Below are 55121 nucleotides of genomic sequence, written 5' to 3' on the forward strand. Positions count from 1 at the left end.
GGCGGCGTCGGCAAGACCGCCCTGGCCGTCCACGTCGCCCACTCGCTGCACGAGGTGTTCCCCGACGGGCAGTTGTACGCGGACCTGCGCGGATACGGCGAGGAGCCGACCGCCCCGGAGTCGGTGCTGGCCGCGTTCCTGCGCGCGCTCGGGCTGCCGGTCGACATCATCCCCGACGGGCTGGCCGAGCGCGCCGCGTTGTTCCGCTCGCTGCTCGCCGACCGCCGCATGATCGTGCTGCTCGACAACGCCCGCGACGCCGAGCAGGTCGAGCACCTGCTGCCGGGCACGGCGGGCTGCGCGGCGATCGTGACCAGCCGCGTCAAGCTGGCCGACCTGCCGTCCGCCCGCCTGGTCGACCTGGAGGTGATGGAGCCGGAGGAGGCGCTGAGCCTGTTCGCGGCCGTCGCCGGACCCGAGCGCGTGGCCGTCGAGCGCGCCGCGGCCATGGACGTGGTCGCCATCTGCGGGTTCCTTCCGCTCGCCGTCCGCATCGTCGCGGCCAGGCTCGCGGCGAGGCCGGGCTGGACCGTGGCCTCGCTCGTCCCGCGGCTGGCCGACGAGCGGCGGCGGCTGGACGAGATGCGCATCGGCCACCTGGCCGTGGACGCCACCTTCTCCCTCGGGTACGGCCACCTGGACGCGGGGCAGGCCCGCGCGTTCCGGCTGCTGTCGCTGCCGAACGGCCCGGACATCTCGGTGCAGGCGGCGGCCGCGCTGCTGGACCTCAGCACGATCGAGACCGAGGACATGCTGGAGTCCCTGGTCGACGTGAGCCTGCTGGAGGCGCCCGCGCCGGGCCGGTACCGCTACCACGACCTGCTGCGGCTGTTCGCGCGCCGGCACGCCGAGGCGAACGAGGGCACGGACGCCGGGGCGCCGGCGACGCGGCGGCTGCTGGGCTTCTACCTGGCCTCGGCGCAGGCCGCGCACCGGCTCGCCTACGAGGGCAGCGTGATCTGCGAGCACCTGACCGCCACCGGGATCGCGGGCCGCACGTTCACCAGCGCCGACGAGGCCGTCCTGTGGCTGACCGTCGAGGCCGAGACGCTGTTCGCCGCGATCGGGCAGGCCGCCGAGTCGGCCCGCACCCCCGAGACGCTGCGGCTGGCCGCCGACCTGCTGCTGGCCATGGAGCCGCTGCTGGAGTCCGGCGCCTACGTCCGCGAGTTCCACGGCCGCGCGACCACGGTGCTCGTCTCGGCGCAGGCGATCGGCGACAGGCCTAGCGAGCTGCGCTGCCGGTACGTCCTCGGCCGCGTGCTGTTCGGGGCCAACCGGCTGCGCGAGGCGGACGCCGAGTTCCGCGCCGCGCTGGAGCTGGCGGAGGCCCTCGGCGATCCGATCGTCACCGGGGAGACCTACAACGCGCTCGCGGTCGTCGCGGGGCGCCGCCGCCGCCACGAGGAGGCGCTGGCCTGGTTCGACTCGGCGCTGAAGGCGTTCAAGGAGAGCGGGGCGATCGGCGGCGAGGCACTGGTGGCGAGCTACTCCTCGCGCGACCACCTGGGCCTCGGCCGCACGGACGAGGCGATCAGCGCCGCCGAGCGCGGCCTCGCGCTGTTCTCGGAGCTCGGCAGCGGCGCCGGGATGGCACGCGCGCGCTACCAGCTCGGCGTCGTCCTGTCCCGGGTGGGACGGCTCACCGAGGCGGTCGTCCACCACGCCGAGTGCCTGGACTTCTTCCGTGCGGGCGGGCAGAAGGTGTGGGAGCAGCGGGTCTGCTGCCGTCTGGCCGAGACGTTCATCAACGCCGAGCGGTACAAGGACGCCGCGCGGCACGCCGAGCAGGCGCTGACCCTGAGCAGGGAGATCGGGCACCCGTACGGCGAGGCCCTGTCACTGACCGTGCTGGGCCGCGCCCTCGCCGGGCTCGGCAGCGTCCGCAGGAGCGGCGACTGCCTGAAGCGGGCCCTGGACATCTTCACCCGGCTCGGATCCCCCGAGGCCGACGACCTTCGCGCCCTGCTGAAGCTCGATCAGGTCAGCGATTAGCTCCCGCACGCTGAAGGGGTCGTCGTCGAGCCGAGTCATTCGCACGTGATTGATCACCTTTGACCTACCGTGTCCCCTTCGAGCATCACGCGATCCGCGCGGCTCAGCGGAAAGTATCCGGATAGGCACTCAACGCTGGCGGAATTATGGAAAGCTCATATCCGCCGTTAAGTGCTTGGAGCTTTAGATGAATCCGTACTGAAGTGCCCGGCCGGCCGTCTGCCACCGCGTGGCGCCTTGGGGGCCCGGTTGGCTACCGGCATGGCGCCTCGCGACGACCGGCCGCCTCACTCCCGACGACCGGCCGGACGTGTCACGGATCTCGAACCCCCCAAGTTCCGTGCACATCGCAAGGCTCCCGTCCGGGGTTCAAAATCCGATCAATGCCGAATCAACATCACGAACCCATCACGATGGGATATGCAGGACATCGGCCGAACAGCCTGGGGCACCGGGACGGGTAAGCCCTTCGCAAGCGGCGGTCAAGCGGGTACAGGTACCACAGAGGGGCGCAGGACCCTCACCAGGAGTTGCAAGGAGCGGATCCCCGTGTTGATTCCGTGCTACGCGTGCGAGTCCCGGTTCCGGCCGGATGAATATTTCGTCGCCTGCCACGATTACAACCGCGGCATGGACCTCGTCGCGTGGACGTGCCCGGCCTGCGGAAACCGCGACGACCTCCGTGTGATGCCGGACGCCATCGGTTTCGGCTACCCCTGGCGGGGCCGCTTCTCCGTCCAGGACCGTTTCCAGGTGCCGGGCCTGCGCCGCCGCCGCCGGGACCTCCGCCTGGACATCAGCCTGAACAAGGACGTGTGGCACGTCCCGACCAAGTTGCGGCAGGTGGCCTAAGAGGCCTTCCCGACCACCCGGTAGGTCAGCTCCGTCCTCCTGGGGAAGCACCGCACCCGGGGCGGTTCCAGCTCCACCGGTCCGACACCGCCGAACAGAGGGATGCCCGCGCCGAGCAGCACGGGCACGAGGTGGACGCGGATCTCGTCCAGCAGCCCGGCCGCCAGGAACTGCCGGGCGATGTCCGCGCCGCCCATGACGTAGACGCCCCCGTCGCCCGCGACCGCCTGCGCCTGCTCCAGGGCGCTGCGCACGCCGTCGGTCACGAACGTGAAGCGCTCGCCGGCGCCCTCCGGAACGTCATGCGAGATCACGAAATAGGGGACGGGCACCGGCGGGTCGCCGCCCCAGCCGCCCGAGACGTCGTACGTCCGCCTGCCCGCGATCACCGCGCCCGTCCACGAGGTCTCCATCAGCTCGCGCACCTCGGGACCGAAGACGGTCTGCCCGGCGTCGCTGAACACCCACGCGTGCAGCCGCTCGGTGTCGTGGTCGGGGGTCGCGACGAACCCGTCCAGCGACATCGTGATGTCCAGAACGACCGTGCCCATGCCCTCTCCCGATGATCGCCGGCCTGTCCGACCGTACGGGGCGGCGGGGCGCGGGGCAAGGCGTCCGGCGGACATCAGGGGAGGGCGAGGGCGATCCTGTCGATCTGCCCCAGGTCGGGCGACCAGCAGTACAGCATGACCTCGTCGGCGCCGGCGTCGGTGAACTCGCGGACGGCCCGCCCGATCGCCTCCGGCGTGGTGAGCATGCCCTCGGCCACGTGGCCGGGCGCTTCGAGGAACCGGTAGTAGTCCCGGACCTCCCGCCGGGCCTCCGCCACGACCTCGTCGGGGCCGAGGGCGACGTTGGCCTGCGCCACCAGCCGGGGACGGCCTTCGCGCCCGGCCTCCCGCCACGCCCGCTCGACCGTCCGGAAGAACCTGCCCATCTCGGGCGGCGGGAACATCGCGCCGAGGAACCCGTCGCCCCAGTGCGCCACGCGCTCGGCCGTGGCCGGGACGAACCCTCCGAACAGCACCTCGGGGCCGCCGGGACGCGCGGGCGCGGGCCCGATCGGGCCGGCCCCCTCGCCGTACGGCTCGCCCGCCCAGACGCGCCGCAGCGCCCTCACCTGCTCGTCCAGGATCCGTCCCCGCTGCCGGCGGTCCACTCCCACCGCGCGGAAGTCGTCGTCGCGGACGCCGACGCCGAGCCCGAGCGTGAAGCGCCCGCCCGAGAGGCGGTCGAGCGTGGCGGCCTGCTTGGCGAGCAGTGCGGGCCGGCGCAGGGGCGCGATCAGCACCTCGGTCATCAGCCGGATCGTGGAGGTGGCGCCCGCGACCGCGCCCAGGGTGACCATGGGCTCGGGGTTGCCGTAGACGACACGGTCGAGCAGGCCGAGGGTGGTGAACGTGGCGGACTCGGCACGGCGCGCCCAGGTGAGCAGTTCGTCGACGTCGGCGATCGGAAGGCCGAGGCCCACCTTCATCGCGGCACCCCCGGAGTCGTCAGGCGGGTCGCCTCACTGTACGACGGCGGCGCGCCGCGGCCGGGTCAGGACGCGCCGGACGCGCGCCTCAGGCTGTTCCACGCGGCCTCGCCGAGCGTCCTGATCTCGTCCTCGGTGGGCTGGTGGGCGCCGGAGAACCACAGGCGGCACATCTCGGTCGCGGGCCCGAGCCACAGGACGTAGCACATGGTCGGCTCCACGGGCCGCAGCACGCCGTTCTTCATGTGGGGGCGCCACCAGTCGGCCACCTGGCGGAAGAACGCGCGGCGCGCCTCGGCGACCTCGGGGCCGCCCGGCTCCTCGCGGCGGGGCGGGCGCTCGCTGATCAGGATGCGGGCCCGCTCGGGATGGCGCCCGCACCAGGCCATGTGCATGGCGACGATCGCCTCGATGCCGTCCTTGGCGGTGTCGTGCCGGAAGAGCTCGTCGACGAACGCCTGCTGGTACATGGTCGCGATCTCGGAGTACAGCACCCCGAAGACGTGTTCCTTGCTGGCGAAGTGGTGGTAGAAGCTCCCGACGCTGACGCCGCTCTCCTCGCGGAGGCTGGCCAGCGTCGTGGAGGAGACCCCGTCCTGGCTGAAGCGTCGCAGGGCGCCCTCGATGATGCGGGTGCGGCCGTCACGTCCGTTCTTCGCGCTCTTCACAGCGTCAATGGTGACTCAACAGAACCTTGTTCTGCAAACCTCGGGAGGATGTCAAGCGCCGCCGCCGCGGCCGGGCCGCCCGAAAGGAGCCGACGATCTCGACGGTACCGCACGCGAGGCACACCTTCGGCGCCCGGTCATCGGCTGCGCGGCACGGGGGCCGCCTGAGTCCGTCAAATAGACTGAGCTGGGTGGAGGGAGGAAATATGACCGCCTACGATGCCTGCATGAGCGCGCGTACCCCCTTCCGAGTGCGGAACTGCTCGATCGAACGCACGCTCGCGATCGTGGGCGAGAAGTGGACCTTCCTGGTGCTCCGCGAGGCGTTCAACGGCGTGCGCCGGTTCGCCGACATGCAGGAAGGCACCGGCGCCCCCCGCCAGGTGCTCAGCGCCCGGCTGTCCCGGCTGGTCGAGGAGGGCCTGCTGGGCAAGGTGCCCTACCGCGAGCCGGGCCGGCGCGTCCGCCACGAGTACCGGCTCACCCAGAAGGGGCTCGACCTCTATCCGATCCTCGTGAGCCTGATGCAGTGGGGCGACATCCACATGGCCGAGTCGGGGCCGCCCGTCGTCCTCACCCACCGCGGCTGCGGCGCGCCCGTCGGCGTCCACCTGAGCTGCGCCGAAGGCCACGAGGTGAGCTCTCCTCGTGAAGTGACCCCGACGCACGGCCCCGGGTCGCGGCTCGCGGGCTAGCCGCTCAGCGGTGGAGGAGCCGCAGCACGCGGCGGAAGGCCAGCAGCGAGGCCAGCGCCGCCAGCACCATGAGCACGGCCACCGCCGCCGTCCGCACGATCAGGTACGTCTCGATCGACTCGCTCAGCAACAGCCACAGGCTCAGCGAGCCGTTGGCGAACTGGACCGTTCCCCACAGCAGCGAGAGGTGGACGAAGAACCGGCGCATGCGGGGGTGGTGGGTCAGGTGCTCGGGCAGCGGGACCAGGTCGGTGGTCACCCGCTGGATCAGCGGGCGCGGCGCGGCGGCCGTCCCCAGGAAGGCCAGGCTCGCGGCGTAGACGCCCAGCGTGGGCTGCAGGAAGAAGATCAGAAGGTCGCCGGTGACCAGCGTGAGCACCGCGCGCACGGTGACAGCCAGCATGGCCAGCAGGACCGTTCCCGGCACGGGCTGCCGCCTCACCAGCCGCAGCACCGCGCCGCCGTACACCCAGGCCACCGCCATGCCCACGCCGCCGCGCTCGCCCGCCACCAGGAAGCCCACATAGAAGATCGCGACCGGGAGGATCATGCCCTCGAGCACCCGCGGCACCGCGTGCCGCACCAGCACGGAAAGCCTCGGAAGGGCGGGCGGCCGGGCGGCGGGCGACAGGACGAGAGTGGACGCGGTCATGTTCGAGAAGGCTCCTGAAGGACCGGCGCGACGGCATGCCGCAGGCGGGCGACCCAACCGACCGTACGGCATGACCTCTGCCGCCGCCATCGGTTCCACGAGATCATGATCGGAGGCTGGAAGGCCCTTCACCGCCGCCGGGCACGCCCATGGCACGGGGCCCGGTGCGCTGGTCGCGGGCATGGCCGGGTGAAGGACCACCCCGTGCCTTGCCTACCCTGAAGGCGTGTACCGCTTCCTCTTGACACCTCGCTGGCTGGCCTTCCACGTGCTGGTCCTGGTGCTCATCCCCGCCTTCGTGTTCCTGGGCCGGTGGCAGTTCGGGCGGTACGAGGAACGGTCGGCGGCGAGCGACGTCGCCACGACCAACCTCGCGGCGGCGCCCGTGCCGCTGACCTCGCTGGACAAGCCCGGCGGTTCCGTCCCCGACTCGCTGCGCTTCCGCGTCGTGACGGCCTCGGGGCGCTACGATCCGGCCGGCGAGCTGCTGGTCAGGCGCCGTACGCAGAACGGCAAGCCGGGGTACTACGTGCTCACCCCGCTGGTGACCGCCGACGGCGCCGCGGTGATCGTGAACCGCGGCTGGGTGAAGGTCGGGGCCACCGCGGACACGCCTCCGGAGGTGCCGCCGCCCCCCTCCGGTGAGGTAAGTGTCACTGGCCGGCTACGTCCCGCGGAGACCGAGGACAGCACCGGCATCGAGGAGCGCGCCGGCCTCCCCCCGCGCCAGGTCCTGCTGATCGACACCTCCGCGATCGCCGGGCGCCTGCCGTACCGCCTGTACGGCGGCTTCGTCGAGCTGACCGAGCAGCGGCCGGCCGCGGCGAGCGCCCCCGAGCCGGTCCCCGCGCCGGACGTCGGCGGCGGAGGCGGCCTCAACCTGGCCTACGGCGTGCAGTGGTGGCTGTTCATCGCGATCGCGATCGGCGGGTGGATCGCGCTCATCCGCCGCGAGGCCCGCGATCTGAAGGCCGCCGAGGACGAGCCCGCCACGAGCTCAAAGGTCGTCCCCAGCCCGGGCACCGGCGGATGACCGCGCGGAACCCCGCCGGGGGCGCCGCCGTTCTTCCGCGTGTGAGGGGCCGATGCCGTCGATCGTGTGGGTGAAGGACGAGGGCGCCGAGTACGCCCACGTGGAGGTCTCCGGCGGACGCCTGACGGCGGTGGGGACGGCCGTGGGCGGGGGTCCGGTGCCCTACCGCCTCGAATACGAGCTGATGACCGGCCCGCGCTACGTGACCGCCGCGCTGGCCGTCCGCAGCGAGGGCGCCGGGTGGACGCGGTCGCTCGACCTGCGGCGGGGGGCGGACGGCGCCTGGTCGATCGGCGCGGACGCCTCCGGAGCGCTGGAGGGGGCCGAGCCCGGCGGTGACCCGTCCCTGCTGGACGGGGCGCTGGACTGCGACCTCGGGCTGTCGCCGCTGACCAACAGCATGCCGGTGCTGCGCCACGCCATGCTCGGCGGCGGCGATCCCGTCGACTTCGTGATGGCGTGGGTGAGCGTGCCGCACCTGGCGGTGCTCCCGGACGCCCAGCGCTACACGCCGCTCGGCGGGGGCGTCGTGCGGTACGCGAGCGAGGGGTTCCGGGCGGACATCGTCTTCGGGTCCGAGGGGCTGGTCGCCGCCTATCCCGGGCTCGCCCGGCAGGTCACGGCTTCGTGACTGCATAAATGCGCTCTCATCACGATATTTGGCCGGAGGTCCACCGGGGCCGGGCGTCGCTCCGCGTGCGAACGGATACCAACCGGAGACCTCCCAGCTTGTGTGGTGTTATTCCTGCGGCATACGGTTTTCCTCGTGAACACATCGCTGCCCCCTGACCCCGAGCCAAGGCGGCGCGACTATGTGATCATGAGCGTCGACGATCACCTGATCGAGCCGCCGGACGTCTTCGAAGGGCGCCTCCCGCAGAAGTACGCCGACGTCGCCCCCAAGGTGGTCGAGACCGAGGCCGGCCACCAGGTCTGGCGGTACGGCGGCGGCACCTACTCCTGCGCGGGCATGGACGTCGGGGCCGGACTTCCCCGCGAGCAGTGGACCCTCGACCCCGTGCGGTTCGAGCACATGCGGCCCGGCTGCTACGACATCGAGGCCCGCATCACCGACATGGACATCGCGGGCATCTGGGCCGCGATCAACTTCCCCGGCATGCTCGCCGTCCAGTCCGGCATGGCCTTCGCCAAGACCCGCGACCAGGACCTCGGCCTGGCCCTCACGCGCGCCTACAACGACTGGCACTGCGACGTCTGGGCCGGCACCTACCCCGAGCGCATCATCGCCCTGCAGCTCCCCTGGCTTCCCGATCCGGAGGTCGCGGCCAAAGAGATCCGGGACAACGCCGCGCGGGGCTTCAAGGCGGTCGTCTTCCCCGAGTTCCCGACCCGCCTGCGCCTGCCGTCCATCCACACCGGCCACTGGGACCCGTTCTTCGCCGCCTGTGAGGAGACGGGAACGGTCCTCTGCCTGCACACCGGCGCCTCGTCGTGGTCGCCCGTGCCCTCGCCCGACACGCCGATCGAGGCCATCACCACGATGATCCCGGCCAGCGCGATGTTCGCCTGCGCCGACTGGCTGTGGTCGGGCGTCCCGCTGCGGTTCCCCAAGCTGCGCATCCTCATCGTCGAGGGCGGCGTCGGATGGCTTCCCATGCTGTCCGCCCGGGCCGACTACGCCCTCGACCACCCGGTGGCCGGCGAGGCGACCTGGGAAGGCGGCCTGAAGCCCAGCGAGGTCCTGCGCCGCAACTTCTACTTCGGCACCCTGGACGACTACGCCCTGTCCGGCGTACGCCTCGCCGTGGGCCTCGAACACGTCCTGCTCGAAAGCGGCTACCCCCGCTCGGAGTCCACCTGGCCCGACGTCCAGAAGGCCCTGGCCCGCAACCTCGGCAGCCTGCCGCCCGCCGACATCGCCCGCGTCGCCTACGGCAACGCCGCCCGCCTCTTCGGCCACCCACTGCCCTCCCGGGCGTGGCTGCTGCGCGAGGAGCTCTGACCCCCGCGCCTCAGACGACCTCGCCGACGACCTTCCTGCGCTCCCAGTCGAGGTAGCGGCCGCTCTCGCCGAGCAGGGACGTCATCAGCCACAGGAACACGCCGAAGTCGTCGGCCACGCCGATCAGCGCGAGGAAGTCGGGGATGACGTCCACCGGCGAGATGATGTAGAGGATGCCGAGCCCCATCAGGGCCAGCTTGCCCTTGCCGAGAGCGCGGTAGTCGCCGCGCATCGTGCCGGAGATCATTCTCGGCAGGGCCTTCAGCCGGGTGCCGAGGCCGTGGGACCCCGGCCGGGAGACCTCCTGGTAGGCGCGATAGGCCGCCGCCGCGCGCCCGGCCCTGCTCACGGAACCCCCGCGACCCTTGACCATGCCGGCTCCCCTCCGTTCGTGCCGCACGCGCACCGTCGGATACGTCCACCGCCGACTACCCCCGCGCGTACTCCGATAACGCGTGCCCCCTTCGCCCGGTTCCTCCGGGGTGTCCGGATACGGCACTGTCACCGCCCCGGCAGGGGCCGTCAGGAGCGCAGCTCGCGCATCGCCATGAGGAAGTCCTTGGTCACGCCGCGCAGCCCGGGCAGGTGCGACAGCCCCACCAGCCGGTCGATGAGCGGGACCATCACCTCGATCAGCCGGTACGTGCGCGCGCATCCGGGCGAGGTGTCGTGCACCCAGTACAGGACCATGCCCATCGACGCCAGCCACAGCAGCTCGGGCAGCTCCTCGCGCAGCTCGGCGTCGACGCGGGCGTCCGACCCCTCGACGACCCGGTGGTAGACCGCGATCGCCGCCTCGCGCGCGGGGGTGGACTCCCCGCTGAACGGGCTGAGCGGATTGCTCGGCTCGGAGGCGTGTTTGAAGAACTTGACGGCGAAGTCGTGGTACGGCTCGGACACCCGCACCCAGGCGCGCAGCACGCCGCTCAGCCGCGCGGCGAACTTGCGCTCCGAGGCCAGCAGATCGCGGCACGCGGCCTCGTGCTCGGACTGCGCGCGATCGTAGTAGGCCTGGACGAGCTGTTCCTTGGACGAGAAGTAGTAATAGGCGTTCCCCACGGAGACGCCCGCCTCGGCCGCGATGGCCCGCATCGTCGTCGCCTCGTATCCCCGCTCCCTGAAGAGGCGCAGGGCCGTCTCGACGATGAGATCCCGGGTCTTCTCTCCTCCGCGCGCTCTGGGCGTCGATTCGGCCACGGGGCCACTGTACGGCCCGCAGCCCGTCAAGGTCACAGACGGCCAGCTTGTCCGCCATTTTCGCGCAAAAACACGCAGAGTAGTGGAGTCAGCACTTTCCCTGAATGGGATAGATCCTCGTGTGGCGGAGGGGCGCCCTGCGACAGAGGACGAATATGGGTTTGCATCCCGGTGGACGCGGGCCCGCGTGGCTCGGTGCCTGCGCGTTGCTCGCCGTGCAGATCACAGTGACGGGGCTGGCCTCCGCGCGGCCCGCCTCCGCTTCCGCCCCACGGCGGCCGGCCGCCGCGCACGAGGCCGGCGACGCCGCCCGGCACCGGCCCGACGCGACGTCACCGGCCGCGCGCCACACCGCGCGCGTCCGCACCTTGAACAACGCGCTGCCCGCAACGCGCTACGCGACCAACGCCCCGCGGCTGAGCCGGGCCGCGGCGGCCGCCCAGGCGCGCACGGGCGTGCTCGGCGCCGCCCTGTGGAGGCAACACAGGCTCTACCACGCCCTGCGCCTGGGGCACGCCCAGGCCGCGCGGCGGCTCCGCCACGCGGGGCTCAGGTGGCGGTCGTCCGGGCACTGCGCGAGCCGCCACCGGCGCTCGTGCACCTCGCTGGACACCGTGCGGCTCGGCACCCTGTGGGGGGTGGTCGACCTGAAGCGCCGCAGCGGCTGCCCGATCGTCGTGACCGGAGGCACCGAGATCGGCCACGCGCACGGGCCCCGCAGCCACGGCCAGGGCTACAAGCTGGACATCGAACACAACAAGTGCGTCGACCGGTACATCCGCACGAAGCAGCGGGGCGAGGTGCGCGGCGACGGCGCGGGAACCTACAGCGAACGCCGCCCGCAGGGGCGCACGATGTACGCCAACGAGCCGAGCCACTGGGACATCACGTTCCTCTGACACCCTCGCCGGCGCGTGGGTGGGAGCCCCCGGGGGGACTCCCACCGCGGCGGGCTCAGCGGCCCTGGAACTCGGCCGCGACCAGCTCGGCGATCTCGGCGGTGTTGAGCGCCGCGCCCTTGCGCAGGTTGTCGCCGCACACGAACATGTCGAGCGTGTTCGGGAAGTCGAGCGCCTGGCGGATGCGGCCGACGTAGGTCGGATCGGTGCCGACGACGTCGGCCGGGGTCGGGAACACGCCGTTCTCGGGATCGTCCAGCACGACCACCGTGGGGGCCGCGTCCAGCACCGCCCGGGCCTCCTCGACCGTCACCGGCCGCTCGAACGTGGCGTGGACCGCCAGCGAGTGGGTGGTGACCACGGGCACCCGCACGCAGGTCGCCGAGACCTTCAGGTCGGGGATGCCGAGGATCTTCCGGGACTCGTTGCGGACCTTGAGCTCCTCGGAGAACCAGCCGTCGCCCTTGTACGACCCGGCGGCCGGGACCACGTTGAAGGCGAGCGGCGCCGGGAACGGCGAGTCGACCAGGTCGGGGACGGCCTTGCGGACGTCGCCCGCCACCGTGCCGAGCGTGCGGTTGCCCGCCACCGCCTCGACCTCGTCGTAGAGCCGCTCGGGCCCGGAGACGCCCATGCCGGAGACGGCCTGGTAGGAGGCCACGACCAGCTCGCGCAGGCCGTACGCGCGGTGCAGGGCGCCGAGCGCGGCCATCATGGACAGCGTCGTGCAGTTGGGGTTGGCGATGATGCCCCGGGGCCGCTCGCGCACCTGCTCGGGGTTGCACTCCGGCACCACCAGCGGCACCTGCGGGTCCATGCGGAAGGCGCCGGAGTTGTCCACCGCCACCGCGCCGCGGGACGCCGCGATCGGCGCCCACTCGGCCGACACCTCGTCCGGCACGTCGAACATGGCGACGTCCACGCCGTCGAACGCCTCGGGCGAGAGGGCGATGACCTCGACCTCCTCGCCACGGACCCGCAGCCGCCTGCCCGCGGAGCGCGCGGAGGCGATCAGGCGGATCTCGCCCCACACGTCGGGACGGCCGGAAAGGATCTCCAGCATCACGGTGCCGACGGCCCCGGTGGCCCCGACGACGGCGAGAGTGGGCTTGGTGTTCACTGCGCGGGAACCTTCCTGGCCGGTCTGCTCGGACGAGACGCTCATCTGCCGGTACCTCCGTAGACGACGGCCTCGACCTGGTCGGCGTCGAGGTCGAAGGCGCGGTGCGCGGCGGTGACGGCGGCGTCGACGTCCTCCTGCCCCACGATGACCGAGATGCGGATCTCGGAGGTGGAGATCATCTCGATGTTGACGCCGGCGTCGGCCAGGGCGCCGAAGAAGGTGGCGGTGACGCCGGGGTGGGAGCGCATGCCCGCGCCCACCAGCGAGACCTTGCCGATCTGGTCGTCGAAGAGGATCTTCTCGAAGCCGATCTCGCCCTGGATGCGCTTGAGCGCCGTGACGGCGACCGTGGCGTCGGCGGAGGGCAGCGTGAAGGAGATGTCGGTGCGCCCGGTGGCCGCCGCCGAGATGTTCTGGACGATCATGTCGATGTTGATCTCGGCGTCCGCGAGCGTCCTGAAGATGGCCGCCGCCTCGCCGACCTTGTCGGGCACCCCGACCACGGTGATCTTCGCCTCGCTGCGGTCGTGCGCGACGCCGGAGATGATCGGCTGCTCCATCACGTTTCCTTCGGTATAGGGGTCGGAGACGACCCAGGTGCCTTCCCTGCTGCTGAAGGAGCTCCGGACATGGATCGGCAGGTCGAACCGCCGGGCGTACTCCACACAGCGCAGGTGGAGGATCTTGGCGCCGCACGCGGCCATCTCCATGGCCTCCTCGTAGGCGATGCGAGGAATCTGGCGCGCGGCGGAGACGATGCGCGGATCGGCGGTGAAGATGCCGTCGACGTCGGTGTAGATCTCGCAGACGTCGGCCTCCAGCGCCGCCGCCAGCGCGACCGCCGTCGTGTCGGAGCCGCCGCGGCCGAGCGTCGTGATGTCCTTGGTGTCCTGCGAGACGCCCTGGAAGCCGGCCACGATCGCGATCTGGCCGATGTCCAGGGCCTCACGGATACGGCCGGGCGTCACGTCGATGATGCGCGCCTTGCCGTGCGTGGAGTCGGTGATCACCCCGGCCTGCGAGCCGGTGAAGGACCGGGCCTCGTGGCCGAGGTTGGCGATCGCCATGGCCAGCAGGGCCATCGAGATGCGCTCGCCCGCGGTCAGCAGCATGTCCAGCTCGCGGCCCGGAGGCAGCGGCGACACCTGCTGGGCCAGGTCGAGCAGCTCGTCGGTCGTGTCACCCATCGCCGAGACGATGACCACGACGTCGTTGCCGGCTTTTTTCGTCGCGACGATCCGCTGGGCCACACGCTTGATGCGCGATGCGTCGGCGACGGAGGAACCACCGTATTTTTGGACAACGAGCGCCACGGGATGTCTCCCAAAGGTTCGGTCTGCGGAGCTCACAGTCTACTTGGGCGCTCTGCGGAGCCGACTGAATTACCCACTATGTGGACAACCGGGCACTTCACGCCGTCCGTACGGCCGCTCCTCCGCGCGGACCGCCCCGAGGATCAGGCGATCGTCGACTCCTCCACCACGTCCAGCCGCGTGTGCGCGACGAGCGCCTGCAGGGCGCGCAGCGCCGCGCCGGCGTGGTTGCCCCAGGTGTTGAAGTAGGAGTACTGCCACCACCACAGGGCCTCCAGCGGGCGGCCGGCCCGGTAGTGGCCGAGGCCGTGGACCAGGTCGGCGGCGACCGCGGTGAGGTCGTCCGACAGGCGGTAGTGCGTGACCCCGGTGTCCTTGTACGGGTCGAAGACCTCGACGTAGTCGTCCACGGGGCCGAGGCGTGTGGCGAGCGCCGTGCGCATGCCGTCCAGGTCGGGGTCGGGACCGGTCGCGGGCTCGACGTTGCCCTGCAGGATCACGTCCTGGACGGCCCCGAGCTGGGCGCCGGCCAGGCTGACCTGCGACACCTCGACCAGCAGCATCGCGAGTATGGCGTCACCCCCCTCACCGCCGGCGAGCCTCGTCAGCCCGTCGAGGTAGTTCTGCGTGTGCGCCGCGACGCTGTCGGCCAGAGCATTCCACTCGTCAAACATCCAGCAACCTCCGTCCTTCGAAAGCGCGGCCCAAAGTGACCTCGTCGGCGTACTCGAGGTCTCCGCCCACCGGCAGTCCGCTGGCCAATCGTGTGACTTTCAAACCCATGGGTTTGACCAGACGGGCGAGATAGGTCGCCGTGGCCTCCCCTTCGAGGTTCGGGTCGGTCGCCAGGATCAGCTCGGTGACCTGCCCGTCCGCCAGCCGCGTCATCAGCTCGCGGATCCGCAGGTCGTCGGGGCCCACCCCCTCGATCGGGCTGATCGCCCCGCCGAGAACGTGGTAGCGCCCGCGGAACTCGCGGGTCTTCTCGATGGCCACGACGTCCTTCGGCTCCTCCACCACGCAGATGACGTGCGGGTCGCGCCGGGCGTCCCGGCAGATCCGGCACTCCTCCTCGGACGCGACGTTGCCGCAGACCCGGCAGAAGCGAACCTTCTCCTTGACCTCCAGCAGCGCGTGCGCCAGGCGTTTGACGTCGACCGGGTCCGCGGCCAGCAAGTGGAAGGCGATCCGCTGCGCGCTTTTCGGACCGACGCCGGGCAGCAGGCCGAGCTCGTCGATCAGGTTCTGGACGACCCCCTCGTACATGACGGTCAGAACCCTGGCAGTTGGAATCCGCCCCCGCCGAGCCCCTGCGCCAGCGGGCCCAGCTTCTCCTGCTGGAGCTCGCTGGCCGCGCGGACGGCGTCGCGCACCGCGGCGATCACCAGGTCGGCGATCGTGTCGGCCGTGTCCTGCGGGTCGCCGGCGTCGACGGCCTTGGGACTGATCTTCAGCTCCAGCAGCTCGCCGCTGCCGTTGACGGTCGCGACGACGAGGCCGCCTCCTGCGGACCCCTCGATCTGCGCGTCGCTGAGCTCCTGCTGGGCCGTCGCGAGCTGCTGCTGCATGAGCTGCGCCTGCTCCAGCAACTGCTGCAGATTGACATCCCCTGGATTCACGATCGTGCGCTCCTCATGGCTTCGCGTGTGGCACGAGCCTACGGGGTTTGCCACGCATGTTGCACTGGCGCACGGTGGTGTTCGGACCGCCGCCCCCGCGGGGCGCGCCGCGCCCGCGCCGCCCGCCGCAGGTCGGGGCCGGGGACATCGCGGTGGCGGCGGGGCCGGGTGTGCCTGTGGGGACGCCGTTCCCGGCGCGGCGCGGCGGACGGGCCACGCGCCGGGGAGGGCTCCCCGGCCCCGGATCGGCCGAGGGGCGCCGCGGGACGCGCGGACACCGCCGATTCCGTCCGAGTCACGACCATCCCCGGACAGGGTCAACGCCGGCTCTCTCCGGACGGCGGGACCTTCCGCTTCCGTCCAGGCGCGTGCCAACGGCGCGCCGGATCGGGTCAGGAATCGCCAGCTCCGGACAAGGAATCGGCTAGGGCGCTAGCTGTGGTCGATCTCTCCGATGATCTGGCCGCCCAGTTCCCGCTGGACCAGGGCCATGCCGGTCAGCGCGTCGGCGTCGGCGTCCGCGTCGTTGTCCGGGTCGACCTCATCGGCCTCCACGGCCCCGGTACGGCCGGGCACCGCGTCCGGCCAGCCGGTCGCGCCCGCCTGCCGGGGACCGGCCTGGGCCGCCGCGTTCGCCGCCGAGCGCGCCGCCGCGAGCCCGCCGCGCGCCGGGCCGCGCCCGCCGCCGGGAGGGCCGCCGACGTCGTCCGGAGGCGGGGCGTCCGGCCAGGGGTCGTCGTCGGCCTGCGACGACGGGGCCTGGGGCCGTCCCGCGGCCGGCTGCCGCCGCGCGGGCGGAGACGCCTGCGCGGACGGGGCCGCCTGGGGAGACGGGGACGCCTGCGGGGCCGGGGCAGGGGCGGCGTTCTCCGGCCGGGACGGCGCCGGGCGGGCCGCGGGCGGAGCCTGCCGCGCCGGCGCGGCGCCGGCGGACGGCCCCGAGGACCCGGCGACGACGGCCTCGACCTTCCACGTGCCGCCCATGACCTCGGCGATCGCCGCCGCCACCACCGTGTCCTTGGTGCCGTTGACGAAATAGCGCATGGCGCCGACCTGGCTGTAGCCCAAGGTGACGATGTTCCCCTCGACGCCGATGACCTCGGCGTGCGTGCTCACGTTCGCCCAGACCGCCGGGGAGCGCCGCCTGAGCACGTCGAGAACCTGCGGCCAGGTGTGCTGCAGGGCGCCGCCCTGCGGAGCCACCCGGGGAGCGGGCGCGGGGTCTGAGGCGGGCTCCGGACGGCGTGGCTGCCCGCCCGACCCCGGCTTCGCCGCGGCGGGCCAGTCGTCGGCCGCGGGACGCGCGGCGGGCGGGCGCGGCTCGGCCCGTTCCGCCTCCTCCGCACGCGGGGCCGCCGGGGCGGGCTCCGGCCGTGCCGCGGGCCGCGGGGCGGGGGAAGGCTCGGCGGGCGCCGCGACGGCGGCCGGCGCCGCGGCCACGACCCCGCCGCGCTCCAGGCGCTCCAGGCGGGCCATCATCGCCGCCTCGCCCCCCTCGGCGCCGGGGAGCAGCACGCGGGCGCACATGAGTTCCAGGAGCAGCCTGGGGGACGTCGCGCCGCGCATCTCGGTCAGCCCGGCGTTGAACACCTCGGCCGCCCGGGTCAGCTCGGCGGGCCCCATCGAGGCCGCCTGCGCGGCGAGCCGCTCCAGCTCGTCGGCCGGATGGTCGAGCAGGCCGCTGGACGTCGCCTCGGGGACGTTGGCGATCACCACCAGGTCGCGGAAGCGCTCAAGGAGGTCGGCGGCGAACCGGCGCGGATCGTGTCCCCCCTCGATGATCCGGTTGACCGCCGCGAAGACCTTGGCCCCGTCGCGCCGCGCGAACGCGGTGACGATCTCGTCCAGCAGGTCGGCGTCGGTGTACCCCAGGAGCGAGACGGCGCGGGCGTAGGTGATCCCGGCGTCGTCCGCGCCCGCGAGGAGCTGGTCGAGGATCGACAGCGAGTCACGGGCCGACCCGGCGCCCGCGCGCACGACCAGCGGCAGCGCGGCGGGCTCGTACGGCACGGACTCCGAGCCGAGGATCTCCTCCATGAGCTGGCGCAGCGTCGCCGGCGGCATGAGCCGGAAGGGATAGTGGTGGGTTCGCGACTTGATGGTGCCGATGACCTTCTCGGGCTCGGTGGTCGCGAAGACGAACTTCAGGTGCGGCGGAGGCTCCTCGACGAGCTTGAGCAGCGCGTTGAAACCCTCGCGGGTCACCATGTGCGCCTCGTCGATGATGTAGATCTTGAAACGCGCGGCGACCGGCGCGAAGAACGCGCGCTCGCGCAGGTCGCGGGCGTCGTCCACGCCACCGTGCGAGGCGGCGTCGATCTCGATGACGTCCAGGTGGCCCGGCCCGGTGGGCGCGAGCGCCACGCAGGACTCGCAGACGCCACAAGGGTCGGGCGTGGGGCCCTTCTCGCAGTTCAGCGAGCGGGCGAGAATGCGCGCGCTGGAGGTCTTGCCGCAGCCACGCGGGCCGCTGAACAGGTAGGCGTGGTTGATGCGCCCGGTGCGCAGCGCCTGCCGGAGCGGCTCGGTGACGTGTTCCTGACCCTTGACCTCGGCGAACGTCCCAGGCCGATATTTGCGGTAGAGAGCGAGACTCATGCCGTCTCCTCGCCTAGGGGGTCGGAGTGCGAAGCGCCGGCGGCCCACAGGCGTCACGCGCGGCGATCGGATCGCCCGCCTGACGACGGTGGCCCCAGCGAAGAGACCCCTCGCACACCCGCCAGAGCCCGCTTATCCTTGCTGCCTTCCGGCCCTGGGGAGGTTCACAGGATGACGCCGCGCGAGGGGTCCGGTGACAGTCTAGCCGCGCCCGGCAGTGCTCGTGGCCCCAGAACACCGATCGAGCGTCCTCCCGGCACACCGAGACCGTTTCGTGGCCGTCCACCGTGGTCCACGCCCCCGCCGGAGTCCGGTAAGCTTCTCGACGGAGGATTCGCCTAGTTGGCCTAGGGCGCACGCTTGGAAAGCGTGTTGGGGGCAACCCCTCAGGAGTTCGAATCTCCTATCCTCCGCGCTTGGTTGAGCAGCAGAAACACGAAGGCCCCGGACCGATCCAGCCGGGGCCTTCGTGCTGTCCGGGGGCGGGCGTCAGAGGTCGTCGATGATGGACTTGATCAGGGTGGGGGTTTCGCCGATGGGGGCGGCCTGCACGGTGAGTTCGTTCATGATGGCGGTGTAGTCGTCGACGTCGGCCCGTTTGTCGAGGTACAGGGCGCTGGCGAGCTGTTCCAGGTAGACCACGTCCGAGATCGCGGCCTCGGCGAAGCGCAGGATGGTGATCGGGCCGCCGGCCGCGGCGTGCCCGCCGGCCGCGAAGGGCAGCACCTGCAGCGAGATGTTGGGCGCCGCGGCGGCCGTGATGAGGTGCTCCAGCTGGGCGCGCTGCACGCCGGGGCCGCCGAGCGGGCGGCGCAGCGCCGCCTCGTCCACGATCGCCCACAGCCGTAGCCCGTCGGCGCGCAGCAGCCTGTGCTGGCGCCTCATGCGCAGGCCGACCCGGCGGTCGATGTCGTCCGGGGGCTCGGCGCCGTGGACCAGGCGGATGACGGCGCGCGCGTAGTCAGGGGTCTGCAGCAGGCCGGGGATGAACTGCACCTCGTAGGCGCGGATGACGGAGGCGGCCTCCTCCAGCCCGACGTAGGGCTCGAACCAGCCGGGCAACAGGCCGGCGAACTCGTGCCACCATCCCGGGAGGCCCGCCTGGCGGGCCATGGCCGTCAGGGCCTCGCGTTCCCGTTCGTCGGTGATGCCGTAGAGCGTGAGCAGGTCGGCCAGATCCCGTGTCTTGATGGGGCTCCGGCCGAGTTCTAATCGGCTGATCTTGGATTCGCTGCCCCGGATCGCGTAGCCGGCCTCGTCGCGGGTGATGCCCCTGGCCTCGCGGAGCCGCCGCAGATGGTGGCCGAGCGCCATGCGCAGGACCGTCGGCCCGCCGCGGGGCCAGGTCGGCGCCGTCCCGGCCTGCTTCCCGCTGACGGCGTGCTCGCTGACCATGTGGCGCTCCCTGGACAGGTGATCGGTTCTTCGTGCAGGCCGGCCGATGCATCCGCCGATGGCCCCGCGTGTCTGCCGCGGACGTGAGCGGCACCTCTCTGGGCACGCCGGTCGTCATTCAGGTACGACATATTACTCCCAGTCGCGGAGAACGTACAGATGCACGTGCATATGCACGTTCGTATACGATTCATGGAGTCCCCGTACGCAGCATGTTCGGCGGCGCCGGACGGATGAGGGACGGGTAGGGAGGGACACCGTGCCCGCCGCTCCGGTGCGGAGCCGGGACGGGTTGAGGGCACGACGGGGTGACGCCGAGGGCCAGGCCGAACCCGGCGGCCATGGCGAGGAGCAACCCGGCCGCGTACGGGCCGCGGGAGACGACGTGGGCCCGCAGCCACGCGCCCGTCGGCATGATCGGCAGGCTTCTGACGAAGTACGCGGGCGGCGGGACGTCGTCGGCAGGACCCAAGGCCGCGCCCTCCCTCCACCGATGATCACTTGCCCGTCACGCTAATCAGCGGGCCGGGCGCGCCCCGGGAGCCCGCGCGCGGGCGGAGCCGATCCCTGCCGAGCGTTGGCGTGCGGCGGTGACGGTCTTGAACGAACGGAGAACCGGGCGGCCGCCGGACGTGGGCGCCGCGCGGCTTTCTCCCACCGTTGAGTTCACGTAGAAGTGGCTCTACCTGGCCATTCACCAGCGCCGTGCATGATCGTTTCACTAGAGGGCAGTAGCAGCCGCAGTTCAGACCGAAGCCGCGCACAAGGACGCAGATAAGGATCGGCCAATGGACTTCCGGGACGATGTCGACCTAGACGCCTCCCAGGTCGAGAACCGTGGAGGCGGAGGCGGCCTCCGTGGCGGCGGGCTCGCCATCGGCGGCGGCGCGGTGGGGGTCATCGCCCTGCTGGCCGCCCTGCTGTTCGGGGTCAACCCCGGCGAGATCCTCGGCGGCGGCGGTGACTCCACCGGCGCCCAGCCGGCCTCCGACCTCACCTCCGAGTGCCGGAAGGGCTCCGACGCCGACCAGTCGGAGAACTGCCGGGTCGTCGGCGTGGTCAACAGCATCCAGGCGTACTGGAAGGACGCGTTCGACCAGGCGGGCAGGTCCTCCTACACCTCGGCCAAGACCGTGCTGTTCTCGCAGGCAGTCGGCACGGGATGCGGGCAGGCCACCTCGCAGGTCGGGCCGTTCTACTGCCCGGCCGACAAGCGGGTGTACCTGGACCTGACCTTCTTCGACGAGCTGCAGAGCAAGTTCGGCGCCAAGGGCGGCCCGTTCGCCCAGGCGTACGTCATCGCCCACGAGTACGGCCACCACGTGCAGGACCTCCTCGGGACCATGGAGCGCGTCGGCGAGGACCGCCAGGGCCCCGAGAGCGGCTCCGTGCGCCTGGAGCTCCAGGCCGACTGCTACGCGGGAATCTGGGCGAAGAACGCCGTGGACACCGGCTTCTACGAGAAGCCCTTCACCGACACCGACATCCAGGAGGCCCTCGACGCCGCGGCGGCCGTCGGCGACGACAGGATCCAGGAGAAGGCGCAGGGCCGGGTCAACCCCGAGGGCTTCACCCACGGCACGGCGGACCAGCGTATGAAGTGGTTCGGCACCGGCTACAAGTCGGGCGATCCGGGCGCGTGCGACACCTTCTCCGGCGGCATCTGAGTGGTTCCCCACCTCAACACCAGACACCGAAGCAGGCGGAGCATGAAAACTCTCTTAAACTCAATAGGGTGATCTTCAAGTCAGTCGGTGACAGACGTCCGTACCCGGAGCATGGTCTGTCCCATCGCGAATGGGCGCGCATCCCGCCCCGGCAGGTCAGGCTCGACTCCCTGATCACCACGAAGGCGGTGCTGGACCTGCACTCCCTGCTCGCCAAGGACTCCACGTTCTACGGTGACCTCTTCCCTCACGTCGTGCAGTGGCGGGGCGAGTACTACCTCGAAGACGGGCTGCACCGCGCGCTCCGGGCCGCGCTCCACCAGCGGTCGGTCCTGCACGCCCGCGTCCTTGAGGTCGACTCCCTCGCCGCCGCCGGCGACGTCCTGGCGGGCCGTGAGGCCGAACCGCCGCTCTCTTAGGTAAAACACTTCCCGTACTCGTCATCCGCCGCCTCCCGGCTTCCTAAGCTGCGACCGTCGCAGGGGCGACACGGCCACTGGCCGCAGGAACGCAGGCGTCGGGGCGGTTATCCAATGCGAGATGTCACTCAGATCGTTGCCCAGCTCCGGGAAGAACTCGCGGGAGAGCTGCGCGAACGGGTGCGGCGCCGTCTCCGCGAGCAACCCACCGACTGGCTGGTCGACCAGCTGATGGCGTTCGTCCTGCCGTCGGAGGAGGTCTCCTACGCCATCCCCCGGCAGGTTCCCCGAGGCCCCGAGGCGGACGCGCACGCCGCCACGCCTCTCCCTGAGGCACACGGGTGCGCCCCCTGGAACGGGGAGTCTCTCGACCCGGTCACGTCTCCGGAGGCCGAGGGCGACCGTCCGGCGCGGATCCGCCGGCTCGGCCTCGACGCCACCTCCCTGCCCGGGTTCACCGCCCGCTACCGGTCCCTGCGCCGCGAGGTCCTGGAGGCCGAGGGCTACCTTCTCGGCCCGCCGCCCCGGGGCGGCGCCCTGATCTCTCCCGCGCACCGCTCACCCGAGGCCGAGGCGCTGCTGCGCGAGGCCAAGGACGTCCTGCACGCCCTGCTCTTCCGCGGCCCGGAGGACGGCGTACGGCTCGACCGCGCCGTACGGGTGCCGCTCACGCTGGCCGTCCCGCCGTCCAAGGCGCACGCCGTGGCCGCGCTCGTCGGCGCGGCGGCGCGGGCCGAGGGATCCACGTTCCACGTCGAGTACGGCGAGGTGCCCGGCGAGCCGGGGCGCCACGCGGACGAGGCCGACGCGGCGGACGGAGCGGGCACGGCCGGGGCGGTGGGCCTGGTCGGTCACGCCCTCGGCGCGGCCCTGCGCCTGATCAACGACCTGGAGATCAACGAGCCCACCCTGGACGGCCGATAACCGGTTGACCCCGTCGCCGGGGCCGAGCAGCCTGGGCGGATGCTGATACGCCGGGAACCACCCACCGACATCCCCGGCATCCGGGACGTGCTGACCACCACGTTCGCCACCGAGGCCCCGCCCGTCGAGGTCGGGCTCGTGGACGCCGCCCGCTGACCACGTACACCCCGAAGATCCGCGGCGGATTCGAGTACGCCCAGCCCTTCTACGACATCTGACCAGGCCCAGGACACTCGGCCCGGACATGACAAAGGCCCCGACCCCGTCACGACGGGGTCGAAGGCCTTGTCCGATGGCGGTGGAGGTGGGATTTGAACCCACGGATGAGTTGCCCCATCACACGCTTTCGAGGCGTGCGCCCTCGGCCACTAGGCGACTCCACCGCCGAGCAGCCTACCGGATCCGGGGCACTGCTCGCGCGAGGCAGCCGCCCGTTATGCGGCGTAATGAGGTGTTCATCGGCGTCGATCGGCGAAGAACTCCGCCAGGACGGCCGAGCAGTCCTCGGCGAGCACTCCGAGGAGCACCTCGGGGCGGTGGTTGAGCCGCCGGTCCCGTACGACGTCCCACAGCGAGCCGGCGGCGCCCGCCTTCTCGTCCACGGCGCCGTAGACGATCCTGGCCACGCGGGCGAGGACGGCCGCGCCCGCGCACATCGTGCACGGCTCCAGCGTGACCACCAGCGTGCACCCGGACAGCCGCCACCGCCCGAGCGCCCGCGCGGCCCCGCGCAGCGCGATGATCTCGGCGTGGGCGGTGGGGTCGGCGGCGGACTCGCGCTCGTTGCCCGCGGCGGCCAGCACGGCGCCGTCCGGGCCGAGGACGACGGCGCCGACGGGCACCTCGCCGCGGCGCCCGGCACGCACGGCCTCGTCCAGCGCGAGCCGCATCGGCTCCTCGAAGGATGGCAGGCTCACAGCAACGATTGTCCGCCCTGACGGGCGCGGGACCGACAGACGCGGGGAAGGACGGGCGCGGCCTAGCGCAGCCGGTCGAACTCGTCGGCGAACGAGAGCTTCTCGGCGATCACCGAGAGGGTGTCCGCCGGGAGCACCCCTTCCTCCATGCTCAGCTCCAGCAGTTCCTCGGCGCTGACGCCGAGGTCGCGCAGCAGCTCGAAGTCGCCCGCCGGGCGGACCCCGACGTCGGCGTCCTTGTCCGGCACCACGACACCCGCCAGCTCGTTGAACAGCTCTCCGAGCGCGTCCCCCGCGGCGGCGTGCGCGTCGGAGAGGAAGGCGCGCGGCTCGCCCTCGTCCTGGTAGCGGACCAGGGCGAACCATTCGTCCTCGACCTCGACGCAGAGCAGGGTGAGCTCGTCGCCCTGCAGCCCGAGGGCGTCCTGCACGGCGTCGCCGAGGTCGTCGGCGATCTCGACGTTCGCCAGGTCCACCTCGGCGCCGTTCCAGCCGTCGGACATGCGGACGAAGGCCGCGGCGAACAAGGAGCTACGGGACGGTCTCGGCGGCATGATCGGGGCTCCCGAGGTCAGCCGATGGCTGAGTCGACGGCACGTTCAAACGGCTGGGAGAACCCGAGCCGGGCGGCGATGCTGGACAGCACCTCATCAGGCAGCAGTTCGAGGTCCCCGGAGAGGGCGCCGAGCTCCATCTCGTCGAGCCCGAGGTCGGCGAAGATCGACAGGTCTCCCGCAGGGAGGACCATGTCGAGTTCCTCCTCCTCCGGGACGGGGACGTCGAGGAACTCGAGCACCTGCTGGGCCAGGGGCCAGTCCCACGCCGCGGTGATATCGGAGAGGAAGACGTCGACGCGCTCGCCGAACACCCTTAATGCCACGAAGAAGTCATCCCCAACGGCGACCAGGCCAATCGTGGCACCCATGCTCGGCTGCTGGCGAAGGGCGTGGATCAGGCCGTGCAGGTCGGCCGTCAGACCCACGGGCAACATCTCGGCTTCCCAGCGGTCGTCCTCGCGGTAGACCACGATGGCGAAGTCAAGAGCGTCTACGTCTGTCATCTTCACCCCACCGACGCGGTTCGTACGGTTGGCAATGCTCCCAGAATCGTTGGGCCCCCGTACGCCCGTCGGGCAAATTGTGATCAAAAACGGGTGACCGCGGCCTCCCCGTCGGGAGATAACCGTTTCCGACCGGCTCGTACCGTTCAGCCGGCCCCAGCGGCTACCGTTGGCCAGCATGAAGACCCTCGTCGTCGACCACCCGCTCGTCGCGCACAAGCTCACCGCGCTTCGCGACGAGCGCACGGACTCCCCGACGTTCCGCCGTCTCGCCGACGAGCTGGTCACGCTGCTCGCCTACGAGGCGACGCGCGACGTGAGGGTCACCGACGTGACGGTCACCACGCCCGTGGCGCCCGCGCACGGCGTGCGGCTGACGCGCCCGGCGCCCCTGGTGGTGCCGATCCTGCGGGCGGGCCTCGGCATGCTGGACGGCATGACCCGCCTGCTGCCGACGGCCGAGGTGGGTTTCCTCGGCATGGTCCGCGACGAGGGCACCCTCAAGGCGGAGACCTACGCGACCCGCCTGCCGGAGGATCTGTCCGGCCGCCAGTGCTTCGTGCTGGACCCGATGCTCGCGACCGGCGGCACGCTGGCCGCGGCGATCCGGCTGCTGTTCGAGCGGGGCGCCGAGGACGTCACGGCCATCTGCCTGCTGGCGGCGCCGGAGGGGCTGGCCTACCTGGAGGGTGTCTTCACCGACTCGGCCGGCCCGGTGCGCGTGGTGACGGCCGCTCTGGACGAGCGGCTGAACGAGCACGGTTACATCGTCCCGGGGCTCGGGGACGCCGGTGACCGCCTGTACGGGGTCGTCTGACTCTCTTGGGGCGTTCGAGCCTCGCGACGCCTCTTGGTCATCAGAGTCGTCCGAATCCTTTTCCTTCTTCTTCCTCTGGTTGACACACGTCTCGTTACATACTGTGTTTCAGTGGGTACACACGGTGATGACGATGTCATTGTGTTCCCCGGCACCCGGTGCCGCGGGACGCGCACTGGGGAGAGCCCATGGACCAGCGGCCGGAGATTGACGCCTATACACAGGTCGAGACCGTGCTTAAGGTCGAGTTCGCCGGGGTTCATCCGGCCGCGACGGTGGCACGCTGCATCGAAGCGGCTCACCACGGTGCGATGGAGGTCACTGGTTACGCGTACCCGGGTCTCGTGGAGCGCATCGCACGCAAGCACCTTCAGGTGCTGGCGACGGTCGCCACCGAGCGGGAGTGACGCAGGTCACATCCAGACCCCTAAAGACTGAGGGGTCCGGATGCGCTTTACCGAGCCTGACGGCTGGGTAATGTATACGGTGGGTGCAGTGGGTGAGTGGTAATCGGAGGCGGCAGTGCAGGTCAAGAAGGTTCTAACGTACGCAGCCATCGCGTTTGTGGCTTTCTACCTGTTCACCAGACCGGCTGACGCGGCAAGCGCGGTCAAGGGAGCAATGGACACTGTGGTGAATGCCGCGGATTCGCTGGCGCTATTCTTCACGAAGCTGACATGAGGCTGACATGAGGCTGGTGACCCACGGAGACTCTGCTCCGTCGTCGGTCAACCGTTACCTTCTCCCCCAAGAACACCAAGTCATCATGGTGCGGCGCCATCCGGCCGTCCTGTTGCGGCCGGTCGCCGAGGTCTTCGGCGGCCTGGTCCTCGCGGGGCTGCTGAGCAAGTGGCTCGGAGAGAACCAGGGCTCCCAGGCGCTCGTCATCGTCTGGTGGGCGTGGCTGCTCTTATTGGTCCGCTTCGTATGGAAAGTGGCAGAGTGGTCGGTTGACTACTTCGTGGTGACGTCCAAACGCATGCTGTTGACAAGAGGGCTCATAACCCGTCGCGTCGACATGATGCCTCTGGGCAAGGTCACGGACATGAGCTTCCAGCGCTCCCTGCTGGGACGCATGCTCGGATACGGCGAGTTCGTCCTGGAGTCGGCGGGTCAAGATCAGGCCCTGTCGACCGTCCCCTTCATTCCGTATCCCGAGACCTTGTACCTGGAGGTCTGTCAGATGCTGTTTCCCGGTTCTGACGACGATGATTAGTCCACTTTCGTCCTGAATCCCGAGGCGTGAGACAACTTCGCCCTCGGGATTCTTGACGTGGGTATACCCGATTCGGCTCCTTCGTGCCATCATGGCGGAACCATTGACCATATCCCCGCCCTAAGAGATCACATGCCGAGTCAGGGAACCATCGGTGATCGCGTCCGCGGACTGCGGCTGAGCAGGCGAATGTCTCAGGCCCAGTTGGCGGGACCCGACCTATCCGACAGTTATGTCTCTCTCATCGAGTCCGGCAAGCGTACGCCTACGCCGGTGGTGGCCCGTCTGCTCGCGGAGCGCCTGGGCTGCACCACCGAGTTCCTGCTGCACGGCATAGAGCCGCGCCAGCGGATCGACACCGAGCTCGGCCTTCGCCACGCCGAGCTGGAGCTTTACCACGGAGATCCGGCCCTGGCCGCCGACCGGTTCGGCGACATCGTCAAGGCCGCAGGTGAGGACAACGCGCTCCTCGCCGCGCACGCCCGGCTCGGGCGGGCGCGTGCCCTGGAGGCCCAGGGCAAGATCGGCCGCGCGGTGGAGGCGTACGAGCGCCTGCGCCGCGAAGCCGCGGCGCATCCGGAGCGTTTGGCGGACGTTCCTCTTACCGTGGCGCTATGCCGGTGTTACCAAAAGGCCGGCGATCTCATGCGGGCACGTGACCTCGGCGCCGAGGCGCTGGCACAGGTTATGGAACTGTCACTGTTCCACGGTGAGGTCGCCGTCGAGCTCGCCGCGGCGCTCGCCGAGGCCGAGATCGGTCTGCCGTACGTCGAACAGGTGCTCGCCTCGACCGGCGTGCCCGTGCCCGAGGACCGCACCACCGAGATTCTGTCGCTGTGGCAGGCCAGCATCTCGGCGGCGGAAGGCGAGGACTCCGCGCTCGCGGTGCACTTCGCCGACGACGCCCTGTCGGCCGGCCGGCCGGCGCGGGTCGCGCTCCAGATGGCGAGGGTCGCCATGCGCTGGGCCGAGATCGGCGCCGTCAAGGCCGTCAGCGACTCCCGTCGCGTCGACGAGCTGGTCGCACGGGCCGGCGAGGTGTTCGGCATGGTGCCGGACGAGTCGGCGGAGCACGCGCGCAGCCTGGTCGTCCTGGCTCGCCTGCGGCTCAGGTCCGGCGACACCGGCCACGCGGAGGACCTCGCCAGGCAGGCGCTGACCCGGCTCGCCGAGGAACCGTGCACGATTGCGGCCCTGGCGCACCTGGTGCTGGCCGATGTCGCTTTGGCACGGTCCGACGGCGCTCTGGAGGCGACTCTGGAACGCGCGGGCGAGCTGCTGGAGGAGGCTCCGCAGATCGGGGCGTTCACCGGGCGGCAGATCGCGGCGGTCTGGCGGGAGCTCGGCGATCTCTGGGGACGGGCGGGCAGGCGCCCCCAGCAGACGGCCGCGTATCGTAAGGCGCTGGAAGCGGTCGGCGTGCGGTCGACCGTGGCCGGTGCCGTGACGTCCGCGGTCTTCGCACGGTGACCCTCCCCCGCCCGGTCCGGCGGTTCGACAGGTAGACTCCGGGTTAGTCAAGTTCAACCAATCACCGACTCGTCGGATGATTGGTTTCCCGGAGGAGGCTGACTGTGAGTCTGCGTACGGCGCAGCGGGCTTCGCTCGTCGACCAGGTGATCGAGCAGCTGAAGGATCAGATCACCTCGGGATCCTGGCACCTGCACGCCAAGATCCCGACGGAGACGGTGCTCGCCGAGCAGCTCGGAGTAGGCCGCAACACCGTGCGTGAGGCCGTTCGCGCCCTCACGCACGCCGGCCTGCTGGAGTGCCGGCAGGGTGACGGCACCTACGTCCGCGCCACCAGCGAGCTGTCGGGAGCGATGGCGCGGCGGCTGCGGGCGGCCGAGCACCTTGAGATCCTTGAGGTGCGCCGCGCCCTGGAGGTGGAGGCCGCCAAGCTCGCGGCCGTCCGGCGGACCAAGGGCGACATCGAGCTGATCGAGGCCGCCCTGCTCCGCAGGGAGCAGGCATGGGCCGAGGCCGAGGTCAACGCCTTCGTCGAGGCCGACCTCGCCTTCCACGTCGCGGTGGTGGAGGCGACGCACAACCGCGTGCTGATCGAGCTGTACAAGGACTTCTCCGCGGCCCTGCGCGCGAGCATCGCCGCGGCGGGCGCTCCGCTGGAGAACGGCCACATCCCCCACGACGCCATCGCGCGGGCCATCGCCGCGGGCGACGCGGCGGCCGCAGAGCGCGCCGGCCACGCCTGCATGGAGCACATCGCGATCGCGCTCAGCGATACTTCGGAACTGCTCGACTGACCTGGGCTGACGCCGTGCGGCCTCAGCCCAGCCGCAGAGACATCACCAGATAACGGAACGCGGGGTCGTCCGCGTCGTCGGTGATCAGCACCGGCCTGGTCGACGAGGCCAGGTGGACGCGGGCGCTCTCGGTCTCCACGCCCGCGAGCCCGTCGAGCAGGTAGTGCGGCTGGAAGGCGATCTGGATGTCCTCGCCGTCGAGCTCCGCCGCCACCGCCTCCGCGCCGCGGCCGATCTCGCCGCCGCCCGCCTGGATCAGCACCTGCCCCTGCGTGAACGACAGCCGGATCGCGCTGTTGTGCTCGGCGACCAGCGCCACGCGCTTGACGGCCTCGACGAACGGCGCGACCGTGACGCTCGCCCTGATCGACCAGTCGTCGGTGAGGCGCGAGCGGTAGTCCTTGAACTGGTCGTCCAGCAGGCGGACCGTGGTGACCCGGTCGGCGCACTCGAACCCGGCGATGCCCTCGCCGAGGCCGATGGACACCTCGCCGGCGCGCAACGTGCGGCCGACCTCGACCATCACCTTGGCGGGCACGATGACCGCGGCCCGCTGCTCCGGCCGTGCGGAGTTCCACAGGAACTCGCGGGCGGCGATGCGGTAGCGGTCGGTGGCGGCCAGCGAGACGACGTCCCCCTCGATGTCGACCCGCACACCGGTGAGCACGGGAAGCGAGGCGTCACGGCTGGCGGCCACGGCGACCTGGCCGACCGCGGCGGCGAAGACCCCGCCGCCGACCGCGCCCGCCTTCTGTGGCATCGCGGGCAGCGTGGGAAAGTCCTCGACGGGCATCGTGAGCAGCCCGAACTCGGCGCCGCCGCAGGTCAGCACGACCTCGGAGCCCGAGGTGGCGATCTGCACCGGCTGGTCGGGCAGGCTCTTGGTGATCTCGGCGAGCACCCGGCCCGGGATCAGCGTCGTGCCGGGCTCGGCGACGTCCGCCTCGATCGAGGCGCGCGCGGAGACGTCGTAGTCGAACGCCGACAGCGTGAGACCGCCGTCCAGCGCGTCGAGCAGGATGCCGGACAGCGCGGGCACGGCGGGACGGCCCGGCAGCGTGCGGGCCGTCCAAGCCACCGCGTCGGCCAGGACATCGCGGGTCACCTGGAACTTCACCGTGATCCATCCCCTTCGAAACGTCCGTCTTAGAACGGTAGCGTCTGGGGGTGACATTTCCCGGGGGCGCGGTCAGCCCCGGGTGCCGTTGAGGTAGGCGAGCACGGCCAGCACCCTGCGGTTGTCGTCGTCGGAGGCCGCCAGGTCCAGCTTGGCGAAGATGTTCGCGGTGTGCTTGGACACGGCGCTCTCGCTGAGGAACAGCCGCTGCGCGATCGCGGCATTGGAGCGGCCCTCCGCCATGAGTTCGAGCACCTCGCGCTCGCGCGGGCTGAGCCGCCCGAGCGGCTCGTTGCCGGCGTTGCTGGCCAGCAGTCTGGCGATCACGTCCGGGTCCATCGCCGTGCCGCCGGAGGCGACCCTGCGCACGGCGTCAACGAACTGGCCGGCGTTGAACACCCGGTCCTTGAGCAGGTAACCGACGCCCCCGCTGCCGTCGGCGAGCAGCTCGCGGGCGTACAACTGCTCCACGTGCTGGGACAGGACGAGCACCGGCAGGCCGGGGATGGAACGCCGGGCCGCGAGCGCCGCCTGCAGGCCCTCGTCGGTGAAGGTGGGCGGCAGGCGGACGTCCACGACCGCCACGTCGGGCCGCGCGTCGAGCAGGGCCTTCAGCAGCTCGGGCCCGGACTCCACCGCCGCCACGATCTCGAAGCCGTGGGCCTGGAGCAGCCGCACCAGGCCGTCCCTGAGCAGGTAGAGGTCCTCGGCCAGGACGACCCTCACCCGCACCCCCCTCCCTCGGCGTCCTTGATCTGGCGCGACACGGACGCGCCGTACAGAAGCATGCCACCGCCCAGGGCGACCATCGCGACGGTGGTGGGCCACTGGAGGGGCTCGGGCAGGTAGAGCGCGAGGAACCAGCTTCGGTCCTCGGCTCCGAAGATCTTGAAGCCCATGGTGACGAGGCCCTGCGGGAACAGGGGGAGCCAGAACAGTCCGTAGCAGACCGACATCAGCCGGATCTTCCACCGCGGGACCGTGCTCTCCCTGGCCACGCCCGGGAACGCCCGGGGGATCTCCACGACCGCGGTGGTGGGGCCGCCGGCCGGGCTGTTCAGCGCGAGGACGCCGTCGAAGGCGGCCAGCCTGCGCTCGATGCCGCTAAGGCCGCTGCCCCGGGACGGATCCGCCCCGCCGTGGCCGTCGTCGGTGACGGTGAGGCGCAGGGCGGGACCCCGGTGGCTGACGTCGATCGTCACCGCGCCGGCGCCCGAGTGCCGGCCCGCGTTGGCCAGCAGCTCGCTGACCACGAAGTACGCCGCCGACTCGACCGGCGCCTCGGCGCGGGCCGGGAGGTCCACGCTCACCTCCGCCTTCAGCGGGCTGTCCAGCGCGAGGGCGCGTATCGCGTCGCCGAGGCCGCGCTCGGCGAGGACCGGCGGGTGGATGCCGCGGACGAGCCGGCGCAGCTCGACCAGCGACGAGGCCGACGCCTCCCGCACCTTCACGATCAGCGCCTTGGCCGCCTGCGGGTCGGACTCCACGATCTCCTCGGCCGCGCCGAGCATCATGCCGATCGCCACCAGCCGGGCCTGGGCGCCGTCGTGCAGGTCGCGTTCGATGCGCCGCAGCTCGGCGGCCTGCGCGTCGACGGCCTGGGTGCGGGTCTCGGTGAGGTGGCGGACCTCGTTGGCGAGCAGGGACCTGCGCGTGGGGGCCAGCAGCGACCGCGTCCACCGTCCGTGCAGCCAGGGCACCCGAGGGGCCACCAGCACGCCGGCGACCACGAGGACCAGCCCGGCCAGCACCTGGAGCGGCTGCCAGGCCCATGCGAGAAGCACCCCGTACCCGGCAAGGAGCAGCGGCGAGAGGGCGATGAGGCCGCCCACCACCGGCTCGGCCACCAGCCAGGTGAAGTCGCGCCAGGTCGCCGGGTCCTTGATCATCCAGTCCAGCGTCCGGTTGAAGTGGGGGACCATGGACGTGCGGTAGAGCTGCCGCCCCTCGCGGTACCAGCCGTCCGCCTGGGGCACGGGAGGCGGCGGCACCGGGCGGTACGGTGCGGCGATCTCCACTCCGGACCACGCGGCGGCGATCTTACGCGCCTCGGCCGTGCGCCCGCGGACCATGCGCACGCTCGCCGGGAACACGAACACCATGCCGAGGCCGAAGGTCAGCGTGAAGGCCACGACCGCGACGGCGAGCGTCCACAGGTGCCACAGGGCCAGCGCGAACAGGGCGAGCCCTTTGGTGACGCCGGTCAGCGTGCGCAGAATCATGAGCCCAGTCTGCTTGACCTGCGCCGTACTTCGTAGTGGCGCTGGATGCCCGACGAAGGTGTACCTAGGTACACCCCCGTTCGGACTCCAGGTGCATTCCGAACACACGCCGCGATTCCTACGGTCGAACGCATGGCAATCATCGAGATCACCAACCTGCGCAAACAGTACGGATCGCAGGTGGCCGTCGAGGACGTGTCCTTCGCGGTGGAGGAGGGTGAGATCTTCGGCGTGGTCGGGAGGAACGGCGCGGGCAAGACGACGACGGTCGAATGCCTGTCAGGCCTGCGCGTCCCCGACGGCGGCACGCTCCGCGTCACCGGCCTCGACCCCCGCCGCGACCGCGCCGAGCTGCGGCGCAGGGTCGGCGTGCAACTCCAGGACTGCACCCTGCCCGACAAGCTCAGGGTGCACGAGGCGCTGCGGCTGTACGCGTCGTTCTACGAGCGCCCGGCGCCGTGGGAGGAACTGCTGGACGAGGTCGGCCTCGGCGCCAAGCGGGACACGGCGTTCGCCAAGCTGTCCGGCGGGCAGCGGCAGCGGCTGTCGATCGCGCTGGCGCTGGTAGGGGCGCCCCGCGTCGCAATCCTGGACGAGCTGACCACCGGCCTCGACCCGCACGCGCGCCGGGAGACCTGGGAGCTGATCGAGCAGGTCAAGGCGCGCGGGGTCACGATCGTCCTGGTCACGCACTTCATGGAGGAGGCCGAGCGGCTCTGCGACCGGCTCGCCGTGATCGACGGGGGCCGCGTCGCCGCCCTCGACACGCCCGCGGGGCTGATCGGGCGGCTGGACGGCGGGCAGCGCGTCACTTTCCGCTGCCCCCCGGGCGCCGACGAGGCGCTGCGGTCGGTCGGCGAGGTGTCACGGGTGGTCCGCGACGGCGAGAGCGTCACGGTGACCGGCGGCGAGGGCGTGCTGCTGGCCGTCACGACCGCGCTGGCGGACCGGCGCATCGTCCCCGTGGGGCTGCACGTGGAGCGGGCGACGCTCGACGACGCGTTCCTCGCCATCACCGGCCGCACGGCCACCGACGAATCCTAGGAGACCCCCTCATGCCGGGCACCACCTCTATGACCCCCGCGGTCTCTTCGGCGCGGCGCAGCGCCCTGCGCACGCTCCTGTGGACCGAGACCAAGCTCTACCTGCGAGAACCTCTCACGACCTTCTTCACGCTGGCGCTGCCCGTGGGGCTGCTACTGATCCTCGGCAGCGCGATCCCCGGTTTCCGCGATCCGGACCCGAACCTCGGCGGCGAGCGCGTCGTGGACACCCACCTGCCGGTCATGATGATCGTGCTCTCCGTCATGATCTCCGCGTTCTCCGCCATCCCGGCGGCGCTCGCGGTGTACCGGGAGCGCGGCGTGCTGCGCCGGATGTCCGTCACGCCCGTCGCGCCCCGGTCGCTCCTGCTGACCCAGCTCCTGCTGAACCTGGCGACGTCGATCGTCGCCGTGCTGCTGATGATCGTGGCGGGCGCGCTGGTGTTCGGCACGCGTCCGCCCGGCCAGTTCCCCCTGTTCGCGCTGACGTTCCTGCTGGGCCTGTGCGGGCTGTTCGGGCTCGGCCTGTGCCTGGCGGCGGTCGTCCCCAGCAGCCGCGCGGCCGGCGGCATCGGGTCGGTGGTGACGTTCCCCCTGCTGTTCCTGGCCGGCATGTGGGTGCCGCGCGAGCTGATGCCGGACATCCTGCGGAAGATCGGCGACTTCACTCCCACGGGCGCCTTCGGGCAGGCCATGCGGGACGCCTGGGCGGGCACCACGCCCGACGCGCTCCACCTCGTCGTCCTCGCGGTGTGGGCGGTCGGCGCCACCGCGCTCGGCGTCCGCGCGTTCCGCTGGGAGTGAGAGACCGGTCCGGGTACGGCGGACGGGGCCGGCCGTACCCGGACCTATTTCCGGAACGATCGTTCTGGTAAGGTGACGGCATGGCGCGCACGAAGGAGTTCGATCCGGACACCGCACTCCAGGCCGCCCTGGAGCTGTTCTGGGAGCGGGGCTACGAGGCGACGTCCATGGCCGACCTGGTGGAACGGCTGGGCGTCGGCCGGGCGAGCCTGTACGCGACCTTCGGCGGCAAGCACGAGCTCTACATGAGGGCCCTGCGGCGCTACATCCGGACGCGCAACCCCTCCCCGATCGAGCTGGTCTCCCAGCCCGGCTCCCCGCTGCCCGCCGTACGCGCCCTGGTCCGGATGTACGCCGAGGAGTCGTGCGGTGAGCGGGCGGGGCTCGGCTGCCTGGTGGTCAACGCGGCGGCCGAGATGCTCCCCGGCGACGCCGAGGTCTCGCGCTTCGTCGAGGGCAACTGGACGGCGATCGAGACCGCGCTGACCTCGGCGCTGATCCGCGCCCGCGCGCTCGGCGAGCTGCCCGAGGGCAAGGATCCCGTGGCGCTGGCGCGGTTCCTGCTGGTGTTCATGCAGGGCCTGCGCCTTGTGGGCAAGGCCTCGCCCGACCCCGCGCGCCTGCGCGACGCGGCCGCGCAGGCACTGTCGCTGCTGGACTGATCCCGCCCAGGGCGCACGCCGACGCGTACCCACATTATGGAACGAACGGTCAAGATATTGAAGTGGAGAGATCATGAGATTTCACGACAAGGTGGTTCTGATCACCGGCGCCGGATCCGGCATCGGCCGCGCGGTCGCCCTCGGTTTCGCCAGGGAAGGCGCCCAGGTCGTCGTCACCGGCCGCCGCCGTGAGCCCCTGGACCACACCGTCGAGCTCATCGAGGCCGACGGCGGCCACGGCGCCGCCCTCACCGCCGACGTCACCCGCTCACAAGAGGTCCGCGAGCTCGTCGACGAGATCGTCCGGCGGTACGGCAGGCTCGACATCGCCGTCAACAACGCGGGCGTCCTGTTCAAGGCCGACGTCGCCGACATCGACGAGGACGACTGGGCGCGGACGCTCGACACCAACGTCACCGGCGTCATGCTGTCCATGAAGCACGAGATCGCCGCCATGCTCCGCACGGGATCCGGTGTGATCATCAACGTGTCGTCCCAGGTCGGGACGCACATCCGGATCCCCGGCCTCGGCGCGTACGCCGCGTCCAAGGCCGCCGTCACCGCCCTCACCCGCACGGCGGCCAAGGAGTACGCCCGGCACGGCATCCGCGTCAACGCGGTGAGCCCCGGCCCGCACGACACGTCGATGTCCATGCGCCCCGGCGAGACCGAGAACGACCGCGCCGAGCGCCTCAAGCGCGAACTCCCCATCGGCCGGGTCGGAAAGCTGGACGAGATCACCTCCGGCGTCCTCTGGCTCGCGTCCGACGGCGCCGGCTTCGCGGTCGGCACCGACCTGGTCATCGACGGCGGCTCCACCGCCTGAACCCAGACCACCGGCCCGAACCATCCGGCCCGACGAGGGAACGGCGCCGGTTACCTCACGCGTAATCGCGCACCCGTCACGGTCGCGCATAGCCTCAGGTCATGACGACCACGGCGCTCTCCCGGCGGCCCGTAGGCGAGCTCCTGCGCCAGTGGCGCGAGCACCGCCGGCTCAGCCAGCTCGACCTGTCGATCCAGGCCGACATCTCCACCCGGCACCTGAGCTTCCTGGAGACCGGACGCTCCAAGCCCAGCCGCGACATGGTGCTGCACCTGGCGGAGGAGCTGGACCTGCCGCTGCGCGAGCGCAACCGCCTGCTGCTCGCCGCCGGGTTCGCGCCGGAGTTCTCCGAGACCACGCTGGACGCGCCGGGGATGACCGCCGTGCGCGCGGCGCTCCGGCAGATCCTCGCCGGCCACGAGCCGTACCCGGCGGTCGTGGTGGACGGCCGCTGGAACCTCGTGGAGGGCAACGTGAGCCTCGGCCTGCTCACCTCGCTCGTGGACCCGGAACTGCTGGCGGCGCCCGCCAACGTGCTGCGGGCCAGCATGCACCCGAAGGGCCTCGCCCCGCACATCGTCAACCTCGGCGAATGGCGCTCCCACCTGCTCGGGCGGCTGCGCCGCCAGATCGCCTTCAGCGCCGACCCCGAGCTGGAGGCCCTGTACGCCGAGGTGCGGGCCTACCCGTGCGACCAGCCGGAACCGGAGGAGGCCGAGCTCGCCGGGGCGGGCGAGCTGGTGGTGCCGCTGCGCCTGCGCCACGACGCCGGCGAGCTGACGTTCTTCAGCACGATCGCCACCTTCGGCACCCCGCTCGACATCACCTTGGCGGAACTGGCCATCGAGTCGTTCTTCCCCGCCGACCGGCGCACCGCCGAGATCCTCAGATCCGCCGCGGCGACGCAACCCGGCGCCGGCGACGCTGTGACATCCTCGATCCTGTGATCACCCTCGCCCACATCAGCGACGTCCACCTCGACGGCTCGCCCCGGAGCGTGGAGCGGACCGAACGGGTCGTCGGCCACGTCTCCCGGCTCGCGGGCCCGATCGACGCCGTGCTCGTCACCGGCGACATCGCCGACCACGGCGCGGCGGACGAGTACGAGATCGCCCGCGACCTGCTGCGCTTCCCCTACCCCTCGGTCGTCTGCCCGGGGAACCACGACAGCCGGGCCGAGTTCCGCAAGGTGTTCCTCGGCGAGGCCGACGGCGGCGCCGAGCCCGTCGACCAGGTCCTCCGGGTGGGCGACGTCACCATCGCGCTGTGCGACTCCAGCATCCCGGGCCGGAACGAGGGCCGCCTGGAGGACGGGACACTGCGCTGGCTGGCCGGGGTGCTCGGCACGGCCCCCGGTCCGGTGCTGATCGGCATGCACCACCAGCCGGTGCCCGTCGCCATCCCCTACGTCGACGAGATCGGCCTGCTGGAGCCCGAGCGGCTGGAGGAGCTGGTCCGGGCCCATCCGCGGGTGGCGGGCGTCCTGGTCGGGCACGCGCACACCGCCGCCGCCACGACGTTCGCCGGGCGCCCGGTCTACGTCGCGCCGGGCGTCGCCTCGCAGGCGTTGCTGCCGCAGGAGTCCGCGGCCATGCCGCCGCTGTCGTTCGACATGCCGCCGGGGTTCGCGCTGCACATGCTCTCCGACGACGGCCGGCTGACGACGCACGCGCGCGTCGTGCTCTGAGCGCCCTTCAGCAGCCGGCGCGGCCCCGGGCCCTGCCGTCCCAGCTCGTCGCCGGGGTTGATCACCGGGCACCGGTCGATCGACAGGCACCCGCAGCCGATGCAGTCGGTGAAGTCGTCGCGTAGCTGCTGGAGCCGGCGCATGCGCTCGTCCAGCTCCTCGCGCCAGTGCTCCGACATCCGCTGCCAGTCCGCGCGGGTGGGAATGTGGTCCGGCGGGAACAGGGAGAGCACCTCGGCGATGTCCGCCAGGGGAATGCCGACGCGCTGGGCCATGCGGATCAGCGCCACCCGGCGCAGCATGTCACGCCGGTACCGCCGCTGGTTCCCGGTCGTGCGCCGGCTGCTGATCAGCCCCTGCTTCTCGTAGAAATGCAACGCGGAGACATTGACCCCGCTCCGCGCGGCGAGCTCCCCCACCGTGAGCTCCGGCCCCCGCGGCGCTAGTGAATCCGACATGTCCGGCACGCTCCGCTTCCCCTCGCTTGACCTCAAGGTTACTTGAGGTCCGGGAGCCCCGGTCCACGCCCGCCACGACGTCGTCCGGCGGGGACCGCGGATCAGTGCGGAGCCATGTCCACGAAGCGGCTGTAATGCCCCTGGAAGGCGACGGTCACCGTGGCGGTCGGCCCGTTACGGTGCTTGGCCACGATCAGGTCGGCCTCACCCGCCCGCGGCGACTCCCGCTCGTAGGCGTCCTCGCGGTGCAACAGGATCACCACATCCGCATCCTGCTCGATGCTGTTATGGACGCTGATGCCATTCGCCACGAAGTTATGAGTGCCCGGCACCGTGGCGTCGTAGACCGGTTGCTCGCCGAGGCTTTCCACGGAGGCGACCTCGTCCCAGAAAACGTCGTTCGTCGCCAGCATCTCCAGTCCCGCATCGTCCAGGACCGCGGCCACCCGACTCAGACGCTCTCGGCTCGGAGCATGTTTCCACATGGTGCTGCCACAGAACTGCGTCTCAAGCGCGGCGGCAAATTGCCTGTGCGTCATCCCTTTCTCATGCATAATGCCACGGACCCGGCTCCAGACCTCGCGGGGAACGGTATCGACGTTGGCATTCGTTCTACGGTCCCGTAGCTCGTCGGCGCATTGAACTGCATGCCTCGAACGCTCACCGTGGACGCCCACCTCGTCAAGGAAGCGGAGCTGGTTTTCGGCACCATAGATGTGCAACTGGTAACACACTTTGTGATCACCCTTGCGCGTCTCCTTCAGACGGGTCATCACGTTGAAACGCAAAAGAAGCCGAGCGACATCATCGACGAGCCGACGGCTCGTGGAGCTGTAGTAGATCCTGGACTGCGAGGACTTCTCGTCCCACCAGACACATCCGTCTGTCGCCCACAGGTGTCGCAGGAAGAGTGCGATCTTCCTCCTCGGCAGAGAGAAGACGCCCTCTGGGATGAACTTCTCATGGCTCCGGAGACCGAAGAGTCCGAGAGAATCCAGCCACGAGGCGATGGGGTTACGTTTGCCATGCGTGAGCCGGTACGGGGAAGGCAGCCTCAGGGTCGTGACCCTCGCTTCTGCGTAGTCGTCCTGAACCGCGGTGATGCCGAAGTGCTTGACCGCGCGCGTCATCGTGTCCAGGCACGCCTCGTCCTTGCTGGCGTAGCGAATCGGTTGTCTCCGCACGAAAGATCCATCACCGATCATGTGCGCCAGCACGATGACCTTATCGTCCGGCCACTCGTTCAGATTCTTAGGTGCGGGTACATGGCGAGGGACCGCTACACGCACGCCGGGGCGCAGATCATCCAACGGGCGCCATCCCTCATATGTCATGAAGGGATGATTCCCGGTCGCGTCGATGCGTCGTCCGGATTTCATGCGCAAGCGAAAAACCTCTTTGACACCGCTGGAGAACACGTGGGTCATGACTCGCGGAACCAGCCGAAGCCCCTCATCGAGGGACCATACCGGGATGTTGCGCGCACCCGATTCCAGCAATTCACCCAACGACACCTCGGATCCGGTGTCGGCTCGCAGAATTCTGGTGTCCGCCGTCAGACAACCCGACTCACGCAAGTCGGACACCTGGGGGCGCTTGTCGGTGCGTTGTTCCGGACCACGGTTGAGCTGGGAGATCGCGATCACGGGGACCTCCAGCTCCTTGGCGAGCAGCTTCAGCGCACGCGAGATCTCGGAGACCTCCTGCTGGCGGCTCTCGGTCCTCTTCGGCGAGCTCATGAGCTGCAGATAGTCCACGATGACGAACCGCAGGTCGTGCCGCTGTTTCAGCCGCCGGCACTTGGCGCGGATCTCCATCATCGACATGTTCGGCGAGTCGTCGATGAACAGCGGCGCCTCGGCCACCTCACTCATCCGCCGCGCCAGCCGCGTCCAGTCGTCATCGTTCATCGTCCCCGACCGCATGGTCTGCAGACTCACCCGAGCCTCCGCCGACAACAACCGCATCGTGATCTCGTTCCGCGACATTTCCAGCGAGAACACCACGGTGGTCATATGGTGACGAATAGCGGCAGACCTGGCGAAATCCAGACCTAGGGTACTTTTCCCGATCGCCGGGCGGGCGGCCACGACGATCATCTGGCCGGGGTGGAGGCCGTTCATGAGGGCGTCGAGGTCTTGGAAGCCGGTGGGGACGCCTACCATTTGGCCGCTGCGGCTGCCGATGGCCTCGATCTCGTCCAGGGCGCCGGGCATGATCTCGGAGAGCGGGCGGTAGTCCTCGCTGGTGCGGCGGTCGGTGACGGCGTAGATCTCGGCCTGGGCGCGGTCGACCAGGTCGTCCACTTCCTCGTTGTTGCCGCCGTAGCCGTAGGACACGATGCGGGTGCCGGCCTCGATGAGCCGGCGCAGCACGGCCTGCTCGCGGACGATCTTGGCGTAGTAGCCGGCGTTGGCGGCCGTGGGGACGACGTTGGTGAGGGTGTGCACGTACGTGCCGCCGCCGACGCGGCCGAGCTCGCCGCGCCGGGACAGCTCGTTGAAGATCGTGACGGAGTCGGCGGGCTCGCCGCGCCCGTACAGGTCGAGGATGGCGTCGTAGACGATCTGATGGGCGGGCCGGTAGAAGTCGTCGGCGCGCAGGACCTCGACGACGTCGGCGATGGCGTCCTTGGACAGGAGCATGCCGCCCAGCACGGACTGCTCGGCCTCGATGTTGCTGGGAGGTGTGCGTTCGAAGGGGGTGTCGAAGGCAGGTGCCGTCTCACTGCTCACCGGGCGCCCTCCTCGCGTGTTCCCGGCCCCCCGAAGTAGCCGGGGTGACAGTTTCGCCGGTTCCGCGACAACCGGCAACGCATGCTGTAGACAACGGTGTGGATGAGCTGTGGATAACGTGGGGACTTCCCGGCGCGACATGTGGGCACGCTGGGGACAACTCTGTGGATAACCTGCAGCCCTCTGTACACACCCCTGTCTGAGCAGGGAAAACACTGTCCACGAGCTGTGGAAGAAAGAAAGCTCGGAAGGACACGCGGGAAGCGGTGACCCCGGACACACGTGGCGGGGACGTAAGGGGCAAAATAACCAGGTGGCTCTTACCTCCCGCGTCGGCGGCCGGGAGATTCTCCGGCTGGCCGTCCCCGCCTTCGGCGCCCTGGTGGCCGAGCCGCTGTTCATCCTCGCCGACTACGCCATCGTCGGCCGCCTCGGCACCGGCGCCCTCGGCGCGCTCGGCGTCGCGGGCGCCGCGCTCACCTCCCTGGTCAACGTCTGCGTCTTCCTGGCGTACGGCACGACCGCCGCCGTGGCGCGGCAGGTGGGCGCGGGCGACCTGCCCCGGGCCGTCAAGCGCGGCGTCGACGGGCTGTGGCTGGCGGCCGGCATCGGCGTCGTGCTGATCGCGGCGGGCTGGCCGCTCGCCCCCTGGATCGTCGAGCTGTTCGGCGCCTCCCCCGAGGTCTCCGGCCAGGCCGTGACGTACCTGCGCGTCAGCCTGCTCGGCACGCCCGCCATGCTGATCATCCTCGCCGGGACGGGCATCCTGCGCGGGCTCCAGGACACGGTGACCCCACTGGCCGTCTCCGTCGGCTCGTTCGTGCTCAACGCCCTGCTCAACGCCGTCTTCGTGCTCGTCCTGCGCTGGGGCATCGCCGGGTCGGCCTGGGGCACCGTGCTGGCCCAGACGCTCGGGGCCGTCGTCTACGTCCTGGTGGTGATCAGGGCGGCCCGGCGGCACCACGTGCCGATGCGGCCCGACCCCGCGGGGATCCGCGACTCGGGGACGGCCGGGATCGCGCTGCTGATCCGCACGGTGTGCATGCGGGTCGTGCTGATCGTCGCCACGGTGGTCGCCACCCGCATGGGCGACGCGCCGCTGGCCGCGCACGCGATCGCCACGCAGGTCTGGACGCTGACGGCCTTCGCGCTCGACGCGATCGCGATCGCGGGCCAGGCGATCACCGGGCGGACGCTCGGTGCCGGGGACGCCCACCTGACGCGGTCGGCCACCCGCACCATGGTGATCTGGGGAGTGGGCTACGGCGTCGTCCTGGGCGTGGTGATCATGCTGGCCCGCCCGGTGCTCCCCGGGTTGTTCGACGCCGATCCGGCCGTGGCCGCCGAGCTGGTGTCGGTGCTGTGGGTGGTGGCGCTGCTCCAGCCGGTCGCGGGCGTGGTGTTCGTCCTGGACGGGGTGCTGATCGGGGCGAGCGACCGGCGCTTCCTCGCCTGGGCGTCCGCGCTCACCACGGCTGCCTACCTGCCCGCCGCGTACGCCGTCGTCCACACCGGAGGCGGTCTGGTGGCGCTGTGGCTGGCGCTCGGGGTGTGGATGGCGGCGCGGCTGCTGACCCTCGGGGCGCGCGCGTACGGCCGCGCCTGGCTCGTCACGGGAGCCTAGGACGGGCGTCACCGGGGCCGGCTCAGAGGTGCCTGGCGTCCAGCACGCGCCTGAGGAACTCGCGGGTGCGGGGCTCGCGGGGCTCGGTGAAGATCTGCTCGGGCGGGCCCTGCTCCAGCAGGACGCCGCCGTCCAGGAAGCAGACCTTGTCGGCGATGTCGCGCGCCAGCCCCATCTCGTGCGTGGCCAGCACCATCGTCATGCCCGTCGTCTTGAGCTCGCGGATGATGTCGAGCACCTCGCCCACCAGGGCGGGGTCGAGGGCGGAGGTCACCTCGTCCAGCAGGAGCAGGCGCGGCCGGGTGGCGAGGGCACGGATGATGGCCACGCGCTGCTGCTGGCCGCCCGACAGCCGGTCGGGGTAGGCCCCGGCCTTGTCCGCCAGGCCGAAGCGCGCCAGCAGCTCGCGGGCCTCCTCCTCGGCCCGGCCCCTCGGCACGCCGTGCGCCTTCCTCGGCGCGAGCGTGATGTTGCCGAGCACGGTCATGGACGGGAAGAGGTTGTAGGACTGGAAGACCATGCCGATGCGCTTGCGCACCTGGTCCGGATCCGCCCGCACGTCGGTGATCTCGTCCCCGTCGAGATGGATCGTGCCGTCGTCCACGGTCTCCAGGAGGTTGACGCACCGCAGCAGCGTGGACTTGCCGGACCCGGAGGCGCCGATCAGGCAGACCACCTCGTGGGAGTCCACCGACAGGTCGACGCCGCGCAGCACGCTGTGCCGGTGGTAGTGCTTCCAGACCCCCGCGACGCGCAGGACGGTCCCGCCCGCGTCCGTGCCGCTCATGCGCCTCGCCGCCTCTGGGACCTGGCCGCCAGGTAGTCGGTGAAGCGGGCCATGGGGACGGTGAGCGCGATGAACAGCAGCGCGGCGGCCAGGTAGGGGGTGTAGTTGAAGGTGTCGGCCGCGTGGATCTGCGCCTGGCGCAGCGCCTCCAGCGGCCCGATCGTCGCGACCAGGGCGGTGTCCTTCTGCAGGGAGACGAAGTCGTTGAGCAGCGGCGGCACGACCCTGCGCACGGCCTGGGGCAGCACCACGAACCGCATGGACTGGCCGTGGGTCAGGCCGAGGGACCGGGCGGCGGCCCGCTGGCTCGGGTGCACCGAGTCGATGCCGGCCCGGAACACCTCGGCCACGTAGGCACCGTACGACAGCGTCAGCGCGATGATGCCGAGAACGGCCAGGTCGGACGGCATGCCCCGCAGTTCGAGCGCGGGCAGGCCGAACCCGACCAGGTAGATGATCAGGATCGTCGGTATGCCGCGGAAGACGTCGGTGTAGAGCACGGCCAGGGCGCGCAGCGGGAAGAACAGCGGCGACCGTACGGTGCGCACCAGGGCGACCAGCAGGCCCACGATCAGGATCAGCGGCTCGGCGATCAGGAAGATCTTGATGTTGAGCAGGAAGCCGGACAGCACGTCGGGGAAGGCGTCGGCGAACCGCTCGGCGTCGAAGAAGGTCTCCTTGACCCGTGGCCAGCCCGGCGAGGCGGTGACCACATAGATCACCAGCACGACGAAGACGACCGTGGAGACGGACGCCACCGAGCCCGACCGTAGCTCCCGGCGCCGGCGCAGGCGCTCGCGTTCCCGCTGGCGCCCGCTCTTCACCCAGGCGCCGGGCACGCCGGCGGCGTCCGCCGCGAGCGGGCCCGGCGGCTCGCCGGGGTGGCTCACTTCAGGTCCGGGGCCCCGGCCGCGGAGCCGAGCCACCGGGTCTCGATGCTCGCCAGTTCGCCGCTGGAGCGCAGCTCGCCGATCGCCGCGTTGACGCACGGCACCAGCGCGCTTCCCTTCTGGAAGACCAGGCCGAACTGCTCGGCGGCGCCCTCGTCGCTGCCGAACTGGCCGACGATCTTCGAGCCCTCGACCTGCGCCGCGGTGACGTAGAAGGCGGTCGGGAGGTCCACCACCAGGACGTCGACCTGCTTGTTCTTCAGGGCGTTCACGGCGTCGATCTGCTCGTTGTAGACGTTCGGCTGGGCGCTCGGCTGGATGGCGCTCTTGACGGCCGTGAGGGACGTCGTGCCGACCTGGACGCCGATCTTGGCGTCCTTGAGGTCGGCCAGGGAGGCCGGGGTGGCGTACTTGGAGCCGTTCAGCGCGACCGCGGCCTGCTTGACCGTGTAGTAGCCGTCGCTGAAGTCGACGGCCTTGGCGCGCGCCGGGGTGATGGAGACCTGGTTGACGTCGAAGTCGAACTGCTTGGCGCCGGGCGCGAACGCGGAGTTGAAGGGGGCGACCGTCCAGGCGACCTCGCTCTTGGCGAAGCCGAGCTTGCCCGCCACCGCGTAGGCGACGGCGCTCTCGAACCCCTCGCCGTTGGACGGCTCGTCGTCCTTGAACCAGGGCTCGTACGCGGGCTTGTCGGTGCCGACGGTCAGCGTGCCGGGCTTGAGCAGCTTGAGCTGGTCCTTGGCGCAGGAGGCCGACGCCGAGGGCGCGGCCGAGGACGGCGAGCCGGACGCGGAGGTGGTGTCGTCGGCCGGAGCGCATGCCACCACCACCATCGCGAGCGCGCCGAGGATCGGCAGCATCGAGGGACGGAGCATCCACGCCTCCAAAGGGGGTCCTGGCGAGCGAATTCGTCGCTCAGGATATCGGTGACCAAAGATTCGCCCATTTCAGGCCATTGATGCTGAAACCATACTGTTCCTGAAGCCGACCCGGCACGGCGGGGGCGGGCCGCCACGGAGGCTCCCCGGGAAAGCCGGAGGGCCCTTCTCCAGGGGAGAAGGGCCCTCACAAGCTTGGTCGCGCACCGCTCAGGCGGTGAGGACCTCGACATCGATGTTCGCCACGACCTCGGGGTGGAGCCGCACCGAGATGCGGTGCGAGCCCACGCTCTTGATCGGGCTGGCGACCTCGATACGGCGGCGGTCCAGCTCGGGACCGCCGGCGGCCTTCACCGCGTCGGCGATGTCGCCGGTGGTGACGGAGCCGAACAGGCGGCCGGACTCGCCGGAGCGGGTCTTCAGCGTCACCCGCAGGGAGCCGAGGCGCCCGGCGACCTGCTTGGCGGTGTCCAGGTCGCGGATGTCGCGGGCGTCACGCGCCTTCTTGATCGACTGGACCTGCTTCTCGCCGCCGCGGGTCCAGCGCAGGGCGAACCCGCGCGGAATGAGGTAGTTGCGGCCGTAGCCGTCCTTGACCTCGACGATGTCGCCGGGGGCGCCGAGGCCCGAGACCTCGGTGGTGAGAATGAGCTTCATGTCTCCCAAGCCTCCTGTCAGCGCGCGGTGCTCGTGTACGGCAGCAGGGCCATCTCACGAGCGTTCTTGATCGCGGTCGCCACGTCGCGCTGGTGCTGGGTGCAGTTGCCCGTCACCCGGCGGGCACGGATCTTGCCGCGGTCGGAGATGAACTTCCGCAGCAGCGCCGTGTCCTTGTAGTCGACGTAAGAGATCTTGTCGTGGCAGAACAGGCAAACCTTCTTCTTCGGCTTGCGCAGTGCCGGCTTCGCCATCGTGGTGCTCCTCCTAAGAGAGCCCCGCGTGATGCGGGAATGGTCGCTCGGTTACTGGATGAATGGTTCGGTCAGAAGGGCGGTTCGTCGCTGAGGTCGCCACCGCCGGAGCCGCCGTAGCCGCCCTGGTTGTAGCCACCGCCGCCACCGCCACCGCCGTAGTTGCCGCCGCCGCCGCCCCCGCCCCCGCCGCCGCCGAAGCCGCCGCCGGGCGGAGCCGGAGTGGCCGAGGCCCACGGGTCGTCACCGCCGCCGAAGCCGCCGCCCCCGCCGCCCTGGCGCGCGGTCTTGTTGACCTTGCACGTGGCGTTGCGCAGGGACGGGCCGACCTCGTCGATCTCGACCTCGTAGACGGTGCGCTTCTCGCCTTCCTTGGTCTCGTAGGACCGCTGGCGCAGCCGCCCCTGGACGATGACCCGCATGCCGCGCTGGAGGCTCTCGGCGACGTTCTCCGCCGCCTGTCGCCAGACGTTGCAGGTCAGGAAGAGGCTCTCGCCGTCCTTCCACTCGTTGGACTGGCGGTCCAGGAACCGCGGAGTGGACGCGATGCGGAACCGGGCCACGGCCTGCCCCGAAGGGGTGAAACGCAGCTCGGGGTCGTCGACAAGGTTGCCGACGATGGTGATCGTTGTGTCGCCTGCCATGGTCGCTCTCGCCTTCCCGCGTGAATCCGCGCAGCCTGTTGGGCCTCAGAGTACGGCCCCGGCCCGACAAAAAGCCGGGCTTCGGCGTGTCCCGAGACTCAGTGGACGTCCGGGCGCAGCACCTTGGTGCGCAGGATGCCTTCGTTCAGGTTGAGCTGGCGGTCCAGCTCCTTCACCGTGGCCGGCTCGGCCGTGAGGTCGATGACGGCGTAGATGCCTTCGCCCTTCTTGGCGATGTCGTAGGACAGCCTGCGACGGCCCCAGACGTCGACCTTCTCCACCGTGCCGCCGTCGTTGCGGATGACACCGAGGAACTGGTCGAGCGAAGGGCTGACCGTGCGCTCATCGAGGGACGGGTCGAGGATGACCATCACTTCGTATCGACGCATGCGGACTTCCAACCTCCTCTGGACTCTTGCGGTCACGACACCGTGCCGTGACAGGAGGACGCCGACGCCTTCGCCCCCGCTTCCGGAAGGGGAGCGGCCACGCGGGATGAGGACACGCGTAGCAAGCGCAGCCCAAGGAGTCTACCAGGGTCACCGACCGTGTCCACGCGATTGTCGACGGGTCGTAAGGGGAACGGCACAAAAAGAAGAGAGGAGGGAGGTGACCGCCATGTCGCATCCCCTGGGCCGACACCGCCTCACACTCAACACCGACGGCAAGAGGCATCCCCTGCAGAACATCATGACGACGGCGACGCTGACCCTCGGCGTGCTCGCCTTGGTCACGGGGTTCGTCGTGGACCTGCACATGGCCGCCTCATGGGCGGGCGTGCTGGGCTTCCTCGGCGGGCTGTACGCGCAGTACATCTCGGCGACGACGGCGGAGCGGTCGCTCAACATCGTCGGCATCGTGGGGGCCTTCGTCGGCGCGGCACTGGGCATCTACCACGGCGGGTTCATTCCCTGAGCCGCACACGCCGGAAACGGCGGGGCGCCCCCGATGCGCCCGCGCCGGTGCGATGGCAGAAGCTATGACGAGCCTCCGATGTGGAGGTCGACGCCGAGCAGGACCAGGAACCACAGCAGGACCGCGAGCAGTGCCTGGGCCACCTTCTTGAGCAGGCTGGGTGTGATGTAGTCGTGGACCCAGGCGACGTAGATGCCGATGATGAGATAGATCAGACCTAAGAGGCTGATTCCGCGGCGGCGGTAGGCCACAGTCGTCTCCTATATGTCGTGGTACGCGGGTCTGCGGGCGTACCAACCCGGTGCCCCCACTGCCCCTGGTCAGGTCGTCGAAACGGCTACGCTCGACCCATGGTGCGCATCGGAGCTCACGTCGACAGGGACGACCCACTGGCCCACGCCGCGGCGCGTGACGCGCAGGTCGTGCAGTTCTTCCTCGGTGACCCGCAGGGCTGGAAGGGGCCGGAGATCCCCGAGTCCGCGGCCGCGCTCAAGGCCTCCGACATCGACGTCTACGTCCACGCGCCGTACGTCATCAACGTCGCGACGGCGAACAACCGCATCCGCATCCCGAGCCGCAAGCTGCTGGCGGGCCAGCTGGAGGCGGCGGCCTCGATCGGCGCCAAGGGCCTGATCGTGCACGGCGGGCACGTGAACAAGGACGACGACCCCCAGATCGGCTTCGACAACTGGCGCAAGGTGTTCGAGCGCCTGGAGACCCCCGTCCCGGTCCTCATCGAGAACACCGCGGGCGGCGGCAACGCGATGGCCCGCAGGCTGGAGCGCGTGGCCCGGCTGTGGGAGGCGCTGGACGGCTTCGACGTCGGGTTCTGCCTGGACACCTGCCACGCGCACGCGGGCGGCGAAGACCTCGTGGACGTGGTCGACCGGGTGAAGGCGATCACCGGCCGCATCGACCTGGTGCACTGCAACGACTCGCGCGACGCCTTCGACTCCGGGGCGGACCGCCACGCCAACCTCGGCAAGGGGCAGATCGACCCGGAGCTGATCCTGGCGGTGTGCCGGGCCGCGGGGGCGCCCGTGGTGGTGGAGACGCCCTCCGACGGGCAGGCGGCCGACATCGCGTTCCTGCGTGAGCGGCTTTGATCCACAGCCTGTGGATAAATCCCCTGGATTATTCCGGCGGGAAAGTGGGTACAGGCGTCAGCCCGCCCAGGCCCCCTCGATGAACGTCATCGTGTTGAGCACCATCAACGGCCCGGCCACCAAGGCGTACACCACGAGGACCATCGGCCGCCGCACCGAGACCCGTCCGATCAGCACCCAGAGCGGCCACCAGAGCAGCGCGGCCCGCGGGATCGACAGGTAGTACGCCGAGAACAGCAGCGCGCCGAGCTGGAGCCCCACGTAGACGAACTCGCTCCAGCGGCGCGCGGCGAGCAGCCAGACCGCCACGGCGACCCCGGCCACCGCGCCGGCGAGCTCCATGCGGAACGCCCAGGCGAACTGGCCGTCCCCGTTCGCCATCTGCAAGGTCGTCCAGAAGGACTGCCACGGCCAGACCATCTCGCGTCCCCAGCCCGCCTGCTGGGCGTGCTGCCAGGCCAGCCAGTCGCCCGTGCGCGTGTACTGGTAGAGCGAGTAGAGCACCAGCGGCACGAACGGCGCCAGCAGCCAGGGGGCGGCGCGCGTCCTGCCGCGCCGCATGACGAACTCCACGATCAGGGCGAGCGCGAGGAACAGTCCGGTGATGCGCACGCAGGACGCCCCGGCGGCGAGCAGCGCGGCGGCCGTCCAGTTCTCGCGCCGGGCGCAGAGCCAGGCCGGGATCGCGAACGCCAGGAACAGCGACTCGGTGTACCCCGCGAACAGGAACACCGCCGTGGGGCACAGCAGCAGCGCCAGCACGGCCCGCCGTCCGGCACCCTCGGGCTGCTCGAAGTCGGCGAGCCGGGCGAGGGCCACCACGGCGACGAGCCCGGCGGCCAGCGAGATGAGCAGTCCGGCCAGCGACCAGTTCGGCACGATCACGTGGACGAGGCGCAGCGCGAGGGGCATCCCGGGGAAGAAGGCGGGCAGCCCGAGATCGGGGTCGGCCCCGGGGTTGCCGTCATAGCCGTACTTCGCGATGTCCACCAGCAGCTTGGCGTCCCAGCGCTGCCAGCGTTCCAGGAAGGGCACCTGGTCCGCGACGAGCGTCCCGGCCCCGACCGCGGCCGCCACGACGATCCCCAAGCGGGAGCCGAACCACAGCACGGCGACGTCGGCCGCAGGTGACTGCGACCGTACCTCTGCGACGGTCTCCTGCTGGATCGTCTGCACACAGAGGAGAATAGAGGGTTATCTGTGGCATTAGCCTGAATTACACCCCAAGTCGGGCATCGCCCTCGATCATGCCGAGTTGGGCGCGGGCTGCGGCGCCGCGGGGGCGCGCAGGACGAAACGGTCGGGCGCCCCGTCGAAGACGCCACCCGTCGGGTCGTCCGCCCCGCCCTGCCTGATCACATCGTGCTCCGGGCGCAGGATGTCCCGCACCACGAACGCCGCCATGATCGCGATCGTCACCACCCGGCCCCAGATCGCCGTGTAATAGGTGGCGTCGCCGATGCCGAACGCCTCGTTACCCGGCTGCTGGGCGACGAGATACAGCCAGATCGCGAAGAAGTACCAGCACTCGGCCACCTGCCAGAGCGCCAGCGGCTTCCAGTTCGGCCGGGCCAGCACCGCGAACGGCACCAGCCACAGGACGTACTGCGGCGACCACACCTTGTTCGTCACCATGAACGCGGCCAGCACCAGGAAGGCGAGCTGCATGAGCCTCGGCCTGGTCGACGCGGTCAGCGCCAGCACGGCGACGCCCAGGCAGAGCAACGCGAACGAGGCGATGCCCAGCATGTCCAGCCTCTCGCCGTCCCCGAGGAACGGCACCATCTCGCGCTGGAAGAAGAACCAGATCGACCCCCAGTCGGCGCCCCGCTCGCTGCTGAAGACGTAGAACCGCTTCCAGCCCGTGAACGCCAGCAGCATGATCGGCAGGTTGACGACCACCCAGGTGACGACGGTGCCGCCGAGCGCCCACAGGAACGCGTTCAGCTTGCGGGTGCGCAGCGCGAGCAGCAGCAACGGGCCGAAGAACACCAGCGGGTAGAACTTGGTGGCGATGGCGAGCCCGAGCAGCACGCCGGTCAGCACGTGCCTGCCCCGGGCCCAGGCGAGGAAGGCGCCCAGGCTCAGGGCCCCGCACAGCAGGTCCCAGTTGATGAACGCGGTGAGGATCACGGCGGGCGCGAGCGCGTACCAGACGGCGTCCCACGGCCTGCGCTGCGCCCCGGCGAGGTAGACCATGATGACGACGCCGGCGACCAGCGACGCTCCCATGACCAGCACGGTGATGTCGTAGAACCACACGCCGGGCTCGTTCAGCCCCCACGCGAGCTTCTGGATCACCCACATGAGGCCGCCGATGCCGACGGGGTACTCGACGGGGTGGCCGAAGTACGGGGCCATCCCCTGGTCGAGCTTCTCGTTCCACCACAAGGGATAGATGTCGGTGTAGCAGAACCTCAGGAACTGCTGCGTCCCGTCGTTCCACGCGCCGCCGAACCGGCACGGAGCCTTCCAGGCGTAGGCGAGAACGGCGCCGAGCGCCGCGAGCAGCCCCACGGGCACCAGCGGCAGCAGGGCCCGCGTCGCGGGCGCGGCGGAATCGGAGGCATGTGTCGTTCGGCTCATGGCGTCGTTCCTCGTCACCGGGAGGACGGGGTGGGGGTGGGCCGGCGCGTGTTCGTCGGCGTGGGCGTGGGCGTCGCCGCGCCCGCCGGCGACTTGCCCTCGTTGAACGGGTCGCCGCCGCCGTTGCCGTTGTTGCAGGTGTCGTCCCATGGCAGGCAGCCGCCGCCGTTGTCGCCGCCACCGCCGTTGTCACCGCCGTCGCCGTCGCCGGTCGGCGGCCAGTTGTCGTCGGTGGGGAAGCCGGGGTCGTCGCTCGGCGTCGGCGTCGGGGTGGGCTCCGGCTTGGGCGCCAGGTCCATCGGCGCGCCGATGTTGGACGGCGGCGGGAACTCCTCGGCCTTCTTGCCCTTCATCGCCTCGGCCATGAAGGCCCGCCACACGCGGGCCGGGACGGTGCCGCCGTCGAAGTTGTTGCCCAGCGACAGCTCGGCCCCGGTCTTGCGGTCCTCCTTGTACATGCCCACCGCCGTGGAGAGCTGCGGGGTGAAGCCGACGAACCACGCTTCCTTGTTGTCGTTGTTCGTCCCGGTCTTGCCGGCCACCGGACGGTCGGACAGCGCCGCCGCCGTACCCGTGCCGCCCTTCACCACCGACCGCAGCGCGACGATGGCGTCCGCCGCGACCTCTTCGGTGATGACCTGGTTGGGCGTCTTGTCCTCGGCGATGATCTGGACGCCCGCGCCGTTGACCACGCGGATGACCGTGTGGGTCTCGTAGTGCTTGCCGCGGTTGGCGAAGATCGAGTACCCGCCCGCCTGCTCGACGGGGGTGACGCCGGCGCTGCCGATGGAGAACAGGTACTTGTGCTCGTTGACGTCCTTCTCCAGCGCGTCCTTGCTGAGCCCGGCCTCCTCGGCGATGCGTTTGACCGCGTCGAGGCCGACCTCCGCGCCCATCTGGCCGTAGGCCGTGTTGATGGAGTGCTGGGTCGCGTAGACGATGTCCATGGACGCCGGGGTCGCGTGCCCGTTGCGGATGGGGGTCGTGCCCTCCAGCTTGAGCGGCTCCTTGCCGGTCACGTAGCTCTTCAGACTGTGCCCGGCCTCCAGCCAGGCGGCGAGCACGTACGGCTTGAACGCCGACGCCGCCTGCTTGCGCGCCTGGAACGCCTCGTTGAACTGGTCCGGATGCTTGCCCAGGTAGTTGTTGCCGCCGTAGAAGGCGATCACGCGGCCGTTGGTCGGGTCGACGGCGGCCAGGCCGGTGTGGACCTCCTTGGGCAGCCCGGCCGTCGTCTGGATGACGGCGGTCCGCGCGGACTTCATCAGGTTCTTGTCGAAGGTCGTGTAGATCTTGTAGCCGCCGGTCTCGATCTCGGAACGCGGCAGGCCCTTGGCCTCCAGCTCCTTGAGCGCCTCGGTCAGCATGTAGCCGCGCAGGCTGCCGAACGCCTGGTTGGCCTTGCGCGGGTCCGGCTTGGGGAACTTCAGCGTCGACGGGTAGTTCCCGTAGGCCTGCGGGTTGATCTCGGCCATCTGCTTGAGGACGTAGTTGAACCGGAACTGCGTGCCGGAGAAGTTCTTCTTCTCCTCGGCGAAGTCGAACTGGCCCGGCTGCTGGATGCGGCCGGCGAGGTAGGCGCCCTCGGCCGGGGTCAGCTTCTTGGCGCTGTGGCCGAAGAACTCCACCGCCGCCGCCTCGATGCCGTAGGTGTTGCGGCCGAAGGGCACGACGTTGAGGTAGTACTCCAGGACCTTGTCCTTGGACCATTCCTTGTCGAGCTTGACGGCGATGAAGATCTCCTTGATCTTCCGCTTGACCGCCCGCTCGTTGCTGAGGCCCTTGAAGTAGTTCCTGGCCATCTGCTGGGTGATCGTGGACGCGCCCTGCACCTGCGCGCCGGTCGCGGTGCTCCACGCCGAGCGCACGATGCCCGAGAGCGAGATGCCCGCGTCGCTGTAGAAGGTCTTGTTCTCGGCGGCGATCACGGCGTCGCGGACGTACTTCGGCACGTCGTCTAGCGGGATGGCCCGGCGCTGCGTGCCGATCCTGGCGATCTGGCTGCCGTCGGAGTAGTAGAAGACGCTGCCCTGCGCGGTCGCCATCTCCTGCGCCTCTTGCTCGGTCGGCAGCTCGGTGTTGGCGTAGGCGACGGCGATCATGCCGAACACGCCGGCGGCCAGCACGGCGAAGCCGACCATCACGATTTTCCAGTTGGGCAGGAAGCGCCGCCAGCCCTTACGGCGGCGCGGCGGCTCGTCGCCGTCCCTCGGCCGCCGCCTGCCGGGGCCGCCCGACCCGTCGCCGGGACCGCGCCCGCCCGGGCCATCCGGGCCGCCGGGCCCGCCGGGACCCGCGGGAGGGGGGCCGCTTCTGGCCCTGCGGCTCGTACCGCCCGAGTCACGGCTGACCACGGTGTCGGCTCCGGCGCTCTCACGGCGGGGCGCCGGCTGGGGACGAGGGACCTGGCCCATCGACTGGGTGTCCTCGAATGCGGCCTCCGGGCGTCGCCGGGCGTCGCCGGGACGCGGCTCGGCTCCCCGCGGCCTCGGCCGTTGAGGACGGGAGTCCGCGGCGCGCGGGTCGCCCATGGCGGGACGGGGGCGCGGGTCGCCGGAACGTCCTGGAGCGGTGCGGCCGGACGGCGTCCCCCACTGCCCGTCACCGTCGGACGGGGCGGGACGCCGGGGCGTGTGCTCCGGGGCCGATGCGGAAGGAGATGCCGGGTATCCGCCGGTGGGCGCGCCCCCTTCGGGCGAGCGACGGCGCCGCCCGGGGCGAGCCGATCCGCCGGGGCCCTCACCTGGGGTGGGCCGGCCTGACGGCTCGGGGCCATAGCTGCTGTAACTCACGCGTCCTCGTTGGGTCATCTGGCGATCTGGAGGGTTCTTCGACGTCCGTCCGCGCCGGCACGCGGGAGAGCGTGCCGTCCCGGGCTGGAAGCCGACCACGGCCTAGGTCTCGGGGATCCGCCCGTCCACGCCGGAGCCGCCTGGTGGCCCGCCGTTGCCTAGGACGAAGGAAACCGTCAGGTGATTCCATGAACAACCTTGGCAGACCTCGACAACGTAGACCCGGAATTCCTCGTATTCATGGGCCATCTGAACAAGGTCTGACGTGGCTTTTACATGTCCTGTGACACGACCTAGCTGGTCTCCGTACACATATGTGACATGGGTCACGTTCCGGTGCTCGCAGATGGGGCAGACGCGTTTCGTCGGCTCCCCGTGGTACCGCGCGGCGCGCAGGAGGTACGGATGAGCGTCGCAGACATCACGCCTGGTCATGCGACCGGAGCGCAGCGACTGGAGGGTCGCGCGCTTCGCGAGGCCGTAATCAACGACCCCCCGCTGTGACCACATGAGCGTCAGACTACGACTTTTTTCACTATTCCGCCCATCTGGTTGACGGTTTCGTCGATTGCAGACTATGCCGACCGGACGTATCCTCGGGATGTATCGAGCCGATACATCAGTACAACACATCGATGTGAGAGGGGGCGGTTCCAGTGGCGATCGGCAGAGGCGGGGTCCTGGAACTGGCCGTGCTCGGCTCGCTTCACGAAACACCCTTGCATGGCTATGAGCTGCGCAAACGGCTCAACGCCCTGCTCGGCATGTTCCGGGCGTTCTCCTACGGTTCTCTCTATCCGTGCCTGCGGCAGCTCCTGGCCGCGGGGCTGATCGCGGAGGAGCCGCCGGACGGACACGCCTCCGGCTCGGCGGCTCAGGCCACGCGGGAGACCACTCCTCCGCTCGCCGGCCGCCGGTCGAAGATCGTGTACAAGCTCACCGCCGAAGGCAAGGAGCGCCTGCAGGAGTTGCTCACCCAGGCGGGCCCCTCCTCCTGGGAGGACGAGAGCTTCGGTGTCCACTTCGCCTTCTTCCGCCACACCGAGGCGGAGGTACGGCTGCGCATCCTCGAAGGGCGCAGGAGCCGCCTGGAGGAACGGTTGGAGGGGGTTCGCACGGCCCTGGCCCGCACGCGCGAGCGGCTCGACAGCTACACGCTGGAGCTGCAGCGCCACGGCCTGGAGTCCGTCGAACGCGAGGTCCGCTGGCTCAATGAGCTGATCGATACCGAACGGGCGCAGGCCGTCCGGGCGAAAGAGAACAGGGCACAGGCACCGGACGCCGGGCCCGTTCCCGATAAGACGAATGAGTAAAGGAGCGAGTGCGATGGGTTCCGTGCGCGTAGCCATCGTCGGTGTCGGTAACTGTGCCGCGGCGCTGGTGCAAGGGGTGCATTTCTATAGGGACGCCGATCCGGCCACCCGGGTACCGGGCCTGATGCACGTCCGGTTCGGCGACTACCACGTGGGCGACGTCGAGTTCGTCGCCGCGTTCGACGTCGACGCCAAGAAGGTCGGGCGCGACCTCTCCGAGGCCATCGTCGCCTCGGAGAACAACACGATCAAGATTTGCGACGTGCCGCCCACGGGCGTCACCGTGCAGCGGGGCCCGACCTACGACGGGCTCGGGGAGTACTACCTCCAGATGATCGAGGAGTCCGACGAGTCGCCG

The 55121-nt window shown here is 70.7% G+C and carries 60 protein-coding genes, 2 tRNA genes, 1 other RNA gene and 1 pseudogene (2 of these 64 cut by a window edge); 28 read left to right on the forward strand and 36 right to left on the reverse strand.

All coding sequences use genetic code 11. The features are described 5' to 3' along the window. Together BJ982_RS06825 and BJ982_RS06830 are read left to right on the forward strand one after the other, a co-directional pair. Positions 1-1995, forward strand: the 3' portion of a protein-coding gene (locus tag BJ982_RS06825; protein WP_184877619.1) for an AfsR/SARP family transcriptional regulator. 1032 nt of this gene lie to the left of the window's left edge; only the last 1995 of its 3027 coding nucleotides appear in the window; the start codon falls outside the window, past its left edge; it ends in the stop codon at positions 1993-1995. A 630-nt stretch (positions 1996-2625) separates the two neighbouring features. Beyond that, entirely contained in the window at positions 2626-2847 is a 222-nt protein-coding gene (locus BJ982_RS06830) for a hypothetical protein (RefSeq protein ID WP_239122965.1), read from the forward strand. Here BJ982_RS06830 and BJ982_RS06835 read toward each other — a convergent pair. The 3 genes from BJ982_RS06835 to BJ982_RS06845 all read right to left on the reverse strand — a co-directional run bounded on the left by BJ982_RS06835 (position 2844) and on the right by BJ982_RS06845 (position 4992). Then, on the reverse strand, positions 2844-3398 hold the full coding sequence (locus BJ982_RS06835) for a dihydrofolate reductase family protein (RefSeq protein WP_184877622.1): 555 nt from the start codon (positions 3396-3398) through the stop codon (positions 2844-2846). The two genes, BJ982_RS06830 and BJ982_RS06835, sit on opposite strands and share 4 nt — an antisense overlap. A gap of 74 nt (positions 3399-3472) precedes the next feature. Beyond that, complete coding sequence (locus tag BJ982_RS06840; protein WP_184877624.1) at positions 3473-4324, reverse strand: LLM class flavin-dependent oxidoreductase; 852 nt, start codon at positions 4322-4324, stop codon at positions 3473-3475. Between the two features lie 65 nt (positions 4325-4389). Next, the gene (locus BJ982_RS06845) at positions 4390-4992 is read right to left on the reverse strand and encodes a TetR/AcrR family transcriptional regulator (protein ID WP_184877626.1); all 603 of its coding nucleotides are present in this window, start codon (positions 4990-4992) and stop codon (positions 4390-4392) included. 227 nt (positions 4993-5219) lie between these two features. Here BJ982_RS06845 and BJ982_RS06850 point away from each other — a divergent pair, with 227 nt between their 5' ends. After that, a complete protein-coding gene (locus BJ982_RS06850; RefSeq protein WP_184877627.1) occupies positions 5220-5687 on the forward strand; it encodes a winged helix-turn-helix transcriptional regulator in 468 nt (155 codons plus the stop codon). Between the two features lie 4 nt (positions 5688-5691). On the opposite strand, the gene BJ982_RS06855 is transcribed toward BJ982_RS06850, so the two are convergent. Then, positions 5692-6339: a VC0807 family protein gene (locus BJ982_RS06855; protein WP_184877628.1), complete on the reverse strand. Its 648-nt coding sequence runs from the start codon at positions 6337-6339 to the stop codon at positions 5692-5694. Positions 6340-6565: 226 nt separating this feature from the next. Between BJ982_RS06855 and BJ982_RS06860 the strand changes: the two genes are divergently transcribed. The 3 genes from BJ982_RS06860 to BJ982_RS06870 all read left to right on the forward strand — a co-directional run bounded on the left by BJ982_RS06860 (position 6566) and on the right by BJ982_RS06870 (position 9335). Then, positions 6566-7372 (forward strand): SURF1 family cytochrome oxidase biogenesis protein, encoded by an 807-nt coding sequence (locus tag BJ982_RS06860; RefSeq protein WP_184877629.1) that lies wholly within the window; start codon positions 6566-6568, stop codon positions 7370-7372. Positions 7373-7424: 52 nt separating this feature from the next. After that, positions 7425-8003, forward strand: coding sequence for a putative glycolipid-binding domain-containing protein (locus BJ982_RS06865; RefSeq protein ID WP_184877630.1), 579 nt, complete (start codon positions 7425-7427; stop codon positions 8001-8003). 189 nt (positions 8004-8192) lie between these two features. Then, positions 8193-9335: an amidohydrolase family protein gene (locus BJ982_RS06870; RefSeq protein ID WP_221482281.1), complete on the forward strand. Its 1143-nt coding sequence runs from the start codon at positions 8193-8195 to the stop codon at positions 9333-9335. 10 nt (positions 9336-9345) lie between these two features. Here the strand turns inward: BJ982_RS06870 and BJ982_RS06875 are convergent, their stop codons facing one another. Then, positions 9346-9708: a YkvA family protein gene (locus BJ982_RS06875; RefSeq protein WP_221482282.1), complete on the reverse strand. Its 363-nt coding sequence runs from the start codon at positions 9706-9708 to the stop codon at positions 9346-9348. 149 nt (positions 9709-9857) lie between these two features. Continuing rightward, positions 9858-10532, reverse strand: a complete 675-nt coding sequence (locus BJ982_RS06880) for a TetR/AcrR family transcriptional regulator (RefSeq protein WP_184877632.1) — start codon at positions 10530-10532, stop codon at positions 9858-9860. 215 nt (positions 10533-10747) lie between these two features. On the opposite strand from BJ982_RS06880, the gene BJ982_RS06885 reads away from it, so the two are divergent. Further along, complete coding sequence (locus BJ982_RS06885; protein ID WP_184877634.1) at positions 10748-11431, forward strand: hypothetical protein; 684 nt, start codon at positions 10748-10750, stop codon at positions 11429-11431. Between the two features lie 55 nt (positions 11432-11486). Here the strand turns inward: BJ982_RS06885 and BJ982_RS06890 are convergent, their stop codons facing one another. The 7 genes from BJ982_RS06890 to ffs all read right to left on the reverse strand — a co-directional run bounded on the left by BJ982_RS06890 (position 11487) and on the right by ffs (position 18278). Beyond that, complete coding sequence (locus BJ982_RS06890) at positions 11487-12596, reverse strand: aspartate-semialdehyde dehydrogenase (RefSeq protein WP_184877636.1); 1110 nt, start codon at positions 12594-12596, stop codon at positions 11487-11489. Then, positions 12593-13867 carry an aspartate kinase gene (locus BJ982_RS06895; RefSeq protein WP_184877638.1) on the reverse strand — a complete coding sequence of 425 codons (1275 nt, stop codon included), beginning with the start codon at positions 13865-13867 and terminating at the stop codon, positions 12593-12595. The genes BJ982_RS06890 and BJ982_RS06895 overlap by 4 nt, the downstream gene beginning before the upstream one ends. A 143-nt stretch (positions 13868-14010) precedes the next feature. Beyond that, complete coding sequence (locus tag BJ982_RS06900; protein ID WP_184610254.1) at positions 14011-14541, reverse strand: DUF5063 domain-containing protein; 531 nt, start codon at positions 14539-14541, stop codon at positions 14011-14013. Continuing rightward, on the reverse strand, positions 14534-15133 hold the full coding sequence (recR, locus tag BJ982_RS06905; RefSeq protein WP_184610256.1) for a recombination mediator RecR: 600 nt from the start codon (positions 15131-15133) through the stop codon (positions 14534-14536). Before recR ends, BJ982_RS06900 begins: the two co-directional genes overlap by 8 nt. A gap of 5 nt (positions 15134-15138) precedes the next feature. After that, entirely contained in the window at positions 15139-15486 is a 348-nt protein-coding gene (locus BJ982_RS06910; RefSeq protein ID WP_203959057.1) for a YbaB/EbfC family nucleoid-associated protein, read from the reverse strand. Positions 15487-15918: 432 nt separating this feature from the next. Then, positions 15919-18084, reverse strand: coding sequence for a DNA polymerase III subunit gamma and tau (locus tag BJ982_RS06915; RefSeq protein ID WP_184877640.1), 2166 nt, complete (start codon positions 18082-18084; stop codon positions 15919-15921). Between the two features lie 98 nt (positions 18085-18182). Beyond that, an RNA gene (gene ffs / locus BJ982_RS06920) (signal recognition particle sRNA small type) lies at positions 18183-18278 on the reverse strand. 133 nt (positions 18279-18411) lie between these two features. Here ffs and BJ982_RS06925 point away from each other — a divergent pair. Continuing rightward, positions 18412-18497: transfer RNA gene (locus BJ982_RS06925), tRNA-Ser, on the forward strand. 76 nt (positions 18498-18573) lie between these two features. Here the strand turns inward: BJ982_RS06925 and BJ982_RS06930 are convergent. Both BJ982_RS06930 and BJ982_RS06935 read right to left on the reverse strand, forming a co-directional pair. Then, on the reverse strand, positions 18574-19479 hold the full coding sequence (locus BJ982_RS06930; RefSeq protein ID WP_184877642.1) for a Sco1979 family transcriptional regulator: 906 nt from the start codon (positions 19477-19479) through the stop codon (positions 18574-18576). A 190-nt stretch (positions 19480-19669) separates the two neighbouring features. Beyond that, the gene (locus BJ982_RS06935; RefSeq protein WP_184877644.1) at positions 19670-19951 is read right to left on the reverse strand and encodes a hypothetical protein; all 282 of its coding nucleotides are present in this window, start codon (positions 19949-19951) and stop codon (positions 19670-19672) included. A gap of 316 nt (positions 19952-20267) precedes the next feature. Here BJ982_RS06935 and ypfJ point away from each other — a divergent pair, with 316 nt between their 5' ends. From ypfJ to BJ982_RS06950, 3 genes are all read left to right on the forward strand, one after another. Beyond that, positions 20268-21146 carry a KPN_02809 family neutral zinc metallopeptidase gene (gene ypfJ, locus BJ982_RS06940; RefSeq protein ID WP_184877645.1) on the forward strand — a complete coding sequence of 293 codons (879 nt, stop codon included), beginning with the start codon at positions 20268-20270 and terminating at the stop codon, positions 21144-21146. Positions 21147-21214: 68 nt separating this feature from the next. Next, positions 21215-21565 (forward strand): type II toxin-antitoxin system VapB family antitoxin, encoded by a 351-nt coding sequence (locus BJ982_RS06945; protein WP_184877647.1) that lies wholly within the window; start codon positions 21215-21217, stop codon positions 21563-21565. Positions 21566-21679: 114 nt separating this feature from the next. Continuing rightward, positions 21680-22489 (forward strand): hypothetical protein, encoded by an 810-nt coding sequence (locus tag BJ982_RS06950; protein ID WP_184877649.1) that lies wholly within the window; start codon positions 21680-21682, stop codon positions 22487-22489. A 293-nt stretch (positions 22490-22782) separates the two neighbouring features. Here BJ982_RS06950 and BJ982_RS06955 read toward each other — a convergent pair. From BJ982_RS06955 to BJ982_RS06970, 4 genes are all read right to left on the reverse strand, one after another. Continuing rightward, positions 22783-22872, reverse strand: a tRNA-Ser gene (locus tag BJ982_RS06955). Between the two features lie 72 nt (positions 22873-22944). Continuing rightward, positions 22945-23379: a tRNA adenosine(34) deaminase TadA gene (tadA, locus tag BJ982_RS06960; RefSeq protein ID WP_184888508.1), complete on the reverse strand. Its 435-nt coding sequence runs from the start codon at positions 23377-23379 to the stop codon at positions 22945-22947. Between the two features lie 89 nt (positions 23380-23468). Continuing rightward, positions 23469-23960 (reverse strand): tRNA adenosine deaminase-associated protein, encoded by a 492-nt coding sequence (locus BJ982_RS06965; protein ID WP_184877651.1) that lies wholly within the window; start codon positions 23958-23960, stop codon positions 23469-23471. Positions 23961-23977: 17 nt separating this feature from the next. Next, positions 23978-24466, reverse strand: a complete 489-nt coding sequence (locus BJ982_RS06970) for a tRNA adenosine deaminase-associated protein (RefSeq protein ID WP_184610303.1) — start codon at positions 24464-24466, stop codon at positions 23978-23980. A 178-nt stretch (positions 24467-24644) separates the two neighbouring features. On the opposite strand from BJ982_RS06970, the gene upp reads away from it, so the two are divergent. The 6 genes from upp (at position 24645) to BJ982_RS07000 (ending at position 28763) form a co-directional block, all read left to right on the forward strand. Next, positions 24645-25283 carry a uracil phosphoribosyltransferase gene (upp, locus tag BJ982_RS06975; RefSeq protein WP_184877653.1) on the forward strand — a complete coding sequence of 213 codons (639 nt, stop codon included), beginning with the start codon at positions 24645-24647 and terminating at the stop codon, positions 25281-25283. Between the two features lie 188 nt (positions 25284-25471). After that, positions 25472-25690 (forward strand): three-helix bundle dimerization domain-containing protein, encoded by a 219-nt coding sequence (locus BJ982_RS06980; RefSeq protein WP_184610308.1) that lies wholly within the window; start codon positions 25472-25474, stop codon positions 25688-25690. A gap of 115 nt (positions 25691-25805) precedes the next feature. Further along, a complete protein-coding gene (locus tag BJ982_RS06985) occupies positions 25806-25964 on the forward strand; it encodes a hypothetical protein (protein ID WP_184610310.1) in 159 nt (52 codons plus the stop codon). A gap of 7 nt (positions 25965-25971) precedes the next feature. Further along, a complete protein-coding gene (locus tag BJ982_RS06990; RefSeq protein WP_184610312.1) occupies positions 25972-26499 on the forward strand; it encodes a PH domain-containing protein in 528 nt (175 codons plus the stop codon). A gap of 132 nt (positions 26500-26631) precedes the next feature. Continuing rightward, positions 26632-27969 (forward strand): helix-turn-helix domain-containing protein, encoded by a 1338-nt coding sequence (locus BJ982_RS06995; protein WP_184877655.1) that lies wholly within the window; start codon positions 26632-26634, stop codon positions 27967-27969. 104 nt (positions 27970-28073) lie between these two features. Next, positions 28074-28763: a FadR/GntR family transcriptional regulator gene (locus BJ982_RS07000; RefSeq protein ID WP_184877657.1), complete on the forward strand. Its 690-nt coding sequence runs from the start codon at positions 28074-28076 to the stop codon at positions 28761-28763. Positions 28764-28785: 22 nt separating this feature from the next. Here the strand turns inward: BJ982_RS07000 and dnaN are convergent, their stop codons facing one another. From dnaN to BJ982_RS07015, 3 genes are all read right to left on the reverse strand, one after another. Next, entirely contained in the window at positions 28786-29880 is a 1095-nt protein-coding gene (gene dnaN, locus BJ982_RS07005; protein ID WP_184877659.1) for a DNA polymerase III subunit beta, read from the reverse strand. A gap of 72 nt (positions 29881-29952) precedes the next feature. Next, positions 29953-30606, reverse strand: coding sequence for a LuxR C-terminal-related transcriptional regulator (locus BJ982_RS07010; protein ID WP_184877661.1), 654 nt, complete (start codon positions 30604-30606; stop codon positions 29953-29955). Further along, entirely contained in the window at positions 30603-32102 is a 1500-nt protein-coding gene (locus BJ982_RS07015; protein WP_184877663.1) for a sensor histidine kinase, read from the reverse strand. The genes BJ982_RS07010 and BJ982_RS07015 overlap by 4 nt, the downstream gene beginning before the upstream one ends. A 132-nt stretch (positions 32103-32234) precedes the next feature. On the opposite strand from BJ982_RS07015, the gene BJ982_RS07020 reads away from it, so the two are divergent. From BJ982_RS07020 to BJ982_RS07045, 6 genes are all read left to right on the forward strand, one after another. Then, entirely contained in the window at positions 32235-33146 is a 912-nt protein-coding gene (locus tag BJ982_RS07020; RefSeq protein ID WP_184877665.1) for an ABC transporter ATP-binding protein, read from the forward strand. An 11-nt stretch (positions 33147-33157) separates the two neighbouring features. Continuing rightward, the gene (locus BJ982_RS07025; RefSeq protein WP_239122964.1) at positions 33158-33949 is read left to right on the forward strand and encodes an ABC transporter permease; all 792 of its coding nucleotides are present in this window, start codon (positions 33158-33160) and stop codon (positions 33947-33949) included. Between the two features lie 80 nt (positions 33950-34029). Beyond that, the gene (locus BJ982_RS07030; protein WP_184877667.1) at positions 34030-34611 is read left to right on the forward strand and encodes a TetR/AcrR family transcriptional regulator; all 582 of its coding nucleotides are present in this window, start codon (positions 34030-34032) and stop codon (positions 34609-34611) included. 73 nt (positions 34612-34684) lie between these two features. Next, positions 34685-35437, forward strand: coding sequence for an SDR family NAD(P)-dependent oxidoreductase (locus BJ982_RS07035; RefSeq protein WP_184877669.1), 753 nt, complete (start codon positions 34685-34687; stop codon positions 35435-35437). A gap of 101 nt (positions 35438-35538) precedes the next feature. Then, the gene (locus BJ982_RS07040; RefSeq protein ID WP_184877671.1) at positions 35539-36384 is read left to right on the forward strand and encodes a helix-turn-helix domain-containing protein; all 846 of its coding nucleotides are present in this window, start codon (positions 35539-35541) and stop codon (positions 36382-36384) included. After that, complete coding sequence (locus BJ982_RS07045; protein ID WP_184877673.1) at positions 36381-37124, forward strand: metallophosphoesterase; 744 nt, start codon at positions 36381-36383, stop codon at positions 37122-37124. The genes BJ982_RS07040 and BJ982_RS07045 overlap by 4 nt, the downstream gene beginning before the upstream one ends. An 8-nt stretch (positions 37125-37132) precedes the next feature. Here BJ982_RS07045 and soxR read toward each other — a convergent pair. Then, positions 37133-37582 (reverse strand): annotated as a pseudogene (gene soxR / locus BJ982_RS07050) (redox-sensitive transcriptional activator SoxR); the annotation flags it as partial. 101 nt (positions 37583-37683) lie between these two features. Continuing rightward, positions 37684-40719, reverse strand: a complete 3036-nt coding sequence (locus BJ982_RS39055) for a replicative DNA helicase (RefSeq protein WP_311772235.1) — start codon at positions 40717-40719, stop codon at positions 37684-37686. On the opposite strand from BJ982_RS39055, the gene BJ982_RS07060 reads away from it, so the two are divergent. Beyond that, positions 40631-41941 (forward strand): MATE family efflux transporter, encoded by a 1311-nt coding sequence (locus BJ982_RS07060; RefSeq protein WP_184877677.1) that lies wholly within the window; start codon positions 40631-40633, stop codon positions 41939-41941. The genes BJ982_RS39055 and BJ982_RS07060 overlap by 89 nt on opposite strands. Positions 41942-41963: 22 nt before the next feature. Here the strand turns inward: BJ982_RS07060 and BJ982_RS07065 are convergent, their stop codons facing one another. The 7 genes from BJ982_RS07065 to rpsF form a co-directional block, all read right to left on the reverse strand. Next, entirely contained in the window at positions 41964-42728 is a 765-nt protein-coding gene (locus tag BJ982_RS07065) for an amino acid ABC transporter ATP-binding protein (protein WP_184877680.1), read from the reverse strand. After that, on the reverse strand, positions 42725-43618 hold the full coding sequence (locus tag BJ982_RS07070; protein WP_239122963.1) for an amino acid ABC transporter permease: 894 nt from the start codon (positions 43616-43618) through the stop codon (positions 42725-42727). The genes BJ982_RS07065 and BJ982_RS07070 overlap by 4 nt, the downstream gene beginning before the upstream one ends. Next, positions 43615-44493 carry an ABC transporter substrate-binding protein gene (locus tag BJ982_RS07075; protein WP_184877682.1) on the reverse strand — a complete coding sequence of 293 codons (879 nt, stop codon included), beginning with the start codon at positions 44491-44493 and terminating at the stop codon, positions 43615-43617. Before BJ982_RS07075 ends, BJ982_RS07070 begins: the two co-directional genes overlap by 4 nt. A gap of 213 nt (positions 44494-44706) precedes the next feature. Next, positions 44707-45153: a 50S ribosomal protein L9 gene (gene rplI / locus BJ982_RS07080; RefSeq protein ID WP_184877683.1), complete on the reverse strand. Its 447-nt coding sequence runs from the start codon at positions 45151-45153 to the stop codon at positions 44707-44709. A 17-nt stretch (positions 45154-45170) separates the two neighbouring features. Beyond that, the gene (gene rpsR, locus BJ982_RS07085) at positions 45171-45407 is read right to left on the reverse strand and encodes a 30S ribosomal protein S18 (RefSeq protein WP_061256131.1); all 237 of its coding nucleotides are present in this window, start codon (positions 45405-45407) and stop codon (positions 45171-45173) included. 71 nt (positions 45408-45478) lie between these two features. Next, complete coding sequence (locus BJ982_RS07090) at positions 45479-46051, reverse strand: single-stranded DNA-binding protein (protein WP_184877685.1); 573 nt, start codon at positions 46049-46051, stop codon at positions 45479-45481. A gap of 98 nt (positions 46052-46149) precedes the next feature. Further along, positions 46150-46440 (reverse strand): 30S ribosomal protein S6, encoded by a 291-nt coding sequence (gene rpsF / locus BJ982_RS07095; RefSeq protein WP_184610342.1) that lies wholly within the window; start codon positions 46438-46440, stop codon positions 46150-46152. A 229-nt stretch (positions 46441-46669) separates the two neighbouring features. Here rpsF and BJ982_RS07100 point away from each other — a divergent pair, with 229 nt between their 5' ends. Next, positions 46670-46966 carry a hypothetical protein gene (locus tag BJ982_RS07100; RefSeq protein ID WP_184877687.1) on the forward strand — a complete coding sequence of 99 codons (297 nt, stop codon included), beginning with the start codon at positions 46670-46672 and terminating at the stop codon, positions 46964-46966. 62 nt (positions 46967-47028) lie between these two features. On the opposite strand, the gene BJ982_RS07105 is transcribed toward BJ982_RS07100, so the two are convergent. Then, positions 47029-47217, reverse strand: a complete 189-nt coding sequence (locus BJ982_RS07105; RefSeq protein WP_184877689.1) for a hypothetical protein — start codon at positions 47215-47217, stop codon at positions 47029-47031. 99 nt (positions 47218-47316) lie between these two features. Between BJ982_RS07105 and BJ982_RS07110 the strand changes: the two genes are divergently transcribed. Further along, on the forward strand, positions 47317-48072 hold the full coding sequence (locus tag BJ982_RS07110) for a deoxyribonuclease IV (RefSeq protein ID WP_203959055.1): 756 nt from the start codon (positions 47317-47319) through the stop codon (positions 48070-48072). A gap of 57 nt (positions 48073-48129) precedes the next feature. Here the strand turns inward: BJ982_RS07110 and BJ982_RS07115 are convergent, their stop codons facing one another. The 4 genes from BJ982_RS07115 to BJ982_RS07130 form a co-directional block, all read right to left on the reverse strand. Continuing rightward, positions 48130-49248, reverse strand: a complete 1119-nt coding sequence (locus BJ982_RS07115; protein WP_239122962.1) for a mannosyltransferase family protein — start codon at positions 49246-49248, stop codon at positions 48130-48132. Between the two features lie 69 nt (positions 49249-49317). Continuing rightward, on the reverse strand, positions 49318-50658 hold the full coding sequence (locus BJ982_RS07120; protein WP_184877691.1) for a glycosyltransferase family 87 protein: 1341 nt from the start codon (positions 50656-50658) through the stop codon (positions 49318-49320). Between the two features lie 14 nt (positions 50659-50672). Then, positions 50673-53072: a transglycosylase domain-containing protein gene (locus tag BJ982_RS07125; RefSeq protein WP_184877693.1), complete on the reverse strand. Its 2400-nt coding sequence runs from the start codon at positions 53070-53072 to the stop codon at positions 50673-50675. Positions 53073-53552: 480 nt separating this feature from the next. Then, on the reverse strand, positions 53553-54083 hold the full coding sequence (locus tag BJ982_RS07130) for a DUF5318 family protein (RefSeq protein WP_311772236.1): 531 nt from the start codon (positions 54081-54083) through the stop codon (positions 53553-53555). A gap of 23 nt (positions 54084-54106) precedes the next feature. Here BJ982_RS07130 and BJ982_RS07135 point away from each other — a divergent pair, with 23 nt between their 5' ends. Further along, complete coding sequence (locus tag BJ982_RS07135; RefSeq protein ID WP_184877697.1) at positions 54107-54763, forward strand: PadR family transcriptional regulator; 657 nt, start codon at positions 54107-54109, stop codon at positions 54761-54763. A gap of 13 nt (positions 54764-54776) precedes the next feature. Continuing rightward, on the forward strand, positions 54777-55121 hold the beginning of the coding sequence (locus BJ982_RS07140; protein WP_184610354.1) for an inositol-3-phosphate synthase. The gene runs 735 nt beyond the window's last position; only the first 345 of its 1080 coding nucleotides appear in the window; the start codon lies at positions 54777-54779; its stop codon lies beyond the right edge, outside the window.

The organism is Sphaerisporangium siamense, from assembly GCF_014205275.1.
Taxonomy (GTDB): Bacteria; Actinomycetota; Actinomycetes; order Streptosporangiales; family Streptosporangiaceae; genus Sphaerisporangium; species Sphaerisporangium siamense.

Excerpts from the sequence above, each read along its gene's own strand:
- BJ982_RS06830 (WP_239122965.1), top strand. The coding sequence starts at position 2,626 with ATGGACCTCGTCGCGTGGACGTGCCCGGCCTGCGGAAACCGCGACGAC.
- BJ982_RS06835 (WP_184877622.1), bottom strand. The coding sequence starts at position 3,398 with ATGGGCACGGTCGTTCTGGACATCACGATGTCGCTGGACGGGTTCGTC.
- BJ982_RS06840 (WP_184877624.1), bottom strand. The coding sequence starts at position 4,324 with ATGAAGGTGGGCCTCGGCCTTCCGATCGCCGACGTCGACGAACTGCTC.
- BJ982_RS06850 (WP_184877627.1), top strand. The coding sequence starts at position 5,220 with ATGAGCGCGCGTACCCCCTTCCGAGTGCGGAACTGCTCGATCGAACGC.
- BJ982_RS06855 (WP_184877628.1), bottom strand. The coding sequence starts at position 6,339 with ATGACCGCGTCCACTCTCGTCCTGTCGCCCGCCGCCCGGCCGCCCGCC.
- BJ982_RS06865 (WP_184877630.1), top strand. The coding sequence starts at position 7,425 with ATGCCGTCGATCGTGTGGGTGAAGGACGAGGGCGCCGAGTACGCCCAC.
- BJ982_RS06870 (WP_221482281.1), top strand. The coding sequence starts at position 8,193 with ATGAGCGTCGACGATCACCTGATCGAGCCGCCGGACGTCTTCGAAGGG.
- BJ982_RS06875 (WP_221482282.1), bottom strand. The coding sequence starts at position 9,708 with ATGGTCAAGGGTCGCGGGGGTTCCGTGAGCAGGGCCGGGCGCGCGGCG.
- BJ982_RS06890 (WP_184877636.1), bottom strand. The coding sequence starts at position 12,596 with ATGAGCGTCTCGTCCGAGCAGACCGGCCAGGAAGGTTCCCGCGCAGTG.
- BJ982_RS06900 (WP_184610254.1), bottom strand. The coding sequence starts at position 14,541 with ATGTTTGACGAGTGGAATGCTCTGGCCGACAGCGTCGCGGCGCACACG.
- recR (WP_184610256.1), bottom strand. The coding sequence starts at position 15,133 with ATGTACGAGGGGGTCGTCCAGAACCTGATCGACGAGCTCGGCCTGCTG.
- BJ982_RS06915 (WP_184877640.1), bottom strand. The coding sequence starts at position 18,084 with ATGAGTCTCGCTCTCTACCGCAAATATCGGCCTGGGACGTTCGCCGAG.
- BJ982_RS06930 (WP_184877642.1), bottom strand. The coding sequence starts at position 19,479 with ATGGTCAGCGAGCACGCCGTCAGCGGGAAGCAGGCCGGGACGGCGCCG.
- ypfJ (WP_184877645.1), top strand. The coding sequence starts at position 20,268 with ATGGACTTCCGGGACGATGTCGACCTAGACGCCTCCCAGGTCGAGAAC.
- BJ982_RS06950 (WP_184877649.1), top strand. The coding sequence starts at position 21,680 with ATGCGAGATGTCACTCAGATCGTTGCCCAGCTCCGGGAAGAACTCGCG.
- tadA (WP_184888508.1), bottom strand. The coding sequence starts at position 23,379 with ATGCGGCTCGCGCTGGACGAGGCCGTGCGTGCCGGGCGCCGCGGCGAG.
- BJ982_RS06965 (WP_184877651.1), bottom strand. The coding sequence starts at position 23,960 with ATGCCGCCGAGACCGTCCCGTAGCTCCTTGTTCGCCGCGGCCTTCGTC.
- BJ982_RS06970 (WP_184610303.1), bottom strand. The coding sequence starts at position 24,466 with ATGACAGACGTAGACGCTCTTGACTTCGCCATCGTGGTCTACCGCGAG.
- upp (WP_184877653.1), top strand. The coding sequence starts at position 24,645 with ATGAAGACCCTCGTCGTCGACCACCCGCTCGTCGCGCACAAGCTCACC.
- BJ982_RS06980 (WP_184610308.1), top strand. The coding sequence starts at position 25,472 with ATGGACCAGCGGCCGGAGATTGACGCCTATACACAGGTCGAGACCGTG.
- BJ982_RS06990 (WP_184610312.1), top strand. The coding sequence starts at position 25,972 with ATGAGGCTGGTGACCCACGGAGACTCTGCTCCGTCGTCGGTCAACCGT.
- BJ982_RS06995 (WP_184877655.1), top strand. The coding sequence starts at position 26,632 with ATGCCGAGTCAGGGAACCATCGGTGATCGCGTCCGCGGACTGCGGCTG.
- BJ982_RS07015 (WP_184877663.1), bottom strand. The coding sequence starts at position 32,102 with ATGATTCTGCGCACGCTGACCGGCGTCACCAAAGGGCTCGCCCTGTTC.
- BJ982_RS07020 (WP_184877665.1), top strand. The coding sequence starts at position 32,235 with ATGGCAATCATCGAGATCACCAACCTGCGCAAACAGTACGGATCGCAG.
- BJ982_RS07025 (WP_239122964.1), top strand. The coding sequence starts at position 33,158 with ATGCCGGGCACCACCTCTATGACCCCCGCGGTCTCTTCGGCGCGGCGC.
- BJ982_RS07030 (WP_184877667.1), top strand. The coding sequence starts at position 34,030 with ATGGCGCGCACGAAGGAGTTCGATCCGGACACCGCACTCCAGGCCGCC.
- BJ982_RS07035 (WP_184877669.1), top strand. The coding sequence starts at position 34,685 with ATGAGATTTCACGACAAGGTGGTTCTGATCACCGGCGCCGGATCCGGC.
- BJ982_RS07040 (WP_184877671.1), top strand. The coding sequence starts at position 35,539 with ATGACGACCACGGCGCTCTCCCGGCGGCCCGTAGGCGAGCTCCTGCGC.
- BJ982_RS39055 (WP_311772235.1), bottom strand. The coding sequence starts at position 40,719 with ATGAACAGCGGCTCGGCCACCAGGGCGCCGAAGGCGGGGACGGCCAGC.
- BJ982_RS07065 (WP_184877680.1), bottom strand. The coding sequence starts at position 42,728 with ATGAGCGGCACGGACGCGGGCGGGACCGTCCTGCGCGTCGCGGGGGTC.
- BJ982_RS07075 (WP_184877682.1), bottom strand. The coding sequence starts at position 44,493 with ATGCTCCGTCCCTCGATGCTGCCGATCCTCGGCGCGCTCGCGATGGTG.
- rplI (WP_184877683.1), bottom strand. The coding sequence starts at position 45,153 with ATGAAGCTCATTCTCACCACCGAGGTCTCGGGCCTCGGCGCCCCCGGC.
- rpsR (WP_061256131.1), bottom strand. The coding sequence starts at position 45,407 with ATGGCGAAGCCGGCACTGCGCAAGCCGAAGAAGAAGGTTTGCCTGTTC.
- BJ982_RS07090 (WP_184877685.1), bottom strand. The coding sequence starts at position 46,051 with ATGGCAGGCGACACAACGATCACCATCGTCGGCAACCTTGTCGACGAC.
- rpsF (WP_184610342.1), bottom strand. The coding sequence starts at position 46,440 with ATGCGTCGATACGAAGTGATGGTCATCCTCGACCCGTCCCTCGATGAG.
- BJ982_RS07100 (WP_184877687.1), top strand. The coding sequence starts at position 46,670 with ATGTCGCATCCCCTGGGCCGACACCGCCTCACACTCAACACCGACGGC.
- BJ982_RS07110 (WP_203959055.1), top strand. The coding sequence starts at position 47,317 with ATGGTGCGCATCGGAGCTCACGTCGACAGGGACGACCCACTGGCCCAC.
- BJ982_RS07120 (WP_184877691.1), bottom strand. The coding sequence starts at position 50,658 with ATGAGCCGAACGACACATGCCTCCGATTCCGCCGCGCCCGCGACGCGG.
- BJ982_RS07125 (WP_184877693.1), bottom strand. The coding sequence starts at position 53,072 with ATGGGCCAGGTCCCTCGTCCCCAGCCGGCGCCCCGCCGTGAGAGCGCC.
- BJ982_RS07130 (WP_311772236.1), bottom strand. The coding sequence starts at position 54,083 with ATGTGTTGTACTGATGTATCGGCTCGATACATCCCGAGGATACGTCCG.